Here is a 55,437-nt window from a genome sequence, read left to right as displayed (position 1 = left end):
GGTTGTCGGTTGCTGGTTATCGGTTGTTGGCGACAAGAGTCGGCGGGCCGAGGGCCCGTGGGAGTTCCGGTCGCCCCTGGCGGTGCGCTTGTTCGCGCATCGAACTCGAGGGCACGAGGGCACGCAAGAGCCGGTTCGGTGCGAAAGTGCGCCTTTGCGTGCCCTCGTGTCCTCCGGATTTTTCCCTTGATAAATCAATGTATTACGGATTGTTCGGTGGGAGCGGCTTCAGCCGCGATCTTTTCCGGGCGGCTGGTGGGAAGATCGCCGACAGAGTCGGCTCCCACAGGAGTGCCGGCATGCGAGTTTCGCTGCCAACCAACAACCAACAACCAACAAGGGGGGGGGGGGGGGGGGGGGGGGGGGGGGGGAGGGGCCCAGCGGGCGGGGGGCGGGGCCGGGGGGCCGCCCCAACAACCCCAAACCCACCCCCCCCCGAAACCCCCCCCCCCCCCCCCCCCCCCCCCCCCCCCCCGCCGCCCCCCCCCCCCCCCAACCAAAAAAAGACGCCCGGGGGCCCCCCCCCCCGACGCCCAACCCCCCCCCCCCCCCACCCCCCCCGCCCCCCCCCCCCCCCCCCCCCGCCCCCCAAACCCCAACCCCCCCCCGCCCAACCCACCCGGGAAACCACCCACCGGGGGGCCCCGCGCGCGGAACCCCCCCCCCGGCGGGGCGGCGGCGGGGAAGCCCCAACCCCCCCCCCCCCCACACCGCCCCCCCCAACAACCAACAACCAACAACCAACAACCAACAACCAACAACCAACAACCAACAACCAACAACCGCTCTCAGCCCCTGGGCCCGAATAGCGCCGACCCCACGCGCACCATCGTCGCGCCCTCGGCCAGGGCGAATTCGAAGTCATCGCTCATGCCCATCGACAGGGTGTCGATGCCGGGGTGGCGTTGCTTCAGCGCCTGGAACATGGCGTGCAGTGCCCGGAAGCCGGCGCGACGTTGGTCTGGATCCGGCCAGGGCTTTGGAATCGACATCAGGCCGCGCAGGCGCAGGCGCGGTTGGCGCGCGACCGCGTCGGCCAGGGCGTCGATGTCGGCCGGATGGGCGCCGGACTTGCTGTCTTCATCGTCCAGGTTGACTTGCACCAGTACGTTGAGCGGCGCGCTTCCGTCTGGCCGATGGCGCGCGAGCAGGGGGATCAACTTGGCGCGGTCCAGGGTCTGCATCCAGTCGAAATGTTCGGCCACCTCGCGGCATTTGTTCGATTGCAGCGGGCCGATCAGATGCCACTCGATGGTGCAATCCGCCAGTTCCGTCATCTTGGCGAGTGCCTCCTGCACATAGTTCTCGCCGAACACGGTCTGCCCCGCCGCATGCATCGCGCGCACGCGCGCCGCGGGCTGGGTCTTGCTGACCGCCACCAGTGTCGCCGTTCGCCCCTGCGCGACCGCGGCAATGCGCTGGCGGATCGATGCAAGGCGCTGGGCCGCTGCGTCAGGCATGGTCGGAAACTCTGGCCGAGGAGTCGCTCGATACTGCGGTTCGATTGGCCGAAGTCAACCGCTGATGCAGCCGACGTGGCTATACTCGATCGGCATCCGAGCGTGGCAAGGGGGACTCATGGATATCGCCGAGTTATTGGCCTTCAGCGTCAAGAACAAGGCCTCCGACCTGCACCTGTCGGCCGGCCTGCCGCCGATGATCCGGGTCGACGGCGATGTGCGCCGCATCAACATTCCGGCACTCGACCACAAGTCGGTGCACGGCCTCGTCTACGACATCATGTCGGACAAGCAGCGCCGCGACTACGAGGAATACCTCGAGGTCGACTTCTCCTTCGAAATCCCCGGCCTGGCGCGCTTCCGCGTCAACGCGTTCAACCAGAACCGCGGCGCCGGCGCGGTGTTCCGTACCATTCCCTCGGAAGTCCTGAGCCTCGAAGACCTCGCCGCGCCGAAGGTGTTCAAGGAGCTGATCGACCAGCCGCAGGGCCTGATCCTGGTGACCGGCCCGACCGGCTCGGGCAAGTCGACCACGCTGGCGGCGATGCTCGACCACATCAACAAGAACGAGTACGCGCACATCCTCTCGGTGGAAGACCCGATCGAGTTCGTGCACACCTCGAACAAGTGCCTGATCAACCAGCGCGAGGTCCACCGCGACACGCACGGCTTCAACGAGGCGCTGCGCTCGGCCTTGCGCGAGGACCCGGACTACATTCTGGTCGGCGAGTTGCGCGACCTGGAGACCATCCGCCTGGCGCTGACCGCCGCGGAGACCGGTCACCTGGTGTTCGGTACCCTGCACACCTCGTCGGCGGCCAAGACCATCGACCGCATCATCGACGTGTTCCCCGCCGGCGAAAAGCCGATGGTGCGCTCGATGCTGTCCGAATCGCTGCGCGCGGTTATCGCGCAGTCGCTGTTGAAGAAGGTCGGCGGCGGCCGCATCGCGGCGCACGAGATCATGGTCGGCATCCCGGCCATCCGCAACCTGATCCGCGAGGACAAGGTCGCGCAGATGTATTCGTCGATCCAGACCGGCGCCAACTACGGCATGCAGACCCTCGACCAGTGCCTGCAGGACCTGGTCAAGCGCGGACTGATCACGCGCCAGCAGGCGATGACCTACGCCAAGGACAAGCGGCTGTTCGAGGCGTGAGCAGCGCGCTTTCCCTACTGCGCGCGTGCCTCGTGGGCCTGCTGGCCGTGGCCGCGGGTCCGGTGCTGGCCAATGATCCGGTCGCTGGCAACGCGACGCCGGGCGAGCGCCTGGAAGCCGCGATGGAGGAATACACCGGCCGCGCGGTCGAGCGGTTGGCGGCCAGTCCGTCACCGCGCGAGCGCTGGATCGCCGGACTCCTGCTGCTCGACCAGTCGATGCGCGCCGGAGACCGTTCGGATGCGCTGCGCGAGCGGGCGCAGGGATTGCTGGACGCCGCGCTGAAGGCCGGTCAGGACGATGCGACTTTGCTGTTCTGGGCCCTGCTCGATCCGCCGGTGCGCAAGACCGCCGGCGCGGCGGCGACCGCCCAGGCGCGCCTGGCGATGCTCGCGCGCCTGCGGCAACTGGAGCCCGACAACGCAGTGGTCTGGATCGGCACCCTGCCGGCCCGCGATGCCGCCGGGGCCATCCCGCTGGCGATCGAGGCGCTGCGCCGGGCTGCGGGCGCGAAGCGTTTCGACACCCACTTCTCGACCTCGATGCGCATGCTGGTGAATTCCCTCCAGAAGGTGCCGCTACCGGACGAGTGGCCGGAAACCGATGAGCTTCCGGGCTGGGAAGGTGTGCGTCGGGAAGATCTGCCCGTGATTCTTGCGGTGGGTGTGGGCAATGCGCTTGCGATGCCTTACCTGGTCACGCTGCAGTGGTGGTGTGGGGGAAACAGCTCAGAACACCCGTGGCTCGCGGATTGCCGCACGCTGGCGCGCCGGATGGTCGAGCATAGCGACTCCATCGTCACCCACTCGCTCGGTCTGGCGCTGGAACTGCAATTGTATCCGGCCGACAGCGAGGCCCTGCGCCGCGCGCAGCAGCAGCGTCGGGATCTCGCCTGGCTGGTCGAGTCCGGCATGCAGCGGGTGGGGCCTGGCAAGCCGGTGTCCTTCGGCGAATGGCGCCGCGCCTGGTCTGCCCCGGGTGCAACCGAACTCAGCGTCGCACGGGCGCTGGTCAAGGCGCAGGGTCTGCCGGCCAGCCCGCCGGCGGACTTCGTCCCGGCCTGGGACCGGCCCGAAGCGAACTCGCCCTAGGCAACGCGCCGGGCGGTTGCCTGGAGCGCAGACAGTGAACCCGGGATCAGGCACAATCCGGCGACGCTCCGGTGGGTGGCGGGTGGTACCCGCAGGCCGCACTGGAGAAGGGTGGTTCGATCGCGGCTGAAGCCGCTCCCACAGTGTCGCGAGTTGCGAGTTTCGCTGCCCAGAACCCAGAACCCACAACCCAAATCGCCTCTCGGTGCCGCAAGCTGGAGTGCACCACCGGGCGCCCGGTCGGAGGAAACGCAGATGAGCATCGACTTCAATTCCTTCCTGAAGCTGATGGTGCACAAGAAGGCGTCGGACTTGTTCATCACCGCCGGGGTGCCGCCTTCAATCAAGGTGCACGGGCGCATCGCGCCGATCACCCAGGCCGCACTGACGCCGCAGCAGAGCCGCGACCTGGTGCTCTCGGTGATGACGCCCTCGCAGCGCGAGGAGTTCGAAAAGACCCACGAGTGCCAGTTTGCGATCAGCCTGCAGGGCGTGGGCCGTTTCCGCGTCAGCTGCTTCTACCAGCGCAACCAGGTCGGCATGGTGTTGCGCCGCATCGAGACCAAGATCCCGACCCTCGATGAGCTCAGCCTGCCGCCGATCCTGAAAACGCTGGCGATGACCAAGCGCGGCCTGATCATCTTCGTCGGCGCCACCGGCACCGGCAAGACGACCTCGCTGGCGGCGATGCTCGGCTACCGCAACCAGAACTCGACCGGCCACATCATCACCATCGAGGACCCGATCGAATTCGTGCACAAGCACGAGGGCTGCATCATCACCCAGCGCGAGGTCGGCATCGACACCGATTCCTTCGAGCTGGCGCTGAAGAACACCCTGCGCCAGGCGCCGGACGTGATCCTGATCGGCGAGGTGCGCGCACGCGAGACCATGGAGCACGCGATCACCTTCGCCGAGACCGGTCACTTGTGCCTGTGCACCCTGCATGCGAACAACGCCAACCAGGCGATCGACCGCATCCTGCACTTCTTCCCCGAAGACCGCCGGCCGCAGTTGCTGATGGACCTGTCGCTGAACCTGAAGGGTATCGTCGCGCAGCAGCTGATTCCGACGCCGGACGGCAAGGGCCGCCGGGTGGCGATGGAAGTGCTGCTCGGCACCCCGCTGGTGCAGGACTACATCCGCCAGGGCGAGGTGCACAAGCTCAAGGACGTGATGAAGGAATCCACCAACCTCGGCATGCGCACCTTCGACCAGAGCCTGTTCGAGCTCTACCAGGCCGGCGAGATCAGCTACGAAGACGCGCTGCGCCACGCCGACTCGTCGAACGAGGTGCGCCTGCGCATCAAGCTGGCGCAGGGCGGCGACGCGCATACGCTCAGTGCCGGCATGGAAGGCGTCGAGCTCATCGAGCGCTGATCGGCCCGTCCGGGCCAGTTCAACGCGGAGACGCGGAGGACGCGGAGAGGAGCAGAGCGGCAGCTTTTCTCTGCGCTCTCTGCGTCCTCGCCTCAGGCCCGGGCTGCTTCAACGCCGCGACGCGGAGAAGCAGAGCTGTTGGTTTCTTCGCGTCCATATGTCTCTGCTCGACTGACGCTGAGAAAGGCGGGAACTCCGTCAATTGCAGCTGCTTTTCTCCGCGCCCTCCGCGTCTCCGCGTTCAACCGGTCCGGCCCGCCACATCCCGCACCAGCGGCACGGTGATGCGCCGGCCGCGGGCGAGGGCTTCGCGGTCGAGTTGTTTCAGGCGCGCCAGCAGCGCGCGCAAGTCGCGGCTCTCGTGGCGCAGCAGGTGGTCGGCGGCGGCGGGATCGAGCGGGATGCCGACCTGCTCGGCGCGGTGCAGCAGGATCGACCGGCGCGCGTGGTCATCGTGCGGCGCCAGCGACAGCTTCTCGCAACGCATCAGCCGCGAGAGCAGGTCCGGCAGGACCACCTCGCCGGGCTCGGGCATCCGGCGCAGGGCCAGCAGCAGCGCACGGCCGCGGTCGTGCTGGCGATTGATCTGGGCGAACAGCCATTCGGCGCGCGTGCGGTCGGCAAACGCCGCGTCCACCGCATCCACCGCGACCAGTTCGGCGTCGATCGCCTCGGCCAGGTCGGCGCCGTCCAGTTGATCCAGCGGCAGGCAGGCGGCATCGTAGCCCGCCGCGCGCGCGGCCTCGCAGGTGGCGAGCAGCAGATGCGTCTTGCCGCTGGATTCGCCACCTGTCAGCAGCACCTGCGCGGCGCCCGGCGCCGCCGCCAGCGCGCGCAAACGCGCCAACACCAGCGCATCCGCGCCCGGCCAGAAATGCTCGAAATCGGGGGCGTCCAGACGCCCGAGGGCCAGCGGGAGCTGGCTCATTGGGTGTCCGCGGGAGGCGTTGGGTGGCCGGGAGCTGAGGCGATGTGCTCATCGGGACCCGGGAGATGCATCGGGAGCTCGGATGTCGAGGCCGAAGGGGCGCTCGCGGAAGCGACAGTCGAAGCGAGCTGCGCGGGCTCCCCGCCGTTTCCGGGTCCCGGGTCCCGGGTCCCCGGTCCCGAAGCTTCCGCCGTCCCCGCTCCCTCCCGATACAACCCGCTCTCGACATAGCGCTGGTGCACATGGCGCAGGATCACCAGCAGCACGGCGGCCAGCGGCAGCGCCAGCAGCACGCCGATGAAGCCGAACAGCTGGCCGCCGGCGAGGATCGCGAAGATCACCGCCACCGGATGCAGGCCGATGCGGTCTCCGACCAGCCACGGCGTCAGCACGAAGCCCTCGAGCGTCTGGCCGACCCCGAACACGATCAGCACATAGACCACATGGATCAGGTCGCGGTGTTCAACCAGCGCGGCGATCACCGCGCCGCCGACGCCCAGGATGCCGCCGAGATAGGGCACGAAGCTCAGCAGGCCGGCGCCCATGCCGATCAGGAAGGCGAGCTTGAGGCCGGCCATCCACAGGCCGATCGAATAGATCAGGCCGAGCGCGACCATCACCAGGATCTGCCCGCGCAGGAAGGCGCTGAGCACCTCGTCCGACTGGCGCGCGATTTCCACCACCCGGCTTTCGACCGTGCGCGGCAGCAGTTCGCGCACCCGCAGGATCATCGTGTCCCAGTCGCGCAGGAAGTAGAAGGTCACCACCGGGACCAGCAGCAGGTTCATGATCCAGCCGATGATGGCGAGACCCGACTGGGAAACTTGCGCGATCACCGTCGCCGCCACGCCGCCGGCCTGCTGCCAGTGCGATTTCAGCATGGCCACGATCTGGTCGGTGCTGAACATCGCCGGGTCCACGCCCAGGCGCTCGACCAGGAAGGGCATCACCCGTTCGCGCAGCCAGCCGATGTAGACCGGCAGCTTGTCGACCAGGGTGCTGATCTGCGATTCCAGCACCGGAATCAGGATCAGCGGCGCCAGCACCAGCAGCAAGGTCATCAAGGTGAACACCAGCACCACCGCGATGCTGCGGCTGTAACCGCGCGCCTCCAGGCGGTCGACCAGCGGATCTCCCAGGTAGGCGAGCAGCGCCGCGACCGCGAACGGCGTCAGCACCGGGCCGAGCAGGTACAGCAGCCAGCCGATGGCGACGGTAATAGCCAGCAACTGCCAGCGATGGGTGGTGCTCATGGGCTGCGTGGCTCCCGTGTTTGCGATTGTTCGCTGCGCCGCACCTTGCGTGCCTTGGAGCTCCAGCGCCGCACGTAGTCGATGCCGCTCGCGACCAGCAGGCTGGCGCACAGCCAGACGAGCGCATCGACCAGCGCGGGTGCGATCTGTGCACCCACGTTGCGCGCCAGGAGCGCCACCACCGTCAGCAGCAGGGCGAAGGTCGTCAGCTTGCCGAGTAAAGTCGGCCGCGCGTGCAGCGGCGCGTAGTTGAAGTGGAAGGCGACCGCGCCGCTGACGATCACCAGGTCACGCACCGCGATCAGACCGAGCAACCACCACGGAAGGTCGCCGTGCAGCGCCAGCGCCACGCAGACCGACAGCACCAGCGCCTTGTCCGCCAGCGGGTCCAGCCAGCCACCGAGTTGCGATTGCCAGCGGAAGCGCTTGGCCAGCCAGCCGTCCAGCCCATCGGAGGCGCCGGCGAGGATGAAGCAGACCATGGCCAATTGGCCGTGGTCGTGCACCACGAGCCAGGCGATCGGCAAGGCAGCCGCCAGCCGCGCCAGCGACAAAGCGTTCGGCAAATGGCGCAGCCAGGTGCGGCCCGGTTCGCTCATGCCTTCACTTCAGATCCAGCACCAGCGCGCCGTCGCTGCTGTCGCCGGCCACCGCCAGCACCTGGTTCAGTGCGACGATCTGGCGCAGCCGCTCGGCACCGCCGGAGACACTGAGATCGACATTCATCGTGTCCGCCGCGGCGCCCGACAGGCGCATCTCGCGCACGATCGACAGCGACGACAGATAGGCCTGGGCCCGCGCAAAGTCGCTGGCGGAGCGCAGATTGCGCACCACGGCGGCGACCGCCACCGGCTCGCTGTCGGCAGCGGCGAAGGCATAGCGCGTGGCCATCCGGTTGGCAGTCTCGTCCGCCGCCGCGCGCAGGGTCCCCGCGGGGTCCAGGCCGCGGACCTCGAAACTCTCCTCGCGCTCGCCGTCGGCGAAGGCGAAGCGGCCGACCACGCCCTCGGCAGTGCTGTAAATGCGTCCGGCGAGCACTCCGGGCGCGCCGAAACGGCTGGCCACCGGGCGCAGGCTGGCGACTTGGCCGCGCTCCACGTCGAAAGCACTGACGGCGCCTTCGCCCTCGGTGGTGGTCGGGCCGGCGCTCAGCTGGATGCCGCGCTCGGTGCCGCGGCGCAGCAGCGGGGCCAGTTGCGGCTGGCCCAGGAACTGGGTGCTGCCACCAGTATCGCCGACCACCCAGACCATCAGCGTCGGCCGCTCGCGCGCCCATTGCGACAGCCCGCTGGCAGACAGCAGGCGATTGATCGCGCGCGGTTCGAAATTGGCGGTGTAATACAACTTGAGCGCCGGCACCGGGCCGCTGCGGTCGACATCCTGGCGATAGAAAAAGGCCTGGATCAGCGGCGCCGGATCCGCCAGCGCACCCTGCACCTCCGGGCGCTCGCCGGCGGCCTGGTCGCCGGAAACCTTGACCAGCACTTGTTTGAGTGCCGCGACCATTGCCTCTTTACGCGAGGGCTCGTCTTGCCCCGACACCGGCACCTCCCCGGTGTAGAGATCGTTGGCCAGCAGCGGGGTGGACAGGGCGAGCAGCAGCCAACAAGCACAGAACCAGCGCATGCGATCAACCGGGTGAGTCACGATGCGTGAAGTATGGCAGCGAGTGGCGGGCGGGGCACGGGGCACGAAGGCGTCGGGAAGCCACGAGGGCATGAGGGTGTCGGGAGGGCACGAGGGCATGAGGGTGTCGGGAGGGCACGAGGGCACGAGGGCACGAGGGGCACGCCAAGACCTCATCCAAGATTCAGCCTCGCTTCACTGCGAGAGCGTTTGGAAATGCAATACAATCAGTTACTTGCAATGGGCCCCAAGATCGCGAGCCTTCTCGTGCCCTCGTGCCCTCGTGCCCTCGTGCCCTCGTGCCCTCGTGCCCTCGTGCCCTCGTGCCCTCGTTCCAGCCCGACCCGCTATGCTCCGCGCCATTCTTTTCGCCGGACCCGCGGCCATGACCCAGCACACCCCGATGACCTACCGCGATGCGGGGGTCGATATCGACGCCGGCAACAGCCTGGTCGAGCGCATCAAACCGGCGGTTCGGCGCACCATGCGTCCCGAGGTGCTGGCTGGCGTCGGCGGCTTCGGCGCCTCGGTGCGCGTGCCGCTGGAGCGCTACCGGGAGCCGGTCATGGTCTCCGGCACCGACGGGGTCGGCACCAAGCTCAAGCTCGCGCAGCAGCTCGGGCGCCACGACACGATCGGCATCGACCTGGTCGGCATGTGCGTCAACGACGTGCTGGTGCAGGGCGCCGAGCCGGTGTTCTTCCTAGATTACTTCGCGACCGGCAAGCTGGATGTCGACACCGCGGCGGCCGTCGTGGCCGGCATCGCGAGGGGCTGCGAGGAATCCGGATGCGCGCTGGTCGGCGGCGAAACCGCCGAGATGCCGGACATGTACCCGCCCGGCGAGTACGACCTGGCCGGCTTCTGCGTGGGCCTGGTCGAGCGCTCGAAGATGCTCGATGGCAGCAGCGTGCAGGCCGGCCACCGCTTGGTCGGCATCGCCAGTTCCGGCCCGCATTCGAACGGCTATTCGCTGATCCGCCGCATCCTTGCGCGCGCGCAGGCCGATCTCTCGCAGGACTGCGGCGGTCGGGCCCTGGGCGATGCGCTGATGGCGCCTACGCGGTTGTATGTCAAGCCGGTTCTTGGCCTGCTGGCCGATCTGCCGATTGCTGCGATGGCGCACATCACCGGCGGCGGCATCACCGAGAACATCATCCGCGTGGTGCCCGAGGGCCTGGGGCTGGCGATCGACGGCAGTGCATGGCCGGAACCGGCGGTGTTCCAGTGGCTGATGCAGGCTGGGCAGGTGGCGCGCAGCGAGATGTGGCGCACCTTCAACTGCGGCATCGGCTTCGTGCTGGTGCTGCCGGCCGAGGCGGTCGCCGGCGCAATCGAACGATTGGCCGTCCAGGGCTTGCCCGCCTGGGACATTGGCGAAGTGGTAGCGCACGCCGGCGAGGGCGAGCGTGTCCACATCCGCTGAGCCGCTGCGCGTCGCGGTCCTGCTCTCGGGCCGCGGCAGCAACCTGGGTGCGCTGATCGAGGCGACCCGCGACGGGCTGCCGGTCCGCATCGTCGGCGCGTTTTCCAACAAACCGGATGCGCCGGGCCTGGGCCTGGCGCGTGGCGCCGGCGTCCCGACGGCCGTGTTCGAGCCGCGCGACTACGCCGACAAGCCCGCTTTCGAAGCCGCCCTGTTTGCCGCCGTGGCCGACAGCGGCGCCGAGCTGGTGGTGCTGGCCGGATTCATGCGCGTGCTGACCGCCGCGACCGTGGAGCAATGGCGTGGCCGGCTGATCAACATCCACCCCTCGCTGCTGCCGAAATACCAGGGCCTGCACACCCACGCTCGCGCGATCGATGCTGGCGAAGCCGAGCACGGCGCCAGCGTCCATTTCGTCACCCCCGTGCTTGACGGCGGCCCGGTGCTGATGCAGGTACGCATCCCCGTGCTGCAGGACGACACCGCCGACACTCTCGCCGCGCGCCTGCTGCCGCAGGAACACCGCCTGCTGGTCGCTGCCGTGCGCCTGTTCGCCGAGCGCCGCGTGCGCCTGGACGGGGAGCGGGTCGTGGTGGATGGTGGGGTGCTGGGGGCGCCGCTCGGTCTGGCTTGAGCGATCGGCGTGAGTTGTGGGTTGTGAGTTGTGGGTTGTGGGCGGCAAATGCGGGCAGGCGGCGGCCTTTCGCCTTCGCTTCGCTGCCCAGAACCCACAACCCGGAACCCACAACCGCTCCCCCGTAAGCCCCCATTCATCCGCTGCGCGCTCGAATGGCGACCCAAACCCAGACACGCCGCCAAACCATGAAGCCGCTGTACCTGATTGGCCTTGCCCTGTTCTCCTGCACCGTGCAGGCCGCTGACCTGAAGGCCTTCGAGGCCAGATTTGCGGTCAGCCGCAACGGCAAGGAACTCGGCACGATGGCGATGGCGCTGAGCGCCCCGAAGGAAGGCGAGTGGTTGTTCGTGAGTCGTACGGAGGGCCAGGGCGGTCTTGCCGGTTTCCTCGGGGTGACCATTGAGGAGCGCTCGACGCTGATGCTCGGTGAGTCCGGGTTGGCCAGCACCTCGTATCGCTACAACCAGGACATGGTCGGCCGCCACCGCGCGCGAACACTCGACATCGCGGGCGGCAAAGCCAGCGAGTCAGACGACGACAAGCGCTGGAGCTATGCGGTTGAGGGCAGCGTGCTGGACCGTCATGCGATGGTGCTCGGAATTGCTTCGCACCTGGCGGACGGCGTGCGCGAGGGCTCGGTTTTCAATCTGGCTGTCGCCAGCAAGGGCAAGCTCGAGGAGTGGCGTTTCCTGGTCGCCGGCACCGAGCAGGTCGAGACCGGCGATGGTCGCATCGAGGCAATCCGCGTCGAACGCCTGCGCGACAATCCGGATCGAAAGACCGTCAGCTGGCATGCGCCGAAGTACGGCTACCTGCCGGTCAAGGTCGAACAGATCGAGCCGGATGGCGAGCGGCTGGTGAGCTTGTTGCAGGGCTTCGAGAAGCAGTAAGACGCGGGGCGCTGGGCGCTGTCGCTTTGCTGCATGAGGGGCGGACTCCTCCCGCGACCCTTGGGCTCTTGCCGTCGCTGTCTGTGGGAGCGGGCTCTGCCCGCGACCGTTTCGCTATCGCCTCGGCAAAGTGGGAGCCCCTCCGCCCGTGAACTTTGCGCTTTTACTGCCTCTGGCTTCGGCTTTGCTGCGGGCGGCTGCTTTCAAACGTTCAAGACCCGAAAGCCGGCTGACCCGCACCACCTCAAGAACCAGGCAGGAAGCCGGGTCGAAGAAACCCGGGGCCCCTCGGGAGCGCCGAGGAGCGGAGCGAAGCGCAGGGGAAAGCGAGCATGTCCGAGCACAGGGATGTGCGAGTTGCGCAGCGGCCTGCGCTTCGTGAGCACCGCAGGGGACCTCGTGTGCACGACGCACACGAGGCGCGGACGCGGGGTGCCTTCTTTCTTGGTTACTTCTTTCTGGGCAAGCAGAAAGAAGTGACTCGGCCGTCAGGCCGAAACGCTCTTGCTTCAAACGCTCGCAGCAAAAAAGCCGAGGCCAGAAGCAAAGCCAAAGCCAGAAGCAAAGTCGAGGCCAGAAGCAAAGCCAAAGCCAGAAGCAAAGCCAAAGCCAGAAGCAAAGCTACAAGCAATCACCCCGCAAGGGCTGGATCGAGCCAGCCTTAACTCACCACTCACCACTCACCACTCACTGCTCAATTCGGCAGCCGCCGAATCCTTGCCCCCAGCGCCCCGAGCTTTTCCTCGATGCACTCGTAGCCACGATCGATGTGGTACACGCGGTCGATGACGGTCTCGCCGCCGGCGGCCAGGCCCGCGAGGACCAGGCTGGCGGAGGCGCGCAGATCGGTGGCCATCAGGGGGGCGCCGGTCATGTGCTTGACGCCGGTGATCACTGCGGTGTTGCCGTGCAGGCGGATGTCGGCGCCCAGGCGGCGCAGTTCCTGGACGTGCATGAAGCGGTTCTCGAACACCGTCTCGGTGACCATGCCGACGCCTTCGGCGACGCTGTTCAGCGCGGTGAATTGCGCCTGCATGTCGGTGGGGAAGGCGGGGTAGGGCGCGGTGGTGACCGAAACCGCTTTCGGGCGGTTGCCGCGCATGTCGAGTTCGATCGAATCCTCGCTGACGTTGAGGTGCGCGCCGGTGTCCTCCAGCTTCTGCAGCACCGCGTCCAGGGTCTTCGGGCGCGCGCGCTTGAGCAGCACGCGGCCGCCGCTGATCGCGCCGGCGACGAGGAAAGTGCCGGTCTCGATGCGGTCCGGCAGCACCTCGTAGTGGCAGCCCTTGAGACGCTCCACGCCATGCACGGTGATCGTGTTGGAGCCGGCGCCTTCGATGCGCGCGCCCATGTCGATCAGGAAGTTGGCCAGATCGACGACTTCCGGCTCCTGGGCCGCGTTCTCGATGACCGTGGTGCCTTCGGCCAGGGTGGCCGCCATCATGATGTTCTCGGTGCCGGTAACAGTGACGAGATCCAGCACGATGCGCGTGCCCTTGAGCCGCTTGGCCTTCGCCTTGATGTAGCCGGCTTCGACGGTGATCTGCGCGCCGAGCGCTTCCAGGCCCTTGATGTGCAGGTCCACAGGGCGCGTGCCGATGGCGCAGCCGCCAGGCAACGAGACCTCGGCATGACCGAAACGTGCCACCAGCGGTCCGAGCACCAGGATCGACGCGCGCATGGTCTTGACCAGGTCGTACGGCGCGAAGCAGCTGGTGGCCTTGGTCGGGTCCACATGGATGTGCATGCGCTCGTCGACCACCAGCTCCACGCCCATCTGGCCGAGCAGTTCCATCGTGGTGGTCACATCATGCAGGTGCGGCACATTGCCGATGCTGCACGGGCCGTCCGCCAGCAGGGTGGCGGAGAGGATCGGCAGCACGGCGTTCTTGGCGCCGGAAATCCACACTTCGCCATTCAGCGGCGCGCCGCCCTCGACGATGATCTTGGCCATCGGTGTTCCTTGTGTGCGTTCGCGCCCGGCTTCAGCCGCGCGCTGCCCATTCCTCGGGCGTCAGGGTCTTCAGCGACAGCGCGTGGATCTCGCCGCCGAGCTTGTCGCCAAGCGTTTCATACACCTTCCGGTGGCGCTGCAGAGGGCGCATTCCGGCGAATTCCGGGGCGATCACGAGCGCTTCGAAATGCACGCCATCGGCGCCTTCGACGCTGATCGTTGCATTCGGCATGCCGGCGGCGATCATCGCCTTGATGGTGTCTGCGTTCATGGCGGGTCCGAAGGGCTTGGGTTCAGGTGGCCCGGGTGTAGACTCGGCGCGGTTTTTCGCGGCACGCCCGGATGCCCCAAAAAGGGGCGCTGATGCTATCGGAAGCCGCTGGAATAAAGAATCGACGCCCACCTCGCCGGATACATCCCTGCATGAACGCCTCCGCTCCACGGCCGGCTGTATCGCTGCCGACCGCCGCGCTTGCCGCTTCCGGACGCCGCGTCATCGAGATCGAGACCGCCGCGATCCGCGCACTCGCCGCGCGCATCGACGGTGCCTTCACCCGCGCCTGCGAGCTGATGCTGGCGTGCGAAGGGCGCATCGTGGTCAGTGGCATCGGCAAGAGCGGCCATATCGCGCGCAAGATCGCCGCGACGCTGGCGAGCACCGGCACACCGGCCTTCTTCGTGCATCCGGCCGAAGCCAGTCATGGCGACCTCGGCATGATCACAACGAAGGACGTGGTGCTGGCGCTGTCCAATTCCGGCGAGACGGATGAACTGCTGACGATCCTGCCGGTAGTCAAGCGCAAGAACGTGCCGCTGATCGCGATGACCGGCAACGAGCGATCCAGCCTGGCGCGCCTGGCCGATGTGCACCTCGACGTGGCGGTCAGCGAGGAAGCCTGCCCGCTGGGACTGGCGCCCACTGCCAGCACCACCGCGGCGCTGGTGATGGGCGACGCGCTGGCGATCGCCCTGCTGGAAGCGCGCGGGTTCACCTCCGACGATTTTGCCGCCTCGCATCCGGCCGGCCAGCTCGGCCGGCGCCTGCTGGTGCACATCAGCGACGTGATGCACGTGGGCGATGAGATCCCGCGCGTCGAACCCAGCGCCAGCGTGACCGACGCGCTGATGGAGATGTCGCGCAAGAAGCTCGGCATGACCGCGATCGCGCAGGCTGACGGCAAGCTCTGCGGCGTGTTCACCGACGGCGACCTGCGGCGCACGCTGGACGATGCCAGCGTGGACCTGCGCGCCACCCCGGTGACCGCGCTGATGACCGCGAACCCGCGCACCATCGCGGCGGACAAGCTGGCGATCGAGGCGGCGCAGATGATGGAGGCGCACAAGATCTCGGCGCTGCTGGTGGTCGACGATGCCGGCGCGCTGGTCGGCGCGCTGAACTTCCATGACTTGCTGCGGGCGCGGGTCATCTGATGGCGGCCGTTCCGGCGGACCTGCTCGAAGGCGCGCGTGCGATCCGTGCGATCGGCTTCGACATCGACGGCGTGCTCACCGACGGGCGCCTGTGGTATGGCAACGATGGCGCCGAAGCCAAGGCCTTCCATGTGCACGATGGCCTGGGCCTGAAGCTGCTGCAGCAAGCGGGCATTGCGACCCTGGTGATCAGCGCGCGTGCCAGTGAGGCCGCTGCGCGGCGATTGCGCGAGCTGGGCGTCGCGCATGTGCACCTTGGCGTGCGCGAGAAACTGCCGGTGTTCGATTCGGTGCTGGCCAGCCTCGGCATCGGGCACGACGAGGCCGCCTACATGGGCGACGACCTGCCGGATCTGGCGGTGATTGCGCGCGTGCGCCTGGCGGCGACGGTGGCCGAGGCGGTGCCGGTGGTGCGCCGGCGCTGTCACTGGATCGCCAGCCGTCCGGCAGGCGGCGGCGCGGTGCGCGAGTTCGCCGAGTTCATCCTCGCCGCGCAGGGCAAGCTGGACGCACTGGTGCAGGCACATCTGGCGGGCGCGCCTTGACTCCGGGGCGCACGCGGCTGTGGATGGTTGTGCTCGGCGCGACCACGCTCGCCAGCTACGGGCTGCTGCGCTGGTTCGCGCTGCCGCCGCCGGAGCCGCCACCGGCGCGCCTGGCGAATCAGGACAACGAAATCCTGAATGTCGAGATGCGCGTCTACGACGACGCCGGCAAGCCCAACCTGGTGCTGGTCAGCCCGCGCATCAGCAGTCCGCGGCGCAGCGACGAATACCTGATCCAGACCCCCCTCTTCGACGTCATGAGCGCCGAGGGTTCGCGCTGGAAGGGCGAATCGAAACTCGGGCGGCTGGACGTATCCAAGGACCGGCTGTGGCTGCAGGACGCCGTGGTGCTCGACGGCACGCGGCCGAAGCGCGAGCCGGTGAAAATCCGCTCCGAGCGCATCGAGTTCGCGATCGACGAGAAGCTTGCAAGCAGCGATGAAGCCGTGGAGATTGTCAGCACCGGAAGCGAGATCCGCGGGGTGGGCCTGCGCGCCGACCTCGAGAACGACCGCTTCGTGCTCCTGAAACAGGTGGAAGGTGAATATGTGCCGAAACGCAAGGGTTCCTGATCGCCGCTGGTTGGCCTGGATGTTCGCCGTGCTGGCGACGCCGGCGCTGGCGCTGGAGGCGGACCGCCAGCAGCCGATGCAGATCAATTCCGACCGTTTCGAGTCGGGCATGGACACCAACACCACGGTGCTCACCGGCAATGTGCGCATCACCCAGGGCAGCCTGGTGGTGAACGCCGCGCGTGCCGACGTGACCCAGGAAAAGGGCGAGGTCAAACGCGCGTTGCTGACCGGCAGCCCGGCCACGCTGAAGCAATCGATGGATGGCGGCGGCGAATTGAACGCGCGCGCAGCGACGATCGACTACCTGCTCGCTGAGGAATCGGTGGAGTTGCGCGGCGACGTGGTGCTGGAGCGCCCGCAGGGCACCTTGCGCTCCGAGCGCGTGACCTATTCGGTGAAGACCGGCCGGCTGGCCGCCGGCGAAGGCGTCGGCGGCGGCGTGCAACTGGTGATCCCGCCCAAGCCGCCGAAGCCGGCCGATGCGCCCGCCACCGCGCCGCAGGGCTGATCCGGCCCGATGCTGCTGGTCGAAAGCCTGAGCAAGCGCTACCGCGGCCGCGAGGTCGTGCGCGGTGTGTCCTGCCACCTGAGCGTGGGCGAAGTCGTCGGCCTGCTGGGGCCGAATGGCGCCGGCAAGACCACTTGTTTCTACATGATCGTCGGCATGATCGCCGCCGACCGCGGGCGCATCGAACTCGACGGCCGCGACATCACGCCGCTGTCGATGTCCGATCGTGCGCGTCTCGGCATCGGCTACCTGCCGCAGGAACCCAGCGTGTTCCGCCGGCTCACCGTCGAGGACAACCTGCTCGCGGTGCTGGAGATGCGCAAGGACCTGACCCGGCGCGGGCGCACCGTGGTGCTCGAATCGCTGCTGGAGGAACTGCAGGTCACCCATCTGCGCGGCCAGCTCGGCCAGAGCCTGTCCGGCGGCGAGCGCCGGCGCGTCGAGATCGCCCGCGCGCTGGCCGCCAAGCCGCGCTTCATCATGCTCGACGAGCCCTTTGCCGGCGTCGACCCGATCTCCGTCGGCGAGATCCAGGAAGCCATCGCGCATTTGCGCGAGCGCGGCATTGGCGTGCTGATCACGGACCACAACGTGCGCGAAACCCTCGACATCTGCGACCGCGCCTACGTACTCAACGCCGGCCAGGTCCTCGCCGAAGGCAGCCCGCAGCAGATCCTGGCGCATCCCAAGGTGCGCGAGGTGTATCTGGGCGACAAGTTCCGCTTGTGAGCCCGGTTAAACGCGGAGACGCAGAGGACGCGGAGAAGGGCAAAAGCCCGAGAGCACTCTGCTGAATGCTCTTCTCAGTGTCTTTGCGTCCAAAGCCGAGCTGTTTGACGCAGAGGCGCGGAGAGAGCAAAAGCTACTGAGCTCGTTGATCAGCTTGGCTTTTCTCCGCGTCCTCCGCGTCTCCGCGTTGAATGACCTCCCCGCGTGCGATCGAACGTTGGTTCGGTGCACAATGGCCGCATGAGCAGCGTCCCCAAATTCGCTACCTACGAGGATGTCCTCAGCACGCCGGAGCATCTGGTGGCTGAGATTCTCGATGGCGTGCTGCACACGCATCCGCGGCCGGCGCCGCGGCATGCAAGGTCCGCGGGTCGGCTGCTGGGGCGGATCGACGATCCCTTCGACCGCGGCCACGGCGGCCCGGGTGGCTGGATCATCCTGATCGAGCCGGAACTGCACCTGGGGCGTGATGTGATCGTGCCGGACATCGCCGGTTGGCGGCGCGAGCGGCTGCCGAAGCTGCCCGATGCCGCGTGGTTCGATCTGGTGCCCGACTGGGCCAGCGAGGTGCTGTCGCCCTCGACCGCGCGCATCGATCGCCAGATCAAGATGCGCCTGTATGCGTCGCATGGACTTCCCAACCTCTGGCTCGTGGACCCGATCGCGCAGACGCTGGAATCCTATCGCCTCGAAGGTGCGCGCTGGTTGCTGCTGGCCACCCATGGCGGCGACGAGACTGCCGCCATCGAGCCCTTCGAGGCCGTCCCGCTGGGGCTCGCCGATCTCTGGGCTGACTGATCGCTTCCTGAGCTCTGTTCAACGCGGAGACGCGGAGGACGTGGAGAAGAGCGAAAGCCGGAATGCTTTATCGGCATGCTTTTCTCCGTGTCTCGGCGTCGAAAGCTGGCCTGGATGACGCAGAGACGCAGAGAAAGCAAGAGCCACCGAGCACATTGATTGGCTTGGCTTTTCTCCGTGTCCTCTGCGTCTCCGCGTTGAATAGGCCCACGGGGCGCGCGACGACTACAGCCCGCCGAGGAGAGCGTCGCTGGCGGCGATGACGCCGCCGCCCAGGCACACTTCGCCGCTGTAGAACACGATCGATTGGCCGGGGGTGATCGCGCGCTGGCGCTCGGCGAATTCGACGTCGACGCCGCCATCGCTGCGCAGACGCACGTGGCAGGCCTGGTCCTGCTGGCGGTAGCGGATCTTGGCGGTGCAGTCGAAGGCGGAGGCCGGCGCTGTGCCCGCAATCCAGTTGATCGCTTCGCTGCGCAGGCGCTGGCCAAACAGCGCCGGGTGCTCGCCCTGGACCACGATGAGGGTGTTGTCCGGTACCGATTTCGCCGCGACGAACCAGGGCTCGCCGCTGCCGCCGCGATGCCCCCCGATGTTGAGGCCGCCGCGCTGGCCCAGGGTGTAGAACTGCAGCCCGCGATGCTCGCCCAGGAGTTCGCCCTCCGGCGTGCGCATCGGCCCCGGGTTGGGCGCGATGTAGCGCGCGATGAAGGGGTCGAAATTTCGCTCGCCGATGAAGCAGATGCCGGTCGAGTCGCGCTTGGCGGAGGTCGGCAGGACGGCCTCGGTGGCGATCTCCCGCACCTCCCGTTTCCACAGGTGGCCGACCGGAAAATCGGCGACACTGAGTTGCGCCTGGTCCAGTGCGTGCAGGAAATAGCTCTGGTCCTTGCCGGCGTCGACCCCGCGCAGCAGTTCCATCCGACCGTCCTGGCGCCGCAAGCGCGCGTAGTGGCCGGTGGCGATACGCTCATAGCCCAGGTCCTGGGCGTGCTCGACGAAGGTGCGGAACTTGACCTCGCGGTTGCACAGGATGTCCGGATTCGGCGTGCGCCCGGTCTTCAGTTCGGACAGGAAGTGCTCGAACACCCCGTCCCAGTACTCGGCGGCGAAGTTGCGCCCGTAGAACGGGATCCCGAGCAGGGCCGCGATTGCCCGGGCGTCATTGGCGTCCGACTCCGCCGGGCACACGCCATCAACGTCGTCCTCCTCCCAGTTCTTCATGAACAGCCCGCCGACGGTGTGCCCGGCGCGCTGGAGCAACAAGGCGGTGACCGAGGAGTCGACGCCGCCGCACAAACCGACGAGGACTTTCATGGCTGCGGCGTCTGGGGGTGTTGGCGGGCTTCGCTGAAGCCCGTGCCCGGTTCTTGGTTGTGGGTTGTGGGTTGTGGGCAGCAAAGCCGGCACGCCGTCGCTCTGGTGGGAGCGGGCTTTGCCCGCGATCTTGTTGGCGGCCGCAGGAAAGATCGCGGACGGAGTCCGCTCCCACAGGCCGTCGGCTGACCGGCTGTTGCTGCCAACAAGCCACAACCAACAACCAACAACCGGACTCGAGTCCCCCGGCAACCGACGATCCGAACCCCGCCCACCATGCTCACGGCCGCACCACGTCCGCAATCTGCTCCAGCGGCCACATGCGGCCGGCCCGGTGGTCGTCGATGCAGCGCAGAACCAGCGGGCTGCGCTGGGGGACGGCGTGGGCGGCAATCTCGTCGCGGGTCAGCCAGTGGGTGCGCACGATCTCGGTGTCGAGCGCTTGCGTCGGGTCGTGGCCGAGGGTTTCGCAGAGGAAAGTCATGCGCACGAAGTGCACGTGCGGGAGGACTAATTGGTAGACGCCGACCAGGCCCAAGGGGCGCACCGCCCAGGCGGTTTCCTCGCGAGTTTCGCGAATGACGGCGTCGATCAGGCTCTCGCCCGGATCCAGGTGTCCGGCGGGCTGGTTGAGCACGGCGCGGCCGTCGATGGTCTCCTCGACCAGCAGGTAGCGCGCGCCATCCGGGACGATGGCGGCCACGGTCAATCGCGGCAGGCGGATTTCGGGGGTCATGCAGGCAAGGGTATTCCGATGGTCGGATGCACGGTCCGGCGATGGCGCGGCCCGATATACTTCGCAGCATCGTATGTAGCCGCCGACAGTGCAATCCGGAGCCATGAGCGAGGAGACCCGAAACGACCCGCGTGAAGACCAGGACGTCGTCGTCCAGGAGTCGCGCCCGGAGCTGAAGAAACCGCCGATGTTCAAGGTGGTGCTGCTCAACGACGACTACACGCCGATGGAGTTCGTCGTGATCGTGCTGGAGACCTTCTTCGCGATGTCGCGCGAGAACGCCACCCGCGTGATGTTGCATGTGCATACCCAGGGCAAGGGCATCTGCGGCGTTTTCACGCGCGACGTGGCAGATACCAAGGTGGCCCAGGTCAACGCCTTCTCGCGTGCTCACCAGCATCCGCTGATGTGCGCGATGGAGGAAGCCTGAATGCTGGCGACAGGGACGTGAGTTCCCGCTGACTATCGCCAAATCCGTCACGCTTGATTTCGTCGGTGGGCGGGGCCATGTGGTAGAAACAGTCAGGCGTCATGCCGCAGGAGGAAAGGAAGTCCATGTTCAGCAAGGACCTGGAACTGACCATCAGCCAGAGCTACAAGGAAGCACGCGCGAAACGGCATGAATTCATGACCGTCGAGCACTTGCTGCTGGCGCTGATCGAGAACCCCTCCGCCGCCCAGGTGCTGAAAGCCTGCGGTGCCGATCTCAAGAAGCTGTCGGATGAGACCCGTTCGATCATCGAGGAGACGGTGCCGATGCTGCCCGCTGACGACGAGCGCGACACCCAGCCGACGCTCGGCTTCCAGCGCGTGCTGCAGCGCGCGGTCTACCACGTGCAGTCCTCGGGCAAGAAGGAAGTGACCGGCGCCAACGTGCTGGTGGCGATCTTCGGCGAGAAGGACAGCCACGCCGCCTACCTGCTGCAGAAGCAGGACATCACGCGGCTGGACGTGGTCAACTACATCTCGCACGGCATCGCCAAGATCCCGCAGGATCCGGTGCGCGATGCGAACGCCGAGCGCAGCGAGGGCGAGGGCGGCGCCGATGCGGAGAAGCAGAGTGCGCTGCAGGCCTATGCCAGCAACCTCAACGACCAGGCGCGCGCGGGGCGGATCGACCCGCTGATCGGGCGTGCGGACGAGATCGAGCGCACCATCCAGGTGCTCTGCCGCCGGCGCAAGAACAATCCGCTGTACGTCGGCGAGGCCGGCGTCGGCAAGACCGCGCTGGCCGAGGGACTGGCCAAGCGCATCGTCGACAATGATGTCCCCGAGGTGCTCAAGGACGCGGTGATCTTCGCGCTCGACCTCGGCGCGCTGGTCGCCGGCACCAAATACCGTGGCGACTTCGAGAAGCGCCTGAAGCAGGTCATGGCCGAGCTCAAGCGCATCCCGAAGGCGATCCTGTTCATCGACGAGATCCACACCATCATCGGCGCCGGTTCGGCCTCCGGTGGCGTGATGGATGCGAGCAACCTGATCAAGCCGCTGCTGGGTTCGGGCGAGATGCGTTGCATCGGTTCGACCACTTTCCAGGAATTCCGCGGCATTTTCGAGAAAGACCGCGCGCTGACCCGTCGCTTCCAGAAGATCGATGTGGTCGAGCCGACCATCGCCGACACCATCGAGATCCTGCGCGGGCTGAAGACGCGTTTCGAGGAACATCACAAGGTCGAGTACGCCGCCGAGGCCCTGAAGGCCGCAGTGGACCTGTCGGTCAAGCACATCCACGACCGCTTCCTGCCGGACAAGGCGATCGACGTCATCGACGAGGCTGGCGCGCGCCAACAGTTGCTCGCCGAGGACAAGCGCAAGCGCGTGATCGACACCGAGGAAGTCGAGTACATCGTCGCCAAGATGGCGCGCATCCCGGCCAAGCATGTGTCCGCGTCCGACAAGGACGTGCTGCGCAACCTCGAGCGCAACCTCAAGATGGTCGTGTTCGGCCAGGAAGAGGCGATCGACGTGCTGACCGCGGCGATCAAGATGTCGCGTTCGGGCCTGGGCGATCCGAGCAAGCCGATCGGCTGCTTCCTGTTTGCCGGACCGACCGGTGTCGGCAAGACCGAGGTCACGCGCCAGCTGGCGATGATTCTGGGCATCGAGCTGATCCGCTTCGACATGTCCGAGTACATGGAGGCGCACACCGTGTCGCGCCTGGTCGGCGCGCCTCCGGGCTACGTCGGTTTCGACCAGGGCGGCCTGCTGACCGAGGCGGTGACCAAGCACCCGCACGCAGTGCTGCTGCTGGACGAGATCGAGAAGGCGCACCCGGATGTGTTCAACCTGCTGCTGCAGGTGATGGACCGCGGCGTGCTGACCGACACCAATGGCCGCGAGGCGAACTTCCGCAACGTGGTGATGGTGATGACGACCAATGCCGGCGCCGCTCAGGCTTCGCGTCGCAGCATGGGCTTCGTCGAGCAGGATCACTCCACCGATGCAATGGAAGTGATCCGTCGCGGCTTCAGCCCGGAATTCCGCAACCGCCTGGATGCGATCATCCAGTTCGCCGCGCTCGACCGCGCGACCATCCTGCGGGTGGTCGACAAGTTCGTCATCGAACTGGAATCGCAGCTCGCGGACAAGCACGTCACCCTGCACGTGGACGAAACTGCGCGCGCCTGGCTGGCCGACAAGGGCTTCGATCCGCTGATGGGTGCGCGTCCGATGGCGCGCGTGATCCAGGAGCACATCAAGCGCAAGCTCGCCGATGAGTTGCTGTTCGGCGCGCTGGTCGGCGGCGGCCGGGTCAACGTGGCGGCCGAAGGCGACAGCCTGAGCGTGCGTTCGGAAGCGGCGGCTGCGGAACCGGCGGACGCGGCGACAGCCTGAGGCGATCAGCGGGCGGATACAGGTCGGGCTGCGTGCCCGACCTCCGCACCGCCCAACTGCCCGGGACTTACTTCTGGCGGAAGGTGATGCGACCCTTGCTCAGGTCGTAGGGCGTCATCTCCACCTTGACCTTGTCGCCGGTGAGGATGCGGATGTAGTTCTTGCGCATGCGCCCGGAAATATGGGCGGTGATCACATGCCCGTTCTCGAGCTGCACGCGGAACATGGTGTTGGGCAGGGTCTCCAGGACCGTGCCTTCCATTTCGATATGGTCTTCTTTGGACATTCTTGAGGTCGCAGGGCCATCGGGGCGCAAGGGCGCGCATTCTGCCCGAAGGGCGGGGGCACCGCCAGCAGCGCTGCTCTAATGATCGTCGCGACGGCGATTCAGCCTGGCGAAAGAATGGGGCGCGGAACGCGCCGGATACCCCCAAGGGTTAACCCTGGCTTCACGCGCAATTAGCCCTGCGCTAACGACTGCCTAAGTCAGGCTTAAGCGCGCCTTCCCAGTATCGCTTCCATGCAGTCAGCCGGAGGTGCAGCATGGATGGAGCCGGGTTCGAACTCCCACGGGCGTGCCGGGCGGAGAAGCTGGCCGGGATCGGCATGCCGCAGCTGATGGCGGTGGGCCGCAACCACCCGCGGCGGGCCGAGCTCGAAGCCTTCATCGCCGAGCGTTACCGCACCGCCTACGGCGCGCGCGTGCGCCGCTTCATGCCGCAACTGTTTGCGCTGCTGGGCGCCGACGGTGAACTCGAGGCGGCCGCAGGACTGCGGCGCGGTGACGAACGTCCTTTGTTCGTCGAGCAGTACCTGGACGCGCCGGTGGAATCGCTACTCGCAGCGCGCTTCAACCGCGACGTCGACCGCGAGCGCGTCTGCGAGATCGGTCACCTCTGCGGCACCGGCCACGGTATCGGCCGCCGGCTGTTCCCGCTGCTGGCCTGCTGGATGCACGAACACGCCATCGAATGGGCGGTGTTCGCCGCCACGTCCACCCTGCGCCAGATGTTCGAACGCATGCAGGTGCGCCCCCTGCCGTTGGCGCCCGCCAGCGGCGAGCGCCTGGGCGCCGCCATGGCCGACTGGGGCAGTTACTACGAAACCGATCCCTGGGTGGTCGGCGGCCCGCTGCAACTCGGCCAGCGCCTGATGGAGCCGCGGCGTTGAGCGTGCTCGACCACCTGCGCGCGCGCGCAGCAATCACGCCCGCAGCCACGCTGCTGGTCGATCGTACCGGCGACTGGTCCGCGGCGCGGTTGTGGTCGCGGGTGCAGCAGCTCGCCGACCAACTGGTGGCCGCGGGCGCCCAGCGGGTGTCGAGCACACTCGACAACGGTGGCGAAGCGGTGGCGCTGGACCTGGCACTGCGCCGGATCGGCGCGGTCCATCTGCCGCTGCCCGGATTCTTCACCGCGGCGCAGCTCGCGCATGCCCAGCGCAGCGCAGGCGCGGATACTCACGTGCTGCCGCGCCCGGACGGCGGCCTGGCGCTGAACCCCATCGCGGTCGATACCCGCTCGGCGATGCCGGCGGCCACCACGTTGATCACCTACACCTCCGGCAGCACCGGCGCGCCCAAGGGAGTGTGTCTGTCGGCCGAGCACCTGGACGGCGTATCTGCCGCCATCGTCGATGCGCTGGCGGGCCACACGCCGCGCCGGCACTTGGCCGTGCTGCCGCTGTCGGTGCTGCTGGAGCAAGTCGCCGGGGTGTACGCGGCGCTGCTGGCAGGCGCTGCGGTGCTGCTGCCGCCGCTCGCCGACACCGGGCTGACTGGTGCCGCGCAACTGGACTCGATGCGCCTTGCCGCGTGCATCGACAGCCACCGCCCCGAGAGCCTGATCCTGGTGCCGCAGATGCTGCAGGCCTGGGCCGGCGCGCTGATGGCGGGTGCACGTGCGCCGGACAGCCTGCGCTTCGTTGCGGTCGGCGGTGCGCGGGTTGGCAGCCAGTTGTTGGCCGCCGCGCAGGCACGCGGGCTGCCGGTTTTCGAAGGTTATGGCTTGAGCGAATGCGGCTCGGTGGTCTGCCTCAACCGGCCGGGCGCTTCACGCGCCGGCACGGTCGGCCGCGCCCTCGGGCATGCGCGGGTTTCGGTGGACGCCGATGGCGAGATCCTGGTCGACGGGCCGAGTTTCCTCGGTTACCTCGGAGACGCGCAGCCGCCGGTCGGCAGCTATCGCACCGGCGATCTCGGGGCCATCGATGCGGACGGCCATGTGTCGATCAGCGGGCGCCGGCGCAATGTCTTCATCACCGCCTTCGGCCGCAATGTCTCACCGGAATGGGTCGAGAGCGAGCTTACGCAGCACCCGCTGATCGCCCAGGCGGTGGTCCAGGGCGAGGCGCGCGCGTGGAACTGCGCGGTGGTGGTGCCGCGCCGCGCCGATGCCAGCGCCGACCAGCTGCAGGCGGCCATCGACGAGGTCAACCGCGGCCTGCCGGACTACGCCCGCGTGAGCCGCCACGTGCGCGCGGCCGAGCCGTTCACGCCGGCCAACCAGATGCTCACCAGCAACGGCCGGGTGCGCCGCGACGCGGTCCTCGCGCGCCATGCCGATGCCATCGATTCGCTTTATTCAACCGCGCTATGACGAGACCACCATGGGCTTCTTCAACGAACTGATCGCCGCCACCTCCGCCGAACGGGCGCGCCTGCAGGCGCTGCCGATCATCCGCGACACCCTCGCCGGGCGGGTCACGCTGCCTGAATACCGGCGTTTCCTCGGCGAGGCCTACCACCACGTCAAGCACACCGTGCCGCTGCTGATGGCCTGCGGCGCGCGCCTGCCCGAGCGCCTGGGCTGGCTGCGCGCGGCGGTCGCCGAATACATCGAAGAGGAGATCGGCCACGACGAGTGGATCCTCGACGACATCCGCGCCTGCGGCGGCGATGCCGAGTCGGTGCGCAGCGGCCAGCCGTCGGCGGCCACCGAGCTGATGGTGGCCTACGCCTACGACACCATCGCCCGGGTCCATCCCGCAGGCTTCTTCGGCATGGTGCTGGTGCTCGAAGGCACCAGCACGGCGCTGGCGCTGAACGCTGCTGCGGCGCTCAAGCAGCACCTCGGCCTGGATGCGCGCGCGCTGCGCTACCTGACCAGCCACGGGCAACTCGACCAGCAGCACATCGGCTTCTACGAGGGCTTGATGGACCGCCTGGAAGATCCGGCGGACCGCGCCGCCGTGATCCACGCCGCGCGCATGTTCTATGCGCTTTACGGCCAAGTATTCGAGTGCATCCGGCTGGCGCCGCCAGCGCTTGCGGAGGCCGCATGAACCTCAAGGGACGTACCATGCTGATCACCGGCGCCACCGGAGGCATCGGGGGCGCCTTGGCGCGCCTCGCCGCTGACCGCGGCGCGCGCCTGCGCGTGCATGGCCGCGATCCGCAGCGCATGGAGACGCTGCTCAAGACCTTGCCGTCGGGAACGCACTCCTTGTTGGCGGACCTCTCGACGCCCGCCGGTCGCGCTGCGCTGGTCGAGTTCGCCTGCGAGGGTGGCGGCAGCGACGTCGCCGTGCTGAACGCCGCGGGTGGGCATTTCGGCCTGTTCGAGCAGATGCGCGCCAGCGAAATCGAGAGCCTGATCGCGACCGATCTGGTGGCGCCAATGTTGCTGACCCACGCACTGCTGCCGCGCCTGGCACCGCACGGGCAGGGCGCGCTGGTGCTGATCGGATCCACCCTGGGGCAGATCGGCCACCCGGGCTTCGCCGCATATGGCGCGGCCAAGGGCGGCTTGCGCACCTTCGCCGAGGCGCTCATGCGCGAGATCGGCAGCGAGGGGCCGCGCCTGCTGTGGGTGTCGCCACGCAGCACGCGCACCGGCATGAACAGCGCCGCCGCGCGGGCGATGAACGCCGCGCTGAACGTCGCCGAGGATCCGCCCGAGGCGGTGGCAGCGGCGATCGTCGAGGCGCTCGAGCGCGGCCCGCGGCCGGGTGCAGATGGGACTGGCGGAAAAGGTATTCGTGCGTGTCAACGCGGTGCTGCCGGCACTGGTCGACAAGGCGATGCAGGGCAAGTTGCCGACGATCCGGCTGCACGCCGCGTCGGCCCATGGCAAATCCTGACGGAGATCCAAGATGAAGCGATTGAATGCGGTATTCGTGGCATTGCTGGCTAGCGGCCTGTCGTGGTCTGCGGTCGCGGCGGTGATGGACGACGTGGCGCCGCTGCAGCAACGCTGGGCGGAAGTGAAGTACCAGACCCCGGAAGACAAGCAGGCGGCCGAGTTCGAGCGCCTGGCCCAGGAAGCCGATGCCGTGGTTCAGAAGAACGCCGGCGCCGCCGAGCCGCTGATCTGGAAGGGGATCATCCTGTCGACCTGGGCCGGCGCCAAGGGTGGCCTGGGCGCGCTCTCGCTATGCAAGCAGGCGCGGGCGACCTTCGAGGATGCGCTCAAGATCGATCCGAATGCGCTGCAGGGCTCGGCCTACACCAGCCTGGGCAGCCTGTACTACCAGGTGCCGGGATGGCCGGTTGGCTTCGGCGACGACGACAAGGCCGAGGAACTGCTGAAACAGGCGCTGGCGATCAACCCGGACGGCATCGACAGCAACTACTTCTATGGCGACTACCTGATCGAACAGGACCGCTACGAGGAAGCCGTCAAGGTGCTGGAAAAGGCGGCCGCGGCGCCCCCGCGCCCGGGTCGCGAACTGGCCGACCAGGGGCGGCAGAAGGAAATCGCCGAGAAGCTGGCACTGGCGAAGGCGGAACTCTAGTGTCCCTTGCCATTGATTCGATGAATTGTTTCCGCGCCTCTTGCCTCGAATGCGTCGTTGTTCGTCGTCGCCATAGCCCTGCCATGACCTCCGGTTCCGGCCCGCAACCAGTTGCGGGCGTTCAAGCTCGGCGCGCGGCATGCCGCGCAAGCCGCCGGCTTTCACCCTCCTCTCGCCTTGCCTCGCCGCAAAATTCATCGGAAATTTCTTCAACTTAATTACGGAACACCACACTAGCCAGGCTGCCCGCCTGGGGTCAGGGCGCGTTCTCGCTGTCGTACAGCAATGCGCCGCTGTGGCCGTCGAGCAACCTCAGGCGCAGGTCGCCGGCACCGATCGCGCCGCGAGCGCTGCGCGCGAGGGTGCGCAGATGCACTGCACTGGAGTCGTCCGTGCACACCGCAGCGAAGCCGCTCAGGCCGCCGCTCAGGTAGCCGCCCACCACAGCACCACCGAGGAAGGCCGCCGGTCCGCCGTCGAGCGTCGTCGTGCCCACCTGCGCCAGGAACAGGTGGGTGCCGCCCACCGGGCGCAAGACAACGATGTGAAAGCCGTCCGCGAGGCGCAGGCTGCGCCGGAGCGGACTGTTTCCGAGCTGGACGCGCTCGCGGAGGACCTCGTTGCGGGCCGTCGAAGGCGGCAGTGTGCTTTCCACCGTCAGGTCGAATACGCCGCCATCACCGCGAAGATCCAGCGATACCTGTAGCCGCAAACGATGCACTGGCCGGGTGTGAAGATCATGCCGGCGGCGATTTCGAAGGCGCAGCTCCGGCCCACCAGCGAGGCGCAGCGAACATCCGTTCCTGGCCCTCGTGCGCACGCTTGCCTCGCGTCTCGCTAAAAGACGTCTAGACGTCCAGACATCCAGACGTCTATATTCCGATCACGCCCTCGCCGCCGGAGTCCCGCCATGAGCCACTGCAGCCAGACCACCACCGCCGTCCGCGCCGCCATCGACAGCGACCGCGCCCACGGCGCGATCGTCCCGCCGCTGGTGCTGTCGAGCAATTTCAGCTTCCAGGGCTATGCGCAGCCACGCCAGTACGACTACACCCGTAGCGGCAACCCCACGCGCGATGCCCTCGCTGGCGCGCTGGCGGAACTGGAAGGCGGTGCTGGCGCGGTGGTGACCTGTACCGGGATGGCCGCGGTCACGCTCGCGCTGCAGCTGGTGCCCGAGGGCGGGCTGCTGGTGGCGCCGCACGACTGCTACGGCGGCACCTGGCGTCTGTTCGACACCCTGGCGCAGCGCGGGCGCTTCCGGCTGAAACTGGTGGACCAGGGCGACCTTGGCGCAGTGCAAGCCGCGTTCGCGGAAAAGGTCGACCTGCTGTGGATCGAAACGCCAAGCAACCCGCTGCTGCGGGTGGTCGACATCGCCGCGTTGTCCACGTTGGCGCATCGCCACGGCGCGCGGGTGCTCGCCGACAACACTTTCCTGTCTCCCGTGTGGCAGCGACCGCTCGACCTCGGCGCCGACCTGGTGCTGCATTCGACCACCAAGTACATCAACGGCCACAGCGATGTGGTCGGCGGCGCAATCGTCAGCCGCGACCGCGCAGTGCACGATGAACTGGCGTGGTGGAACAACTGCCTGGGCCTCGGTGGCGCGCCTTTCGATGCATATCTCACGCTGCGCGGCGTGCGCACGCTGTCGGCGCGGCTGCGCGCGCACGGCGAAAACGCCTTCGAACTGGCGCACGCGCTGGCAGCGCACGAGGCGGTCGCACGGGTGCATTTCCCGGGGCTGGCGGGCGATCCCGGCCATGCCCTGGCCGCGCGCCAGCAGCGCGGCTTCGGTGCCATGCTGAGCTTCGAGCTGGCCGGCGGCGAGCTGGCCGTGCGCGCGCTGCTCGACGGGCTGCGCTGTTATTCGCTGGCCGAATCGCTCGGCGGTGTCGAGAGCCTGATCGCGCACCCGGCGACCATGACGCATGCCTCGATGACCCCGGAGGCACGCGCCGTGGCCGGCATCAGCGACCGCCTGTTGCGCCTTTCGGTGGGCATCGAGGACATCGCGGACCTGAAGTCCGATCTCTTGGCCGGCCTCGACCGAGCGGCGCGCGTCGGCACGTTCCTGCGTCGCGCCGCCTGAGCCCCCGGTCGACGAGCCTGCCCGGCTTGCGCACCACCGACTGCCGCGCGCAGATTCACGGCTTCTGAATCCTGCCGGGAACCCTGTGATGCGCATCCTCCTGCTGCTGGCGTCGATGTTGCCCTGTCTGCCGGTGATGGCCGGCGAACCTGCGCCGCGAACCATTGTCGTGGTGCGCCATGGCCACTACCTGCCGGATCCCTCGGCGGACGCGAAACTGGGGCCGGGGCTGAGTGTGCTCGGAACGGCGCAAGCGCGGCTGGCGGGCGCGCGCCTGGCGGGATTGCCGGGTGGATTCGACCGCGTGCTGGTCAGTCCGATGACGCGCGCGCAGCAGACGGCGAAGGTGATCGTCGACGACCTCGAGGGCGCGCCGCTGACCACGGTGGACGACCTGGCCGAATGCACCCCGCCGACGCGGCGCACGGAAATCACTGCCGAGATGAAACCAGAGGACCTGGCGGCCTGCGCCAAGCAGCTCGACCGGCTTTACGCGGCCTATTTCAAGCCGGCCGAGGGCGAGCCGCAGCAGGATCTGATGGTCTGCCACGGCAATGTCACGCGCTACCTGGTCACCCGCGCGCTCGGCGTGGACACCGAGGCCTGGCTGGAGATGTCTTTCGGCCACGTCAGCATGACCACCTTCCGTATCGAAGCCGACGGCAGCATGAAGCTGATTGCCGCTGGCGACGTCGGCCACGTGCCGCCGAACCTGCGCACCGGCGCCACCGGCGATCCGGAGCGCAGCCTCGCAATCCCCTGAGCCGCGCGCGGCTCAGCCGCTGTGCGCCATCGCGGCCGCTGCGACCAGGCAGCCCAGGCCGAAGACCCATAGCAGCAGGTGCACCCAGAGCGGCAGCGGCATGCCCAGGGTCGAGTTGGACGGGTCGGTCGGATCGACGAACACCCAGGCGCGGCCGCCGCGAGGGAATCGATGGACGATGGCTCGTGCCCAGCGGCGCCCGGCACCGACGGTGAACCCATCGGGAAACAGCGCGTCGCCCGCGTGCGTTTGGCCATCGATGGTGTAGCGATAGTGGATCCGCGGTTCCGGGCCGTCGTCGCAGTCCACTACGGCGGAATGCTCGATGACCGCCTCTGCCAAGCGCCAGCCCGGTACCCGCATGCTCAGCGACCACTGGCGAATGGCGATCCAAAGGAACAGCAACCCGCTGAAGCAGAAGACGAAAACCTGCAGCGTCAACATGGCCTGCTCTCCATCCTCGCTGCGGTATCAAACGCGCGACGGCGCCGCTGCGCACATCAGTGCGCGGCGTGATGCCAGGCCGCAGCGAAATTCAAGGAGGCGAGGACAACGGCGGCGGCCCTGGGGATGGCCGCCGCCGTGGTGGTCAGACGACGCGACGCAGCCGCGGTGCTTCGACGCTGGGGAGGTCGTCGAAGGGGTTGGGTGCGTCGCTGCAGACCCGCGCGTGCAGGTCTTCGAGCGAGTTGGCAAAACTCGTGAGGCGCTCGGTCGCCCGCTCGGCGAGGAACTGGGGAATTTCCCCGCCGGCGAGCAATTGACCGAGCAACGCCCGGTGGCCTTCGTTGAAGCTGGGGTCTTCGAACAGATCGGCCAGGGCGCAGATGACGGCTGCCAGCGGACCCGAGTTCGGGGAGCGCAGGGCAAATGCAAGTTCTTGGGGAGTCGAACGCATGGCCGTCGTTGCCTATCCGAGTCCCGTGGGGAGGCGGGACTCGTGATGGGGTATGCATTTTCGGTGCCAACTCCATCACAAAAGCGGGTTGTGGGTTGTGGGTTCTGGGTTGTGGGCGGCACAGCTGGCGTCCCTGCACTCTCGGCGGCTGCTCTTGCCTTTGCTGCCCACAACTCACAACCCACAACCCACAACCCACAACCCTCTTCGCCTAAACTGCCCCCATGACCCAACGTAGCGAAGTCCTGATCCTCGGCGCGGGCGTGATTGGCCTGTCGTGCGCGTACTTTCTGGCCAAGGCGGGTCGGGATGTGACCATCCTGGACCAGTCGTACGTCGGCTCGGGCGCCTCCTGGGGCAACTGCGGCACGATCACCCCCAGCCACGCGCCGCCGCTGGCCAAGCCGGGCATGGTGCGTCAGGCATTGACGTGGATGGTCCAGGGTGACGCGCCTTTCTACATCCGTCCGCGCTTCGACCCGGTGCTCTGGCGCTGGTTGTGGCAGTTTGCGCGGCGTTGCAATTGGGCGGATTTCGAACTGGCGCTGGCCGGAAAGGCGCGCCTGCTGCTGCAGTCGCGACGGCTGCTGGCCGAGTTGATCCGCTCCGAAGGCATCGCATGCGAGTTCCAGGAGCGCGGCCACCTGACCGTGTTCCGCGATCCGGCCGCGCTCGCCGCCTTCGAATGGTGGCCGCGCGCCCTGCGTTCCGTTGGTATGCAGGTGGTCGATCTCGACGGTGCAGCGTTGCGCGCTCGGGAGCCCTGCCTGCGCGCCGAAGTGATCGGCGGCTTCGATACGCCGATGGACGCCGAGTTCAAGCCGGATGCCTATGTGGCCGGGCTGGCGAACCGGGTCGATGAGATGGGCGTGACGATCCGACCGGAATCGGGCGTGCAGGGCATGCGGTGCGAGAACGGACGGATCGTGTCGGTGGCGACCGCGAGCGGCGAGTACGCGGGAGACCAGGTGATCATGGCGCTCGGCGCGTGGAGCCCGCTGGTGGCGCGCCAGCTCGGGCTGAGGCTGCCGGTCCAGCCTGGCAAGGGCTATTCGATCACCGGCCCGCGGCCGCGCAATGCGCCCGGCGTGCCGATTGTCTGCCGCGAGCGCAGCGTGGCGATCACGCCCTGGCAGGCGAGCTATCGGGTCGGCAGCACGATGGAATTCTCGGGCTACGACACGCGGCTCGACCGCACGCGGCTGGATGCGCTGTTGCGCGGCGCGGCCGAGTACGTCGATGTCGAGCCCTTCGGCACGGCGACGGTGGAGGAATGGTGCGGCTGGCGCCCGATGACCTTCGACGACCTGCCGATCATCGGCGCCGCGCCGGGCATCGCGAACCTGATGCTGGCCACCGGCCACGGCATGCTCGGCATGAGCATGTCGGCGGCGACCGGGTTGCTGGTTGCCGATCTGCTCACCGGACGCAAGCCGGAGATCGACCCGGCGCCCTACGCGCCCACCCGATTCCACTGACCGCAGGCCGAATCGATGCAAGACACCTGGTGGTTACCCTGGCAGCCCGGCGAGCACTTCCGCTACTGGCCCGGCCGCATCCCGCTGCTGGTCAGCCTGCCGCACGATGGCAGCGAGATCCCGGACGATCTGTCGCCGCGGATGACGCCCGCCGCGCAACGCTCGCCGGACAGCGACTGGCAGGTTTCGCGCCTTTACGACTTCGCCCGGGAGATGGGCACGCACCTCCTGCGCCCACGCTGGTCGCGCTATGTGGTCGATTTGAACCGACCGCCCGATGGCGCTGCGTTGTATCCAGGCCGGCGCGAGACCGGATTGTGCCCGAGCGTGATGTTCAGCGGCGATCCGGTCTACCTCGAAGGCGAAGAGCCGGATGCCGCCGCCATCGCGGCGCGCGTCGAACGCTACTGGCGGCCCTACCACGGCCGACTCGCCGCGACCCTGGCGCAGCTCCGCGCCGAACATGGCCACGCCCTGCTCTGGGAAGGCCATTCGATCCGCAGCCATTGCCCGATGTTCTTCGATGGCCGCCTCCCGGACTACAACCTCGGCACCGCCGAAGGCGCGAGCTGCACCCCGGCGGTGCGCGCAGTGCTGGCGGACGGCCTGCAGCGTGCCGGCGTGTCGCATATCGTCGACGGCCGCTTCAAGGGCGGCTACATCACCCGCCATTATGGCCAGCCGGGGCAGGGCATCAGCGCCGTGCAGATGGAAATGGCCCAGGCCTGCTACCTCGACGAAACCGATCCCGAGCGCTTCGATCCCACCCTGGCCGCGCCGGCGCAGGCCGTGCTGCGCGGCCTTCTGCAGGCTGCCGTCGCCGCGCTGTAGTTGCGGCGGGTTTGACCCGGACGAGTCACGCGAAGGGCCCAAACTTCAATGCCGCAGAATGTAGCCCGTTGTGGCAAGCGCAGCGCTCTGGGTGTCTGCGGTAGCCACCCGGGGAACGCGCTGGCGCGCGTACCCCGGGCTACGCATGCCTTCACGCCGCCCGAGGCTCCCGCCGCCGCAGCCATGGATGGACGATGACGGCGAGCAGCACGATGGCCACGCCGAGGTAGAACTGCGGCGACAGCTCGCGCTGCTCGCCGAGCAGCGGGATGGCCAGCAGGATGGCGTAGACCGGCTCGAGGTTGATCGCCAGCTGCGCGCTGTAGGCGGAGAGCTGGCGCAGGGCGACCAGCGACAGCGCGAAGGGAAGCAGGGTGCAGGCGAGCGCGAGGAGCAGCAGCAGGCCGGTGTCCTTGGGTGAAGGCAACGGCAGCGGGTCGCCGAGCGCGGGCACGGCCAGGCCCACGGCCAGCAGGAACAGCGCGCCGGCGCCGAGTTCCAGCGCGGTCACCGTCAGCGGATCCGAATGCTCGATGTAGCGCTTGTTGAGCGCACCGAAGATGGCCACCAGGAAGGCCGACAGCGCGCCGACCGCCACACCCAGGCGCATGCCGTCGGGCACGCCGCCGACCACCAGCGCCACGCCAGGCACCACCGCAATGCCGAGCGCGAGTTCGCGCGGCTCGAAGCGCTTGCCGGTCACCAGCGGCTCGACCACCGCGAGGAACACCGGTGCGAGCGCGATGCAGGTCGCCGCCACCGAGGCGTTGGCGAGCTTGATCGAGCCGTAGAAGGTCAGCCAGTGCAGCGCGACGACGACGCCGATGCCGGCGTAGATCGCCAGCGTCCGCCGCGGCAGGCGCGAGAGTCCGCGCCAGACCCGCGGTACCAGCGCCAGCACCGCGGTGACCAGCAACATGCGCCAGACCACCAGCGCCAGCGCCGGCAACGAGATCAGCTTGCCGAGGATCGCGGTGAAGCCCCACAGAAGGACGCAGAAATGGATCTGCAGTTGGGCGCGGGTGGTGTGGCTGGCGCTGGACAAGATCGTGATCGCCGCTTGCGGGCGGCCTGCGGCGAAGGGGCGCAGAGCATATCCCCCGGGCCCTGAATGCGCAGGCGGTTCAGGCGTCGATCTGGAACACCTGGTAGCCGTCGCCGCCCTGGCCCTTGATCTCGTACAGAGCGGAATCTGCGTCCGAATACCAGTGCGCCCACTGGTCGGCGTCGTCGCAATGGGTGGCGCCGACGCTGATCGTGACGGTGAGGCTCGACAGCGGCTCCGCGAAACGCAGCGCGCGCACTGCCATCACCAGCTGACGCGCGCGCGCCACCAGTTCATCCGTCTCACGCACCTGCAGCAGCAGCGCGAACTCGTCGCCGCCCAGGCGGCAGGGCAGGTCGCAGGGCGCAGCTGCATTGACCACTTCGCGCGCGACGGCGCGCAGCACGGTGTCGCCGGCGAGGTGGCCGAAACCGTCGTTGGCCTGCTTGAAGCGGTCGAGGTCGATCACCAGCAGCCCGAGCAGCGTGTCCGGCATGCGCCGGTCGTCGAGCGCATCGAGGAAGGCGTAAAGCCCCCGGCGATTGCAGATGCCGGTCAGCTCGTCGGTCTGGTTCAGGCGCTCGGCGGTGTCCAGTTGGGTCTGGGTCTGGCGCAGCGATTCGAGGGTTACCAGCAGGTCCTCGTTGCGCCGCTTCAGCCCCTGGATCAGTTGCTGCTCGCTGGCCACCAGGTAGGCGAAGGAGCGGCGCATGAACTGCGCGAGCAGGCGAGGCTCACGCTCAAGCACAGTCTCGAACTCGCTGGACTCGATGACATGCAAGGTGGCAGCAGTCAGCGCGGTGGCGCTGGCCACCCGGGCATGGTTGCCGATGAACAGGGCGAGTTCGCCGAAGAACTCGCGCGGGCCGATCAGCTTGTCGGGCATGCTGTCGCCAAACTCGAGCTGGATCTGCCCGGACTCGACGATGAACATGCTGCGGCCCTGTTCGCCGCGGCGAAATATGCGTGTGCCTGCGTCCAGTTCGCGACGGGCGCCGGTGTGCCGGAACAGCTCGAACTCGGCATCCGACAGCTCCCGCGGCAACATCGGCGTTCGCACGCGCTGGCTGCTTCGTTCGGCCAGTTCGGCCGCCGTCAGGGTCGGCGGCCGCGGGCGCATGGGGTCGCGTAGAAGGGCTGACATGCTCTCATCTTGTCGAATCTGGTCGGTGCAGGGGCCTGCGGTGCGCGGAGCAACCGGGCCATAGAATGAGATCCCGACTGAAGGCGCTTTCTCCCATCTCCGCCGCCATGTTCCAGCTTTTCGGTGCAATCCTTCACGATTCTCCTGCGGCCGGGTGGCCCCGGCCAGCCAGCAGCGCGAGCGTGGCCCGCCAGATGGCCCAGAGCAGCAGGGTCGGCACGATCAGGGTCTGCAGCAGGAACACCACGATCAGCTCGACCACATGCTCGGTCACGCGCGTGGCTGCTTCGCGCAGCGCGTCCAGGCGGGCGCTGATGTCTACAGCTTCGCGCGCATCCGCCCACCAGCGCTGCACCCGCTCGGCGACGGTCGCTGGCGGCGGCTGTGGCGGCGCGGCAAGTTCCGCGAGCTCGCTGCTGCCCAGTTCCAGGGCCTGCTGACTCTGCTCGTAACGCTCCGCCAGGAACCAGCGGAAGGCTGCGTCGCTGCCGAGCGCCGCCAGCGGGACCGCGAAGCGCACCAGCAACAGCAGCAGCACGGCACGTCCGACCCACCCGACGGGCTGTCCGGGCAGCCAGGGTCGCCGCGCCAGCCACAGCAGCAGTGCCAGCGTCAGCAGCGCCGACAGGGCCCAGTGTCCGCCGATCGCCAGCAGTGCGCCCTGCACACCGAAGGACACGCTGGCAGTGAGCATCAGGGTGGAGAACTGCTCGATCAGATCGTTCACCGGATCCAGCACCTGGCCCGGGGCGAAGGTGACGCCTACCCCCGCGGGTTCCACCGCCACCTCGGTGCCCTGGGCCACCGAAATCACCCCGTTCAGCGCGCGCGCTGCGGCAAAGGTGGCCAGCGCGCGCTTCAGCCCCGCGGTTGCCTGCTCTCCGGCCAGGCGATCCAGCGGCCCGGCCCAAGCGAGCACCAGTACGGCAACTGCCAACAAGGGATACAACCATGCGCGGGCGGTTCTCATCGGGTCATCATAAGGACGAAACGGACAGGGCGCGCAATGCGGACATCCGGAGCCCTCATCGATGGCGATCATGCGCTGTATCCGGCTACGCGCACGCTGGCCCGCCTGTCGCTGTAGCCGGCCGCCGCCGCCTTGCTGGGGTATGCCGGGGACCATCACTGGCTGCTCGACCTGTGCGCCCATTTCCGCTGGCAATACCTGCTGGCGATGGCCGTGGGGCTGGTCGCGGCGCTGCTGGTGCGCAAGCGCGGCATCGTCCTGCTTCTGGCGATCGTCTCCCTGGCGAACGGCTGGTCTCTGATGGCGGCCACCGGCCCGGCGCCGCGCATCCTGGCTCCGGTCGCGCGGGCTGCGGGCATGGCGCACGGCTGGAAACTGCTGGTGGTGAATGTCCACCTCGATATCCAGGACCTGGGGCCGCTGCTGGACCTGATCGAGCGCGAGTCGCCGGACGCGGTCGGCATCATCGAACTCACGCCGCATGCGGCTGAAAGCCTGGAGGTGCTTGCGCGGCGCTACCCGGTGAGCCGCATCGAGCCGCGAAACGATCCCTTCGGCATCGGCCTGTGGTCCCGCCTGCCGGCCTCGCAGGTGGACCTGGTCGAGATGCCGCCGCTGGGCTTCCCGGCGCTGCAACTGCACTGGGCCACGCCGGAGCCCGGCAGCCTGTGGCTGGTGCACCCGTTCCCGCCGATCAGCGCCGAAGCCACCGCCTGGCGCGATGCGCAACTGCGCTACACGGCGGGTCTGATCCGCGGTGACGAGGATGCGGTGCTGGCCGGCGATCTGAATGCCACGCCCTGGTCGTCCGCCTACCGCCAGTTGCGCCACGAGGCGGCGCTGGCCGACAGCAACGCCGCCGGCTGGCCTTGGCCCACCTGGTTCGGTCCAGGGCTGGTGTCGACGATCCTCGCGGTGCCGATCGACCACGTGCTGCACGGTAGCGCCTGGCGCACGCAGACCCACCGCATCGGGCCCGACATCGGCTCCGACCATCGGCCGCTGATCGTGGAACTGGTGCGAGTGCGCTGATGGCAGACACAAAAACGCCCCGGCTGGCGGGGCGTCTTGTTGCTGCAATTCGGGCTTGCGCCCTGGCTGCTCGAATTGGTCGGGGTGAGAGGATTCGAACCTCCGACTTCTACCTCCCGAAAGTAGCGCTCTACCAGGCTGAGCTACACCCCGATGGGATCCCGCATCAGCGGGAGCCGCGCACTATAGCGAAGTGGCGTTTGGGTTTGCAAGAGAGTGGCGATTGCGCTCGTGCCAGAGATTTTGTCGTGGGTTGTCGGTTGCTGGTTGTCGGTTGTTGGCAGCCAGCGCAGGCGGCCGGGAGACCTGTGGGAGCAGCTTCAGCTGCGATCCTTTCCGGCGGCCGCTGGAAAGATTGCCGACAGAGCCAGTTCCCGCCGGTGTCGCGTTGTGCAAGCTTCGCTGCCGACAACCAACAACCAACAACCCAGCCCCACCTCAGCTGGTCGACTCATCCCGGTAGCGCCGCAGCCAGACCGCGCCAGCGAGGAAGGCCACGCCGATGCCCACCCCGATCCACAAGTCGGCCGTGCCCAGGCGGCCCATCACGTCGCCGAAGTTGGCGGCGAAGCGGGTGCCGGCGTATCCGGACTGCACCGAGCCCTCGCCCAAGTTGGCGCTGAAGGTGATTGGTGCGGTGCCGGCGGCCAGGCGGCGCAGGATGAACTCCCAGATCACTTTGCTGATCGAGAACTTCGTGGTGAAGCCGATGAAGGACTCCATGATCGCGAAGATCACCGGCGGCAGCACCGCCCACAGGAAGGGTTTGCCGCGGGCGAAGCTGCCGGCGAGCATCAGCCAGCCGTAGAGCGGCAGCAGGTACAAGGCTTGCACGCCCTGGATCGCAATCAGCTGGCCCCACACCGGGAAGGGGTTGGTGTGTGCCCAGATCAGCTTCCAGGCGCTCGCGCCCTTGAGCATCACCATCAGGCCGGCAACCAGCAGCAGCACGATCTGCGACAGCGCCATCGCCGCCAGCATGAAGGCCGGCGCCACCGCTACCGCGAAAACCAGCTTCGACAGCACCGTTTCCAGGTCGGACACCGGCATCGACTTCCAGAACAGCACGCTGCGGTCGCGGCGGTCGTCGTACAGGCAGCCGATGCAGAAGAAGAACAGCACGACGAACATCACCGACTGCCACATCAGCGCCGTGCCCCAGAGGAAGGCGTCCACGCCCAGGCGCAGCTTGTCCGGCGGTACTTGTGTTTCGGCCAGGAGCAGCGCGCCCTCGGCCATCGCGTCGGCGCCTTCGATCTTGAGCTGCCAGAAGAAGGCGCTGCCGGCGCCCAGCAGCAGAAACACCAGGAGCACGCCGCCGACGATCAGCGGGGTCCAGACGAAGCCGCCCTTGTGCTCCCAGATTTCGCGCTGGATCAGGGTGGCAAAAGTCCTTGCGACATTGGTCATTGCACACCTCCACCCATCACTGCCACGAACAGATCGGCCACGCCGACCTGATGCACCTCGCCCAGTTCCTGGGCGCGCTCGCGAGGAAGTCCGTCGTACAGGAAGGCGCTCTTGCCGAGCATCTTGCGTTCCGCGATCGGGTTCAGCATGCGCGCGGTCTCGGCCTTGTCGCCGCCGACCAGTACCTGGATATAGCGCTCGGCCACATCGTCCATCGTCGCCGACAGCGCGATGCGGCCGTCCTTGATGAACAAGAGGTCGGTCAGGATGTGCTCGATCTCTTCCACCTGGTGGGTAGTCACCAGGATCGTGCGGGTCTCGTCGAAGTAGTCGTTCAACAGTTGCTCGTAGAAGCGGCGGCGATACAGGATGTCGAGGCCCAGGGTGGGCTCGTCGAGGATCAGCAGGCGTGCGTCGATGGCCATCACCAGCGCCAGGTGCAGCTGCGCGATCATGCCCTTGGACAGCTCGCGCACGCGGCTCTTCGGCTTGATCTGGGTGGCGGACAGGAAGCGCTCGCACTTGGCGCGGTCGAAGCGCGGATGCACGCCTTCGACATAGGTGATCGCATCGCTGACGCGGATCCAGCGCGGCAGGATTGCGACGTCGGCAATGAAGCAGACCTCCTGCATCAGCTGGTGCCGCTGCGAAAAGGGGTCGAGGCCCAGCACGGACAGCCGCCCGTCATAGGACGTCAGGCCGAGGATCGCCTTCAGGGCGGTGGTCTTGCCGGCGCCATTCGGGCCGATCAGGCCGACGATGCGGCCGGTCTCGACGCGGAAGTCGCAGTGGTCCAGCGCCATCTTGTCCTTGTAGCGCTTGGTCAGTCCGGTGGATTCGATCACCGCGTTCATGCATCCCCCATGGTGAGCAGCTTGTTCAGGTCCAGGTTCAGTCGCGCCAGGCGCGCTTTCAGCGGCGGCCATTCCTCGCGCAGGAAACGCTGTCGCTCCAGTTCCAGCAGGCGGTCGCGCGCTTGCTCGCGGACGAACAGGCCAAGGCCCCGGCGTTTCTCCAGCAGATCCTCGTCGACCAGGTCCTGGTAGGCCTTGGACACGGTCAGCGGGTTGATCTGGTAGTCCACCGCGACCTGGCGTACCGACGGCACCGCCTCGCCTTCCTTGAGATCCCCGTCAAGGATCATCGCCACCACGCGGTCGCGCAGCTGGCGATAGATCGGAACCGAGTCGTTCCAGGACTGGACCATGTTCACTGCTCCGCCGCGGCACTGCCGAAGGAGAAGAACGGCATCTCCAGTTCGCTGGCGGCTGCGCCGGCGGCCTTCGCGGCATTGTCCAGGGCGCGCTCGGCGCGCGAGGGCTGGTCGGCTGCGGCCAGCGTGTGCTCGTCGGCGCCAATCGCGAGGTCGCTCCACAGCACCGCTTCGGCGACCGCGCGCGCGCCGTCGGCGACATTGGTGGAGGCGGTTCCGGTTTCGGCGGCGACCGGCGCACGGCGCTCGGCGGCGACCGTGGCCACGCACAGCGCGATCGTCAGCGCCAGAATGACATCGGTCCAGGTACGGCTTCGCATGGCTCTCTCCTGCGTATCCAGCGTGATGCGCTGGTGTTGTAGTCAACTATAACACCACTTGACCAACACGCAAGCAGGACAGAAGTCATGGGGGAGCGGGGAAACGTGAAAGGTGAAACGTCAAGGTGAGCGGGGAACAGCGGCGCAGGGGGCAGGGGGATTGCCTTGGGGCATGCGTCTGGTTCGCGGCGGATCGCGAACTTCACCCCGCTTCGCGCGTTATCGATTCCGCAAGCTGGGCCCCTTGCCCCTTGCCGCTTGCCCCGCCATTTCCGCGGCACGCGTCTGGTTCGCGGCGGATCGCAACCGATACCCCGATTCGCGCGTAATCGATACCGCAAGCTGGATCCCGTGCCCCCTTCCCCTTGCCCCGCCTTTTCTCGGGCCTGGGGGCAGGACGGCTGCCTCGCGGCACGCGTCTGGTTGGCGGCGGATCGCGAACTTCACCCGCTTCGCGCGTTATCGATACCGCAAGCTGGATCCCGTGCCCCCTTCCCCTTGCCCCGCCTTTTCTCGGGCCTGGGGGCAGGACGGCTGCCTTGTGGCACGCGTCTGGTTGGCGGCGGATCGCGAACTTCACCCCGCTTCGCGCGTTATCGATACCGCAAGCTGGGTCCCGTGCCCCCTTCCCCTTGCCCCGCCTTTTCTGACCCGAGGGTCACTCGGCCTTGTAACTGTCGTGGCAGGCTTTGCAGGTGCCGCCGACCTTCGCGAACTGCTCGCGCATCGCGGCTTCGTCGCCGCCCTTGGCGATGCTCGCCAGCGCGGCGGACTCGCGCTCGAAGTCCTTCATCTTTGCGCTGAAATCGGCAAAGTTCTTCCAGATTTCGGGCTTGGCGTCGGTGGGCGCGCCCTCGCCGGAGCCTTCCGCAAAGCCTTCCAGCAACTGCGGGGCGACCGCGGCGACGCGCTCGGCGCGGCGTGCGAACTCTGCGGCATCGAAGGGGATGCGGCCGCGCACCATCGAATTCAGCGGCATCCAGTTCCACAGCAGCACGGTGTACTGCGCCTTGCGGTAGCGGATCACATCCTCCGGCTTGGCCTGCGCTTGGGCGGCGCCGGCAACGGTCAGCAGGGCGAGGGACAAGGACAGGGCGGCAAGGCGCATCGGCGGCTCCGGAGATGAGAACGGATCGCGATTCTAGCCGGTGCGAGCCCGGCTGCAGCACCTCAACTGAGACGCATCACCGCGTAATCGGCCAGGTCGTGCAGCGCATCGCGATGGGTCGATGCCGGCAATGAGGCGAGTTCGCGCTGCGCCTCGCTCACGTATTCGCGCGCGCGCTCGATGCTTTCGTCGAGGGCATCGGTCTCGCGGATCGCCGCGATCACCGTGGGCAGCGCCTCGCGGTCTCCGCCCTGAATCGCTGCGCGGATCACCTCGACCTGCTGCGGGCTGCCGCGGCGTTGGGCCACGATCAGCGGCAGGGTGGGCTTGCCTTCGGCGAGGTCGTCGCCCAGGTGCTTGCCGATACGCGCGGCATCGCCGATGTAGTCGAGCACGTCGTCGGCGATCTGGAAGGCGATGCCGAGCGCCATGCCGTAGCGGTGCAGCGCGTCCTGCTGGGTCTCGTCGAGGCCCGCCGCCAGGCCGCCCAGGCGGCAGGCGGCGGCGAACAGGATCGCCGTCTTGCGCCGGATCACGTCGAAATAGCGCGCTTCGGAAAGGTTCGGGTCGCCCATGTGCAGCAGTTGCAGCACCTCACCTTCGGCAATCGCATTGGTGGTGTCGGCGAGCACCCGCATCACGGTCATGCGGTCCAGGCCGACCATCATCTGGAACGAGCGCGAGTAGAGGAAATCGCCGACCAGCACGCTGGCGGCGTTGCCGAACAGGGCGTTGGCGGTCTTGCGGCCGCGGCGCAGATCGGATTCGTCGACCACATCGTCGTGGAGCAGGGTGGCGGTATGGATGAATTCGACCATCGCAGCCAGCGCGGCGCCGCGATGGTCGTCGCCTGCCGGTCCGGTGCGGGCGCAAAGCACCACCAGCAGCGGCCGCAGGCGCTTGCCGCCGGCACCGATGATGTGTTCGCCGATCTGGTTGATCAGGACCACGTCCGAGCGCAGTTCCGCGCGGATCAGCGCGTCCACCCGCCCCATGTCGGCGGCGGTCAGTTGCTGGATGGCGGCGAAGCGCTGCGCGGCGTCGGCGGCCGGATCGGTTGCCGGGGAAGTGGCCAGAAGGTTCATCTGCGGGAGTATAGCCATCCGCAGATCGGAGTTTTCCTACAACCGGTGGCCCGCTTTCCTGACGCGGCCGCGGCCGGGCGGCTAGTATCGTCACCCTTACCGCAATCAGCAGCACAGGCAGGGAAGCATCATGGCAAGAGGCGTCAACAAGGTCATCCTGGTCGGCAACCTGGGTGCCGATCCCGAAACCCGCTACACCGCCAACGGCGGCGCGATCTGCACCATCAAGGTGGCCACCAGCGAGAGCTGGAAGGACAAGCAGACCGGCGAGATGCAGGAACGCACCGAGTGGCATCGCGTCAAGTTCTTCGGTCGCCTGGCGGAAATCGCCGGCGAGTACCTGAAGAAGGGTCGCCAGGTGTACGTCGAGGGCAGCATCCGCACCGACAAGTACACCGACAAGGAAGGCGTCGAGCGCTACGCCACCGACATCATCGCCAACGAGATGCAACTCCTCGGCAGCGGCGGTCGCGATGGCGAGGGCGGTGGCGGTGGTGGCGGAATGGGCGGTGGCAGCCGCGGCCCGTCCGATCGCCCGCAGCGCAGTGGCCCGCCGTCCGGTGGCGGCAGCCGCCCGGCCCCGGCGCGCAACGAAGCGCCGCCGCCAGACGACTTCGAGGACGACATCCCGTTTTGAGTCGCGGGCACCGGCAGAACTTGGGCAAGCCGCGTTGCCGCGCGGCTTGCGCCGGTCCGACGCACGGCGATTTGGCCAAGGGCCGTCAGCGACGACGCGACCAATAGGCGACCAGCGCCGTCACCACGCGGCGCGGGGTGAACCGCACCGACTGCGCCATGGCCCAGTTCATGACGCCGTGGATCGCCAGGCGGCGGCCGCGGAAGGTCGCCCGGGCGCCGAAGGCCGCGACCGCGGCCGCTGTGGGCAAACGCCTGCCCTTCACCAGGGCCGAATCGCGCATGTCGGCGCGCTCCTGGAAGCCGGACGCCGTCGGTCCGGGGCAGAGCGCCGTTACCGTGATGCCGGAACCCGCGAGTTCCTCGGCGAGGGCTTCGCTCCAGCTGAGCAGGAAGGCCTTGGTGGCGTAGTACACGGCCATGGTTGGCCCGGGCTGGAAGGCCGCGGTCGATGCCACATTGAGCACGTGCCCGCGGGTGGCGCGGAGCCTGGGCAGCAGCCGGCGCGTGAGCACCACCGGTGCCTCCATGTTGAGCCGCATCATGCGCAGGGTGTCGTCGAGGTCGCTCTCGCTGAAGTCGCCGTAGAGGCCGTAACCGGCGTTGTTGACGACCGCCGCCAGTGGCCGATCCTCCGCGAGGACGTGGGCCGCGACGCGCGCCGCCCCCGCCGCATCGGCAAGGTCCTCGGGCAAGACGTCGATACGCACGCCGTAGCTTGCCCGCAGAGTTTCGGCGACCGCGTCGAGCGCACGCCGACTGCGTGCGGTGAGCACCAGGTCATGGCCGCGCCGGGCGTATTCAGCAGCGAGTTCGGCGCCGATGCCGCCGGAGGCACCCGTGACAAGGACCAGGGAAGGAATGGATCGAGCAGGGCTATTCATGGCAATGGTTTAAACGGATCGACCAATGAAGCGGGACCAAGCCCGCGGGTGGGTGGGTCTCAGCCGAGGCAGTCCCGCTCGGCCAGCGCGACCAGGTTGCGGAGTTCGCCGAGGGCGACCTCCAGTTGCAGCGCGTAGAAGTTCTCGCGCGAGACGCGCTCGCGACGGACGATCCCGGTCTGCAGCAGCACCTTGAGGTGGTGCGAAACCGCGGGCCGGGACAGCGGAAGGGCGTCGGTGATGCGCGTGACGTTGAGCGCCCCATGTTCCGCCAGCAGCAGCACGATGGCCTGGCGGTGCGGGTCGCCGAGCGCCGCGAATATCGGCGCGCAGCGGTGGAAAGCGTCGAGGGAAGGCGAATCGCTCATCAATACGTCCAAGCGTTTAGACGCATGATGATCTCGCTTCGAATCCCTGGCAAGCGTGTCGCCAACAACGGTTCAGCTCGCGTCGGGCCGCAACTGCGCCTGCCAGTGCCGCGAAGGGCTACGGACGCCGACCGTGGAAGGAGAAATCTGAAGCCCAGCTGTAGGCGCCACGCGCGGCGCTTGACGCGCGCCGGCATCGGCGTAATTTGGTGTCCACTCGCGGACAGACCGCGAGCCGCCAACTACCGTGAGGGAGCCTCATGGACTTCGATTATCTGGTCTTCATCGGCCGTTTCGAGCCTTTCCACAACGGCCACGCCGCCGTTGCCCGCCTGGCGCTGCAGCGAGCACTCAAGGTCATCGTGCTGGTCGGTTCCGCCGACACGCCACGCACCATCCGCAACCCGTGGACCGTCGCCGAGCGCGCAGTGATGATCCAGTCGGCTTTTCCGGACGACACCCGGCGCCTGCTGATCCGCGGCCTGCGCGATCACCTCTACAACGAGGCGCAGTGGATCGCCAGCGTGCAGCGGCTGGTGGGTGAGGCGATCGAAGCCGATCCCGAGCGCCCGGCGCAACCGCGCATCGGCCTGATCGGCAAGGACAAGGACGCGTCCAGCTACTACCTGCGCGAGTTCCCGCAGTGGCCGCTGGTGGACGTCAAGCACACCGAAACGCTGTCCGCCACCGAGTTGCGGCGCTATCTGTTCGACGCCAACCACGTGAACTCGCACGGCGGGCTGATGCTGATCCGCGCCGCCGTGCCCGGGCCGGTGTACGAGATGCTGGACGCCTTCCGGCGCGCCTCGCCGGCGTTCAACCAGCTGGTAGCCGAGTACCAGTTCATCGAGCAGTACCGTGCCGCGTGGGCACACGCGCCGTACCCGCCGACCTTCGTCACCACCGACGCCGTCGTGGTGCACTCGGGCCATGTGCTGCTGGTGCGCCGGCGCGCCGAGCCGGGCAAGGGGCTGTGGGCATTGCCAGGTGGTTTCGTCGACCAGCAGGAGACCGTGCTCGACTCCTGCCTGCGCGAACTGCGCGAAGAGACCCGCCTGAAGCTGCCGCTGCCGGTGCTCAAGGGTTCGTTGAAGCAGAGCCGGGTGTTCGACCACCCCGAGCGCAGCCTGCGCGGGCGCACCATCACGCACGCCTTCCACTTCGAATTCCCCAGCGGCGAGCTGCCCGCCGTGCGCGGCGGCGACGACGCCGACAAGGCGCGCTGGATCGCGCTGGGCGAGGCCCTGGAGATGGGCCCGCAACTGTTCGAAGACCATTTGTCCATCATCGAATACTTCGTCGGCCGCGGCTGACGAATCCCTCCGGCGGAGAGACCGCCGGACCACCGACGCGAAGGAGCTTCCGTCATGCAATGCCTCAACAACCTGCTGCTGAATACCGACAGCTACAAGGCCAGCCACTGGCTGCAGTACCCGCCGGGCACCGATGCCACGTTTTTCTACGTCGAGTCCCGCGGCGGCGTGTACGACCGCACGCTGTTCTTCGGCCTGCAGGCGATCCTCAAGGAATACCTCGGCAAGCCGGTCAGCCATGCCGACGTCGATGAGGCGCGCGAGTTCTTCGCCGCGCACGGCGAGCCCTTCAACGAGTCCGGTTGGCGCTACGTGGTCGATGCCCACGCCGGCCGCCTGCCGCTGCGCATCCGCGCGGTGCCCGAGGGCAGCGTGGTGCCGACCCACCAGGCGCTGGTGACCATCGAGTCCACCGATCCGGCGGCCTTCTGGGTGCCCTCGTACATCGAGACCCTGCTGCTGCGGCTGTGGTACCCGGTCACGGTGGCCACGATCAGCTGGCACGCGCGGCAGACCATCCGCCAGTTCCTTGAGCGCACCAGCGACGATCCGGAAGGCCAGTTGCCGTTCAAGCTGCACGATTTCGGCGCGCGCGGGGTCTCCAGCGCGGAATCGGCGGCGCTCGGCGGTGCGGCGCACCTGGTCAATTTCATGGGCACCGACACCATCTCCGGGGTACTCGCGGCGCGCGCGCATTACGGCGAGGCCATGGCCGGCTTTTCGATCCCCGCTGCCGAGCACAGCACGATCACTTCCTGGGGCCGCGAGCACGAAGCCGACGCCTACCGCAACATGCTGCGGCAGTTCGCCAAGCCGGGCGCGATCGTCGCGGTGGTCTCCGACAGCTACGACATCTTCCATGCGATCCGCGAGCACTGGGGCCGCACGCTGCGCGAGGAGGTGATCCGCTCCGGCGCGACGGTGGTGATCCGTCCGGACTCGGGCGACCCGGTCGCGGTGGTCCACCAGTGCCTGGAACTGCTCGACGAAGCCTTCGGCCACAGCCTCAACCGCAAGGGCTACCGGGTGCTCAACCACGTGCGCGTGATCCAGGGCGACGGTATCAACCCGACCAGCATCCGCGCGATCCTCGAGCGGGTGACCAGCGCCGGCTACGCCACCGACAACCTGGCCTTCGGCATGGGCGGCGCGCTGCTGCAGCAGCTCAACCGCGACACCCAGAAGTTCGCGCTCAAGTGCTCTGCGGCGCGCATCGACGGGCACTGGATCGACGTCTACAAGGACCCCGTCACCGACAAGGGCAAGCAGAGCAAGCGCGGGCGCATGACCCTGGCCCACCACCCGCAATCCGGCGCCTGGCGCACGCTGACACTCCCGGCTGCTGCCGCTTCGCTGGCGGAAATGCCCTATCCCGAGGGCTATTCGGACGCGCTGCAGACCGTCTGGGAGGACGGACGCCTGGTGGTCGACCAGCGCTTCAGCGAGATCCGCGCGCGAGCGGCTGCGGCGCGGCTGTGAGTGCTGCGAGGTTTTGATGGGAAAAGATCTTGTGTCCGCAAAGGACGCAAAGGACGCAAAGGGAAGCGAGGCAAAGGGAAGCAAAGGGCAAGAGGGAGGTCATCGGCGCCGGAAGGGCCGGTAGGTCAGGGGCGGCAGCTTGCTGGCGATCCGCGCCATGAAGATGCTCTCCAGCTTTTCTTTGCGTCCTTTGCGTCCTTTGCGGACCAATGATCAGCTTCTCTGGATCGAGAGGCCTGCGCGCTCAGCGAGGCCCGCGAGCGGCGCATGTCGGGCCAACCGCGCTATCCTCGCGAACTTTGCGCACGGGCCAGGGTCGGAGCGACCATGGCGCGGGTCTGCGGACCGCTCGCCGTGCCCTTCCCCAAGCGACAGGTCAACCATGCAGAAAACCTGGCTGGTCACCGGCGGTGCCGGTTTCATCGGCGCCAATTTCGTGCTGGCCACGCTTGCGCGCGGCGGCGTGCGCATCGTCAACCTGGATGCGCTGACCTACGCCGGCAACCAGGAATCGCTGGCGGAGGTCGCGGGCAATCCTGACCACGTGTTCGTGCGTGGCGACATCGGCGATCGCGAAGTGGTCGCGCGCCTGCTCGCCGAGCACCAGCCCTGCGCGATCGTCAATTTCGCGGCCGAGAGCCACGTCGACCGCTCGATCGAAGGCCCGGCTGCCTTCGTGCAGACCAATGTGGTCGGCACGCTCGGGCTGCTGCAGAGCGCGTTGGACTACTGGCGCACGCTCGACGCCGCGGCGAAGGCGGATTTCCGCTTCCTGCACGTGTCCACCGACGAGGTCTACGGCTCGCTCGGGCCGGAGGGCAAGTTCAGCGAGACCACCCCGTATGCGCCGAACTCGCCGTACTCGGCGAGCAAGGCGGCTTCGGACCACCTGGTGCGCGCCTGGCATCACACCTACGGCCTGCCGGTGCTGACCACCAACTGCTCGAACAACTACGGGCCGCTGGCAGTTCCCGGAAAAGCTGATCCCGCTGATGATCCAGAAGGCGCTGACCGGGCAGCCTTTGCCGGTCTACGGCGATGGTCGCAATGTGCGCGACTGGCTCTACGTGGGCGACCATTGCGCCGCGATCCGCGCGGTGCTCGAGGGCGGTCGTCCCAGCGAGGTCTACAATGTCGGCGGCGACGCCGAACGCGAGAACATCGAAGTGGTGCACCGGATCTGCGACCTGCTCGACGCGCGCCGGCCGCTGGCCGACGGGCGCAGCCGGCGCGAACTGATCACCTTCGTCGCCGACCGCCCGGGCCATGACCGCCGCTACGCGATCGACGCCAGCAAGCTGCAGCGCGAAACTGGGCTGGAAGCCGGCCGAGAGCTTCGAGAGCGGCATCGCACGCACCATCGACTGGTACCTCGCCAACCAGGACTGGTGCGCCCACATTCGCGACGGCAGCTATCGCGGTGAACGCCTGGGACTGGTGGCCTGAGATGAGCGCAACGACCGAACGCGTCGGCATCATCCTCGCCGGAGGCGCCGGCACCCGGCTGCACCCGCTGACCATCGCGGTCAGCAAGCAGCTGCTGCCGGTGTACGACAAGCCGATGATCTATTACCCACTGTCGGTGCTGATGCTGGCGGGGATTCGCAAGATCCTGGTCATCAACACGCCGCATGAGCAGGCCCTGTTCCAGCGCCTGCTGGGCGACGGCTCGCAGTGGGGCCTGTCCATCGAATACGCAGTGCAGCCGGAGCCGAACGGCCTGGCCGAGGCCTTCCTGATCGGCCGCCAGTTCATCGCCGGCAGGCCGTCCTGCCTGGTCCTGGGCGACAACATCTTCTACGGCCAGGGCCTGTCGCAGATGCTCGCGCGCGCCGACGCCAGGGTGCAGGGCGCCACCGTGTTCGGCTACTGGGTGCGTGATCCGGAGCGCTACGGCGTCGCCGAGTTCGGCGCGGATGGGCGGGTGCTGTCGATCGAGGAAAAACCGGCGCAGCCCAAGTCCAACTACGCAGTCACCGGTCTGTATTTCTACGACAGCCGCGCCTGCGACTACGCCGCCGCGCTCAAGCCCTCGCCGCGCGGCGAACTGGAAATCACCGATCTCAACCGTTGCTACCTGCACGATGGCAGCCTGCAGGTGGAGCGCATGGGCCGCGGTTATGCCTGGCTCGACACCGGTACCCACGATTCGCTGATCCAGGCCGGCAATTTCATCCAGACCATCGAGGAACGCCAGGGGCTGAAGATTGCCTGCCCCGAGGAGATCGCCTTCGAGCAGGGCTGGATCGACGGCGAGAAACTGCTCGCGCTGGCGGCGCCGCTGGCCAAGAGCGGCTACGGCGCGTACTTGCGCGGGCTGGTGAAAGCGTGAAGCTGGTCGAATCCAATCTGTCTGGTGTGGTCGTGATCGAGCCGGCGGTGCACGGCGACAGCCGCGGCTACTTCTTCGAGGCCTACAACCGCGCGCGCTTCGCCGCCGCCGGCCTGCCCACCGATTTTCCGCAGGCAAACACCTCGCGCTCGGCGCGCGGCGTGTTGCGCGGACTGCATCACCAGTGGCCGAAGCCCCAGGGCAAGCTGGTCTGGGTGGTTGAGGGCAGCGTGTATGACGTGGCGGTCGATGTGCGTCGCGGCTCACCCACATTCGGGCAGTGGTTCGGGGTGGAACTCTCCGCCGACAATCACCGCATGATCTACGTCCCGCCTGGTTGCCTGCACGGCTTCCAGGTGACCAGCGAATACGCCACCTTCTCCTATCTGGTCACCGAACTGTACGACCCCAGCTGCGACCGCTCGGTGGCCTGGAACGACCCGGACATTGGCGTGGAATGGCCCATCGCCGAGCCGCAGCTCTCGGCCAAGGACCGCAGTGCGCCGCGTCTGCGTGACGTGCCACCCGATCTCTTGCCGGGGAGCTGAACGATGCGGATCCTGATCCTCGGCGCCGCCGGGCAAGTGGGTTTTGAGCTGACGCGCACGCTTGCCGGCGTCGGCCAGGTGCTTACCGCAGACCGAGTGGCCGATCCAGCGCTGGGAGTCGCGCTGGCGATCGATATCGGCGACCCGCTTGGACTGGCCGAGCGGGTGATCGCGCTGGCGCCCGACGTCATCGTCAACGCGGCCGCCTATACCGCGGTCGACCAGGCAGAGGACGAACCGGAGCTGGCCGACCGCATCAACCACCTGGCGCTGGTCGCCCTGGGTCAGGCCGCCCGTCGCTGCAATGCGCTGGTGCTGCACTACTCCACCGACTATGTGTTCGATGGCCGAGGCACTGCGCCCTACCGCGAAGACCACGCCACCGCGCCGCGCAGCGTATATGGCCGCAGCAAGCTCGCCGGTGAGCAGGCGCTGGCGGCCTCCGGCTGCGCCTTCCTGCTGCTGCGTACCGCCTGGGTATACGCCGCGCGAGGCAAGAACTTCCTGCTGACGATGCTGCGGGTGGCAGCGCAACGCGACGAGCTGACCGTGGTCGACGACCAGGTCGGCTGCCCGACCACCGCGCGTTTCCTCGCCGACACCAGTGCCGTGCTGGTCCGCCGCTGGCTGGCCGCGGACCCGGTGCAGCGCGCGCAGATCGAGGGCATCTGCCACGTCGCGAGCGCCGGGCAGGTCAGCTGGTGCGGTTTCGCCCGCGACATCATCGCGCGTGCCCATGCACTCGGCCTGCTCGCTCGCGCCACGCCGGTGCGTGCGATCACCAGCGGCGAATACGCGGCGAAGGCACCGCGTCCGGCATACTCGGTGCTTGATACCGGGCGTCTGCGCACCCAGTTCCAGATCATCCCGCCCGACTGGACCGTCGGACTGCAGCACACGCTGCTGGAACTCTCCGAGGCGCGCAAATCGCTCGCTGGAGCCGGATTCGAGGTGCGCACATGCTGATTCCCGTGATTCTTTCCGGCGGCGCCGGCACCCGCCTTTGGCCGGTGTCGCGCAAGGCTTACCCCAAGCCCTTCATGCAGATGGGCGACGGCGAGTCGCTGCTGGTGAAGACCCTCAAGCGCGCGCAGGCGGTGGCGGTGGGCGAGGAGGTGATCACGGTCACCGCGCGCGACCATTTCTTCATCACCCGCGACGAGTACCGCGGCCTGCTGGCCGATCCGGACGCGCGCTTCCTGCTCGAACCCGTTGGTCGCAACACCGCGCCGGCGCTGGCGATGGCCGCGCTCGACATCGAGCATCGCCACGGCCCGGACGCGCAGATGCTGGTGCTACCGGCGGATCACCTGATCCGTGACCTCGAAGGCTACGCCCAGGCCGTGCGCCAGGCACGCGAACTGGCGGCGGATGGCTACCTGGTCACCTTCGGCATCGTGCCGAGCCGGCCTGAGACGGGCTTCGGCTACATCCGCGCCGGCGAGGCATTGACGCACGGCCGCAGCATCGAGGCCTTCGTCGAGAAGCCCGACGTCGACACCGCCGCTGCCTATGTGGCCAGCGGCGATTACCTGTGGAACTCCGGCATGTTCTGCTTCGCCGCCGGTGCGCTGCTGGAGAGCATGGCGCAGACCTGTCCGGCGCTGCTGGCCGCCGCGCGCGCGTGCTATGCCAGGGTCGACGCCGACGCGATGCCGATCGAGTTCGATCGCGACAGCTTCGCGGCGCTGCCGGACATCTCGGTGGACTACGCGGTGATGGAGAGAGCCACGCGCCGTGCGGTGGTTCCCGCCAGCTTCGACTGGAACGACATCGGCTCGTGGAAGGCGATCAGCGAACTCGATCCCGGCGACGCGGACGGCAACCGCACGCAGGGTCCGGCGGTGCTGGTCGACAGTCGCAATTGTTATGTGCAATCGAAAGGCCGCCTGGTGGCTGCGGTGGGCGTGGACGACCTGGTCATCGTCGACACCGGCGATGCCGTGCTGGTCAGCACCCGCAACAAGGCGCAGGCGGTCAAGCAGGTGGTCGACGAGTTGCGCTCGCAGCGCAATGAAGTGGCCAATGTGCATTCCACCGTGCACCGGCCCTGGGGCAGTTACTCCGTGATCGAGGATGCGCCCGACTGCAAGGTCAAGCGCCTGACCGTCAAGCCCGGGCAGGTGCTCTCGCTGCAGATGCATTATCGTCGCAGCGAGCACTGGACCGTGGTCTCCGGAACCGCCAAGGTGCGCGTCGGCGAGCGCGAATTCTTGCTCCGGCGCAACGAATCGATCCATATTCCGCTGCAGACCCTGCATCGGTTGGAAAACGACACCGATGAGGACCTGCACTTGATCGAAGTCCAGTGCGGCGACTATTTCGGCGAAGACGACATCGTTCGATACGAGGACCGCTACGGACGCGTGTAATTGTCGATCACAAGGTTTAAACCACCGGCTTTAGCCGGTCAGCTTTAGCTGCGAAGATCGCCGTGTGAGGAGGGCGCTGGATAGGGCCCCGGTGCCAGCCACTTTTGGGTACAAATTATTTGGCAGTTGATTGAGATACGGATAGTGAGGGGTGGTGAGCCAGGATCACGTGCACATTCTGGTGAGCGCGCCGCCGAATGGCGCCGAGCGAGATCAGCGGATCAAAGGAGACGCGAGCCAGTTTGAAGAATTTCCGCACTGAAGAAGCGTACTGGGGTCGGCACTTCTGGGCCGAGGGTTTTTGCGCGACGTGGGCAGATGACGGAAGAGATGATCAAGCAGTCGGAGCATCCTTACCAACCGGTGACTTCAAGATGGAGCCTGAGTAGGACGCGTCGTTCAGGCGACGCGTATCCGGACTTTCAGTCCGCAAGACAAACCCACCAGCTTCAGCTGGTGGTTGTTTAGTCGTTTGAACTAGCTTGGTGCCGTACCTGTTCGGATACAATTGCAACAATCGGCTACAGTCAGAAGCGCGCGAAGCGACGGGAGCTACCAGAATGCGTATCGATCTGCTCGAAGATGATCCGGACCAGGCTGAGATGATCAGCCATTGGCTGACCGAGGAAGGTCATGATGTGCGCTGGTACCGTTCCGGTGGCGACATGACCCGCGCGCTGCACCGGGATGTGCCGGATGTGCTGCTGCTTGACTGGGTGCTGCCCGAGTCCTCCGGCATGGATGTGCTGACCTGGGTGCGCCAGAGTTTCCTTGGACGCATCCCGGTGGTGTTCATCACCGCCCAGGATTCGGAAGAGCATGTGGTGGCCGCGTTGCAGGCCGGCGCCGACGACTACCTGGTCAAGCCGCCGCGCCGTCGCGAATTGCTCGCGCGCGTGCAGGCCGTCGGCCGGCGCGCCGGAGCCATCCAGCCCGCCGAAGTGCTGCAGGGCTGCGATCCTTACACGGTGGATGTTGGCCACCGCATGATCAGCCTGCGTGGCAAGCAGGTCGAGCTGACCAGCAAGGAATTCGACCTGGCGGCGTACATGTTCGCCAACGCCGGCCGCCTGGTGAAGCGTGGCGTGCTGCTCGAGCGCGTCTGGGGTCGCAGCCAGACCATCACCACCCGCACCGTGGACGCGCACATCAGCCGCATCCGCAAGAAGCTGGAGATCGACGACAGCAATGGCTGGCGCCTGATCTCGGTGTACCAGCATGGTTATCGACTCGAGCGCGCGGCCTGAGCAGCGCGGGGCTTCCTACAGTCAGGCCCGGGAGGGCAAGCGATGGCCAATGAAGTGATTCCCGAGGCACTGCGTCGCCGCTACATCGACAGCTTTCCGGCCAAGGCTGCAGCCATCGATGCCGCCTGCGAGGCGCTGGCAAGTGAAGGTGAGCCGCAGTTGCGCACGCTGCGCGACCTCGCGCACAAGCTGGCGGGCTCCGCCGGCATGTACGGATTCGACGATCTCGGGCAGTTGGCGCGCGAGCTGGTGCATGCGATCGATGCCGGCGCCGGCACCAGCGTGCTGGTCGGGTTGTCGCGCGATCTCACCGGCCGACTGGCGGGTGCGCGGGCTGCGCTCGAGATCTGAATGACTGCACCTGCCGGGTTGCGGGCAGGTCAGGCAGAAACGGGATCTGTGGGTGCGTAGGCCGTAGTGCCGCGCAGCACCTCTGCGGCTCTCTGCCGGTGAAGCGCTGCGCGCTACACCGGCCTAACCAGCAACGCCCGGTTTTGCGGGCCGGACCCTGCAGTGAGCAACTCACTCGCAGGGTTGCTGGGTTCCCGGGCCACAGGCGTGTGCGGCAGGCCTGGTGGCGGGTTGGAACACGACCTTCTTGGTTTCGGGTAGGCGCGCGCTCCAGTCGCGCAGTTTCTGCGCCATCAGCGCGCCGAGTGCCATCTGTGGCTCGGAAGGCTCGAAATCCTCTGCCTTTTCCATTTCTCCCACCCGCTCGCGCGCGAGTTCGAAGGCGCCGGTGAGCGAGGTAGTCTGGTTCAGCGCCTCGGTCAGGAATGCATGGCCGAAATAGGTGATGTCCGCTTCGGCGCCGCAGCCAAAGGACGGCCGGTCCGCCCGCGCGGCTGTGATCA

At 67.6% G+C, this 55,437-nt stretch carries 58 protein-coding genes, 1 tRNA gene and 1 pseudogene; 34 read left to right on the top strand and 26 right to left on the bottom strand.

Going from position 1 to position 55,437, the window contains the following annotated elements; genetic code table 11:
• Positions 1–788 precede the first annotated feature (788 nt).
• Positions 789–1,460: a YggS family pyridoxal phosphate-dependent enzyme gene (locus tag IPK27_02495; protein ID MBK8066523.1), complete on the bottom strand. Its 672-nt coding sequence runs from the start codon at positions 1,458–1,460 to the stop codon at positions 789–791.
• Positions 1,461–1,578: 118 nt separating this feature from the next.
• On the opposite strand from IPK27_02495, the gene IPK27_02490 reads away from it, so the two are divergent.
• From IPK27_02490 to IPK27_02480, 3 genes are all read left to right on the top strand, one after another.
• Positions 1,579–2,619 carry a type IV pilus twitching motility protein PilT gene (locus IPK27_02490; protein MBK8066522.1) on the top strand — a complete coding sequence of 347 codons (1,041 nt, stop codon included), beginning with the start codon at positions 1,579–1,581 and terminating at the stop codon, positions 2,617–2,619.
• Between the two features lie 47 nt (positions 2,620–2,666).
• Positions 2,667–3,710, top strand: coding sequence for a hypothetical protein (locus tag IPK27_02485; protein ID MBK8066521.1), 1,044 nt, complete (start codon positions 2,667–2,669; stop codon positions 3,708–3,710).
• Positions 3,711–3,965: 255 nt separating this feature from the next.
• A complete protein-coding gene (locus IPK27_02480; GenBank protein MBK8066520.1) occupies positions 3,966–5,090 on the top strand; it encodes a PilT/PilU family type 4a pilus ATPase in 1,125 nt (374 codons plus the stop codon).
• A 241-nt stretch (positions 5,091–5,331) separates the two neighbouring features.
• Here the strand turns inward: IPK27_02480 and IPK27_02475 are convergent, their stop codons facing one another.
• The 4 genes from IPK27_02475 to IPK27_02460 are packed head-to-tail and all read right to left on the bottom strand — an operon-like array spanning position 5,332 to position 8,897.
• A complete protein-coding gene (locus tag IPK27_02475; protein ID MBK8066519.1) occupies positions 5,332–6,018 on the bottom strand; it encodes a DnaA regulatory inactivator Hda in 687 nt (228 codons plus the stop codon).
• The gene (locus IPK27_02470; protein ID MBK8066518.1) at positions 6,015–7,271 is read right to left on the bottom strand and encodes an AI-2E family transporter; all 1,257 of its coding nucleotides are present in this window, start codon (positions 7,269–7,271) and stop codon (positions 6,015–6,017) included. The genes IPK27_02475 and IPK27_02470 overlap by 4 nt, the downstream gene beginning before the upstream one ends.
• Complete coding sequence (locus IPK27_02465) at positions 7,268–7,870, bottom strand: CDP-alcohol phosphatidyltransferase family protein (protein ID MBK8066517.1); 603 nt, start codon at positions 7,868–7,870, stop codon at positions 7,268–7,270. The genes IPK27_02470 and IPK27_02465 overlap by 4 nt, the downstream gene beginning before the upstream one ends.
• A 4-nt stretch (positions 7,871–7,874) precedes the next feature.
• Positions 7,875–8,897 (bottom strand): DUF2066 domain-containing protein, encoded by a 1,023-nt coding sequence (locus IPK27_02460; protein MBK8066516.1) that lies wholly within the window; start codon positions 8,895–8,897, stop codon positions 7,875–7,877.
• Between the two features lie 385 nt (positions 8,898–9,282).
• Here IPK27_02460 and purM point away from each other — a divergent pair, with 385 nt between their 5' ends.
• The 3 genes from purM to IPK27_02445 all read left to right on the top strand — a co-directional run bounded on the left by purM (position 9,283) and on the right by IPK27_02445 (position 11,850).
• Positions 9,283–10,323, top strand: coding sequence for a phosphoribosylformylglycinamidine cyclo-ligase (gene purM / locus IPK27_02455; protein ID MBK8066515.1), 1,041 nt, complete (start codon positions 9,283–9,285; stop codon positions 10,321–10,323).
• Positions 10,307–10,957, top strand: a complete 651-nt coding sequence (locus IPK27_02450; protein ID MBK8066514.1) for a phosphoribosylglycinamide formyltransferase — start codon at positions 10,307–10,309, stop codon at positions 10,955–10,957. The genes purM and IPK27_02450 overlap by 17 nt, the downstream gene beginning before the upstream one ends.
• 188 nt (positions 10,958–11,145) lie before the next feature.
• Positions 11,146–11,850 carry a DUF3108 domain-containing protein gene (locus tag IPK27_02445; GenBank protein MBK8066513.1) on the top strand — a complete coding sequence of 235 codons (705 nt, stop codon included), beginning with the start codon at positions 11,146–11,148 and terminating at the stop codon, positions 11,848–11,850.
• 694 nt (positions 11,851–12,544) lie between these two features.
• On the opposite strand, the gene murA is transcribed toward IPK27_02445, so the two are convergent.
• A complete protein-coding gene (gene murA, locus IPK27_02440; protein MBK8066512.1) occupies positions 12,545–13,804 on the bottom strand; it encodes a UDP-N-acetylglucosamine 1-carboxyvinyltransferase in 1,260 nt (419 codons plus the stop codon).
• 31 nt (positions 13,805–13,835) lie between these two features.
• On the bottom strand, positions 13,836–14,075 hold the full coding sequence (locus IPK27_02435) for a BolA/IbaG family iron-sulfur metabolism protein (protein MBK8066511.1): 240 nt from the start codon (positions 14,073–14,075) through the stop codon (positions 13,836–13,838).
• Between the two features lie 152 nt (positions 14,076–14,227).
• On the opposite strand from IPK27_02435, the gene IPK27_02430 reads away from it, so the two are divergent.
• The 6 genes from IPK27_02430 to IPK27_02405 all read left to right on the top strand — a co-directional run bounded on the left by IPK27_02430 (position 14,228) and on the right by IPK27_02405 (position 18,390).
• Complete coding sequence (locus IPK27_02430; GenBank protein ID MBK8066510.1) at positions 14,228–15,235, top strand: KpsF/GutQ family sugar-phosphate isomerase; 1,008 nt, start codon at positions 14,228–14,230, stop codon at positions 15,233–15,235.
• Positions 15,235–15,780 (top strand): phenylphosphate carboxylase subunit delta, encoded by a 546-nt coding sequence (locus IPK27_02425; GenBank protein MBK8066509.1) that lies wholly within the window; start codon positions 15,235–15,237, stop codon positions 15,778–15,780. The genes IPK27_02430 and IPK27_02425 overlap by 1 nt, the downstream gene beginning before the upstream one ends.
• The gene (lptC, locus tag IPK27_02420; GenBank protein MBK8066508.1) at positions 15,777–16,352 is read left to right on the top strand and encodes an LPS export ABC transporter periplasmic protein LptC; all 576 of its coding nucleotides are present in this window, start codon (positions 15,777–15,779) and stop codon (positions 16,350–16,352) included. Before IPK27_02425 ends, lptC begins: the two co-directional genes overlap by 4 nt.
• Positions 16,353–16,371: 19 nt before the next feature.
• Positions 16,372–16,863: a lipopolysaccharide transport periplasmic protein LptA gene (lptA, locus tag IPK27_02415; GenBank protein ID MBK8066507.1), complete on the top strand. Its 492-nt coding sequence runs from the start codon at positions 16,372–16,374 to the stop codon at positions 16,861–16,863.
• Positions 16,864–16,872: 9 nt separating this feature from the next.
• Entirely contained in the window at positions 16,873–17,592 is a 720-nt protein-coding gene (gene lptB, locus IPK27_02410) for an LPS export ABC transporter ATP-binding protein (protein ID MBK8066506.1), read from the top strand.
• 240 nt (positions 17,593–17,832) lie between these two features.
• Positions 17,833–18,390 carry a Uma2 family endonuclease gene (locus tag IPK27_02405; GenBank protein MBK8066505.1) on the top strand — a complete coding sequence of 186 codons (558 nt, stop codon included), beginning with the start codon at positions 17,833–17,835 and terminating at the stop codon, positions 18,388–18,390.
• A 225-nt stretch (positions 18,391–18,615) separates the two neighbouring features.
• Here IPK27_02405 and mnmA read toward each other — a convergent pair whose 3' ends face one another.
• Positions 18,616–19,707: a tRNA 2-thiouridine(34) synthase MnmA gene (gene mnmA, locus IPK27_02400; GenBank protein MBK8066504.1), complete on the bottom strand. Its 1,092-nt coding sequence runs from the start codon at positions 19,705–19,707 to the stop codon at positions 18,616–18,618.
• A 280-nt stretch (positions 19,708–19,987) separates the two neighbouring features.
• A complete protein-coding gene (locus IPK27_02395; GenBank protein MBK8066503.1) occupies positions 19,988–20,443 on the bottom strand; it encodes an NUDIX hydrolase in 456 nt (151 codons plus the stop codon).
• A gap of 103 nt (positions 20,444–20,546) precedes the next feature.
• Here IPK27_02395 and clpS point away from each other — a divergent pair, with 103 nt between their 5' ends.
• Entirely contained in the window at positions 20,547–20,873 is a 327-nt protein-coding gene (clpS, locus tag IPK27_02390; protein ID MBK8066502.1) for an ATP-dependent Clp protease adapter ClpS, read from the top strand.
• A 125-nt stretch (positions 20,874–20,998) separates the two neighbouring features.
• A complete protein-coding gene (gene clpA / locus IPK27_02385) occupies positions 20,999–23,278 on the top strand; it encodes an ATP-dependent Clp protease ATP-binding subunit ClpA (GenBank protein ID MBK8066501.1) in 2,280 nt (759 codons plus the stop codon).
• Between the two features lie 67 nt (positions 23,279–23,345).
• On the opposite strand, the gene infA is transcribed toward clpA, so the two are convergent.
• Complete coding sequence (infA, locus tag IPK27_02380; protein MBK8066500.1) at positions 23,346–23,564, bottom strand: translation initiation factor IF-1; 219 nt, start codon at positions 23,562–23,564, stop codon at positions 23,346–23,348.
• A gap of 257 nt (positions 23,565–23,821) precedes the next feature.
• Here infA and IPK27_02375 point away from each other — a divergent pair, with 257 nt between their 5' ends.
• Genes IPK27_02375 through IPK27_02355 form a run of 5 tightly spaced genes read left to right on the top strand, consistent with a single transcriptional unit; the run spans position 23,822 to position 28,012 of the window.
• A complete protein-coding gene (locus IPK27_02375; protein ID MBK8066499.1) occupies positions 23,822–24,448 on the top strand; it encodes a thermostable hemolysin in 627 nt (208 codons plus the stop codon).
• Between the two features lie 32 nt (positions 24,449–24,480).
• A complete protein-coding gene (locus IPK27_02370) occupies positions 24,481–25,875 on the top strand; it encodes an AMP-binding protein (protein MBK8066498.1) in 1,395 nt (464 codons plus the stop codon).
• 10 nt (positions 25,876–25,885) lie between these two features.
• Entirely contained in the window at positions 25,886–26,560 is a 675-nt protein-coding gene (locus IPK27_02365) for an iron-containing redox enzyme family protein (protein ID MBK8066497.1), read from the top strand.
• Positions 26,557–27,411, top strand: coding sequence for an SDR family NAD(P)-dependent oxidoreductase (locus IPK27_02360; protein MBK8066496.1), 855 nt, complete (start codon positions 26,557–26,559; stop codon positions 27,409–27,411). The genes IPK27_02365 and IPK27_02360 overlap by 4 nt, the downstream gene beginning before the upstream one ends.
• Positions 27,371–28,012, top strand: coding sequence for a tetratricopeptide repeat protein (locus IPK27_02355; protein ID MBK8066495.1), 642 nt, complete (start codon positions 27,371–27,373; stop codon positions 28,010–28,012). Before IPK27_02360 ends, IPK27_02355 begins: the two co-directional genes overlap by 41 nt.
• A 256-nt stretch (positions 28,013–28,268) precedes the next feature.
• On the opposite strand, the gene IPK27_02350 is transcribed toward IPK27_02355, so the two are convergent.
• A complete protein-coding gene (locus IPK27_02350; GenBank protein MBK8066494.1) occupies positions 28,269–28,733 on the bottom strand; it encodes a hypothetical protein in 465 nt (154 codons plus the stop codon).
• A 189-nt stretch (positions 28,734–28,922) separates the two neighbouring features.
• Between IPK27_02350 and metB the strand changes: the two genes are divergently transcribed.
• Together metB and IPK27_02340 are read left to right on the top strand one after the other, a co-directional pair.
• Positions 28,923–30,107: a cystathionine gamma-synthase gene (gene metB, locus IPK27_02345; protein MBK8066493.1), complete on the top strand. Its 1,185-nt coding sequence runs from the start codon at positions 28,923–28,925 to the stop codon at positions 30,105–30,107.
• Between the two features lie 88 nt (positions 30,108–30,195).
• Positions 30,196–30,870 (top strand): histidine phosphatase family protein, encoded by a 675-nt coding sequence (locus tag IPK27_02340; GenBank protein ID MBK8066492.1) that lies wholly within the window; start codon positions 30,196–30,198, stop codon positions 30,868–30,870.
• Positions 30,871–30,882: 12 nt separating this feature from the next.
• Here the strand turns inward: IPK27_02340 and IPK27_02335 are convergent, their stop codons facing one another.
• Positions 30,883–31,314, bottom strand: coding sequence for a DUF3592 domain-containing protein (locus tag IPK27_02335; protein MBK8066491.1), 432 nt, complete (start codon positions 31,312–31,314; stop codon positions 30,883–30,885).
• 145 nt (positions 31,315–31,459) lie between these two features.
• A complete protein-coding gene (locus IPK27_02330) occupies positions 31,460–31,768 on the bottom strand; it encodes a hypothetical protein (GenBank protein MBK8066490.1) in 309 nt (102 codons plus the stop codon).
• Between the two features lie 224 nt (positions 31,769–31,992).
• Between IPK27_02330 and IPK27_02325 the strand changes: the two genes are divergently transcribed.
• Together IPK27_02325 and hutG are read left to right on the top strand one after the other, a co-directional pair.
• Positions 31,993–33,246, top strand: a complete 1,254-nt coding sequence (locus tag IPK27_02325) for an FAD-dependent oxidoreductase (GenBank protein ID MBK8066489.1) — start codon at positions 31,993–31,995, stop codon at positions 33,244–33,246.
• A 15-nt stretch (positions 33,247–33,261) separates the two neighbouring features.
• A complete protein-coding gene (gene hutG, locus IPK27_02320; GenBank protein MBK8066488.1) occupies positions 33,262–34,077 on the top strand; it encodes an N-formylglutamate deformylase in 816 nt (271 codons plus the stop codon).
• A gap of 151 nt (positions 34,078–34,228) precedes the next feature.
• Here hutG and IPK27_02315 read toward each other — a convergent pair whose 3' ends face one another.
• The 3 genes from IPK27_02315 to IPK27_02305 form a co-directional block, all read right to left on the bottom strand.
• Positions 34,229–35,122 (bottom strand): EamA family transporter, encoded by an 894-nt coding sequence (locus IPK27_02315; protein MBK8066487.1) that lies wholly within the window; start codon positions 35,120–35,122, stop codon positions 34,229–34,231.
• A 79-nt stretch (positions 35,123–35,201) separates the two neighbouring features.
• Entirely contained in the window at positions 35,202–36,266 is a 1,065-nt protein-coding gene (locus IPK27_02310) for a GGDEF domain-containing protein (protein MBK8066486.1), read from the bottom strand.
• A 133-nt stretch (positions 36,267–36,399) separates the two neighbouring features.
• Positions 36,400–37,236 carry a hypothetical protein gene (locus tag IPK27_02305; protein MBK8066485.1) on the bottom strand — a complete coding sequence of 279 codons (837 nt, stop codon included), beginning with the start codon at positions 37,234–37,236 and terminating at the stop codon, positions 36,400–36,402.
• 132 nt (positions 37,237–37,368) lie between these two features.
• Between IPK27_02305 and IPK27_02300 the strand changes: the two genes are divergently transcribed.
• Positions 37,369–38,268: an endonuclease/exonuclease/phosphatase family protein gene (locus IPK27_02300; protein ID MBK8066484.1), complete on the top strand. Its 900-nt coding sequence runs from the start codon at positions 37,369–37,371 to the stop codon at positions 38,266–38,268.
• Positions 38,269–38,344: 76 nt separating this feature from the next.
• Here IPK27_02300 and IPK27_02295 read toward each other — a convergent pair.
• From IPK27_02295 to IPK27_02265, 7 genes are all read right to left on the bottom strand, one after another.
• Positions 38,345–38,421, bottom strand: a tRNA-Pro gene (locus IPK27_02295).
• Between the two features lie 285 nt (positions 38,422–38,706).
• Positions 38,707–39,678, bottom strand: a complete 972-nt coding sequence (locus IPK27_02290) for a hypothetical protein (protein MBK8066483.1) — start codon at positions 39,676–39,678, stop codon at positions 38,707–38,709.
• Positions 39,675–40,532, bottom strand: coding sequence for an ABC transporter ATP-binding protein (locus IPK27_02285; GenBank protein ID MBK8066482.1), 858 nt, complete (start codon positions 40,530–40,532; stop codon positions 39,675–39,677). Before IPK27_02285 ends, IPK27_02290 begins: the two co-directional genes overlap by 4 nt.
• Positions 40,529–40,885: a GntR family transcriptional regulator gene (locus IPK27_02280; protein MBK8066481.1), complete on the bottom strand. Its 357-nt coding sequence runs from the start codon at positions 40,883–40,885 to the stop codon at positions 40,529–40,531. Before IPK27_02280 ends, IPK27_02285 begins: the two co-directional genes overlap by 4 nt.
• Positions 40,886–40,887: 2 nt before the next feature.
• Entirely contained in the window at positions 40,888–41,211 is a 324-nt protein-coding gene (locus tag IPK27_02275) for a hypothetical protein (GenBank protein MBK8066480.1), read from the bottom strand.
• Positions 41,212–41,869: 658 nt separating this feature from the next.
• On the bottom strand, positions 41,870–42,319 hold the full coding sequence (locus IPK27_02270) for a cytochrome c (protein MBK8066479.1): 450 nt from the start codon (positions 42,317–42,319) through the stop codon (positions 41,870–41,872).
• A gap of 62 nt (positions 42,320–42,381) precedes the next feature.
• Positions 42,382–43,404: a polyprenyl synthetase family protein gene (locus tag IPK27_02265; GenBank protein ID MBK8066478.1), complete on the bottom strand. Its 1,023-nt coding sequence runs from the start codon at positions 43,402–43,404 to the stop codon at positions 42,382–42,384.
• A gap of 127 nt (positions 43,405–43,531) precedes the next feature.
• Between IPK27_02265 and ssb the strand changes: the two genes are divergently transcribed.
• Positions 43,532–44,041 carry a single-stranded DNA-binding protein gene (gene ssb, locus IPK27_02260; protein MBK8066477.1) on the top strand — a complete coding sequence of 170 codons (510 nt, stop codon included), beginning with the start codon at positions 43,532–43,534 and terminating at the stop codon, positions 44,039–44,041.
• Between the two features lie 85 nt (positions 44,042–44,126).
• On the opposite strand, the gene IPK27_02255 is transcribed toward ssb, so the two are convergent.
• Positions 44,127–44,924, bottom strand: coding sequence for an SDR family NAD(P)-dependent oxidoreductase (locus IPK27_02255; protein ID MBK8066476.1), 798 nt, complete (start codon positions 44,922–44,924; stop codon positions 44,127–44,129).
• A gap of 59 nt (positions 44,925–44,983) precedes the next feature.
• Positions 44,984–45,292: a winged helix-turn-helix transcriptional regulator gene (locus tag IPK27_02250; protein MBK8066475.1), complete on the bottom strand. Its 309-nt coding sequence runs from the start codon at positions 45,290–45,292 to the stop codon at positions 44,984–44,986.
• Between the two features lie 260 nt (positions 45,293–45,552).
• Between IPK27_02250 and IPK27_02245 the strand changes: the two genes are divergently transcribed.
• The 9 genes and pseudogenes from IPK27_02245 to IPK27_02205 all read left to right on the top strand — a co-directional run bounded on the left by IPK27_02245 (position 45,553) and on the right by IPK27_02205 (position 54,934).
• Positions 45,553–46,605, top strand: a complete 1,053-nt coding sequence (locus IPK27_02245; protein MBK8066474.1) for a bifunctional nicotinamide-nucleotide adenylyltransferase/Nudix hydroxylase — start codon at positions 45,553–45,555, stop codon at positions 46,603–46,605.
• Positions 46,606–46,659: 54 nt separating this feature from the next.
• On the top strand, positions 46,660–48,084 hold the full coding sequence (locus tag IPK27_02240) for a nicotinate phosphoribosyltransferase (protein MBK8066473.1): 1,425 nt from the start codon (positions 46,660–46,662) through the stop codon (positions 48,082–48,084).
• A 382-nt stretch (positions 48,085–48,466) separates the two neighbouring features.
• Positions 48,467–49,530 (top strand): annotated as a pseudogene (gene rfbB / locus IPK27_02235) (dTDP-glucose 4,6-dehydratase).
• Between the two features lies 1 nt (position 49,531).
• Positions 49,532–50,416: a glucose-1-phosphate thymidylyltransferase RfbA gene (rfbA, locus tag IPK27_02230; GenBank protein MBK8066472.1), complete on the top strand. Its 885-nt coding sequence runs from the start codon at positions 49,532–49,534 to the stop codon at positions 50,414–50,416.
• Entirely contained in the window at positions 50,413–50,964 is a 552-nt protein-coding gene (gene rfbC / locus IPK27_02225; protein ID MBK8066471.1) for a dTDP-4-dehydrorhamnose 3,5-epimerase, read from the top strand. Before rfbA ends, rfbC begins: the two co-directional genes overlap by 4 nt.
• Positions 50,965–50,967: 3 nt before the next feature.
• A complete protein-coding gene (rfbD, locus tag IPK27_02220; protein MBK8066470.1) occupies positions 50,968–51,930 on the top strand; it encodes a dTDP-4-dehydrorhamnose reductase in 963 nt (320 codons plus the stop codon).
• Complete coding sequence (locus IPK27_02215; GenBank protein MBK8066469.1) at positions 51,924–53,336, top strand: mannose-1-phosphate guanylyltransferase/mannose-6-phosphate isomerase; 1,413 nt, start codon at positions 51,924–51,926, stop codon at positions 53,334–53,336. The genes rfbD and IPK27_02215 overlap by 7 nt, the downstream gene beginning before the upstream one ends.
• A gap of 572 nt (positions 53,337–53,908) precedes the next feature.
• Positions 53,909–54,583 carry a response regulator transcription factor gene (locus tag IPK27_02210; GenBank protein ID MBK8066468.1) on the top strand — a complete coding sequence of 225 codons (675 nt, stop codon included), beginning with the start codon at positions 53,909–53,911 and terminating at the stop codon, positions 54,581–54,583.
• Positions 54,584–54,625: 42 nt separating this feature from the next.
• Positions 54,626–54,934, top strand: a complete 309-nt coding sequence (locus IPK27_02205) for an Hpt domain-containing protein (GenBank protein ID MBK8066467.1) — start codon at positions 54,626–54,628, stop codon at positions 54,932–54,934.
• Between the two features lie 171 nt (positions 54,935–55,105).
• Here IPK27_02205 and IPK27_02200 read toward each other — a convergent pair.
• A partial coding sequence (locus tag IPK27_02200) for a peptidase C13 (GenBank protein ID MBK8066466.1) occupies positions 55,106–55,437 on the bottom strand: 332 nt, incomplete at its 5' end.

The organism is Rhodanobacteraceae bacterium (genome assembly GCA_016713135.1).
Lineage (GTDB): Bacteria > Pseudomonadota > Gammaproteobacteria > Xanthomonadales > SZUA-5 > JADKFD01.
This window is presented reverse-complemented; position numbering and strand designations above follow the sequence as displayed.

Excerpts from the sequence above, each read along its gene's own strand:
- IPK27_02495 (MBK8066523.1), bottom strand. The coding sequence starts at position 1,460 with ATGCCTGACGCAGCGGCCCAGCGCCTTGCATCGATCCGCCAGCGCATT.
- IPK27_02490 (MBK8066522.1), top strand. The coding sequence starts at position 1,579 with ATGGATATCGCCGAGTTATTGGCCTTCAGCGTCAAGAACAAGGCCTCC.
- IPK27_02480 (MBK8066520.1), top strand. The coding sequence starts at position 3,966 with ATGAGCATCGACTTCAATTCCTTCCTGAAGCTGATGGTGCACAAGAAG.
- IPK27_02475 (MBK8066519.1), bottom strand. The coding sequence starts at position 6,018 with ATGAGCCAGCTCCCGCTGGCCCTCGGGCGTCTGGACGCCCCCGATTTC.
- IPK27_02470 (MBK8066518.1), bottom strand. The coding sequence starts at position 7,271 with ATGAGCACCACCCATCGCTGGCAGTTGCTGGCTATTACCGTCGCCATC.
- IPK27_02465 (MBK8066517.1), bottom strand. The coding sequence starts at position 7,870 with ATGAGCGAACCGGGCCGCACCTGGCTGCGCCATTTGCCGAACGCTTTG.
- IPK27_02460 (MBK8066516.1), bottom strand. The coding sequence starts at position 8,897 with ATGCGCTGGTTCTGTGCTTGTTGGCTGCTGCTCGCCCTGTCCACCCCG.
- purM (MBK8066515.1), top strand. The coding sequence starts at position 9,283 with ATGACCCAGCACACCCCGATGACCTACCGCGATGCGGGGGTCGATATC.
- IPK27_02445 (MBK8066513.1), top strand. The coding sequence starts at position 11,146 with ATGAAGCCGCTGTACCTGATTGGCCTTGCCCTGTTCTCCTGCACCGTG.
- murA (MBK8066512.1), bottom strand. The coding sequence starts at position 13,804 with ATGGCCAAGATCATCGTCGAGGGCGGCGCGCCGCTGAATGGCGAAGTG.
- IPK27_02435 (MBK8066511.1), bottom strand. The coding sequence starts at position 14,075 with ATGAACGCAGACACCATCAAGGCGATGATCGCCGCCGGCATGCCGAAT.
- IPK27_02430 (MBK8066510.1), top strand. The coding sequence starts at position 14,228 with ATGAACGCCTCCGCTCCACGGCCGGCTGTATCGCTGCCGACCGCCGCG.
- IPK27_02425 (MBK8066509.1), top strand. The coding sequence starts at position 15,235 with ATGGCGGCCGTTCCGGCGGACCTGCTCGAAGGCGCGCGTGCGATCCGT.
- lptA (MBK8066507.1), top strand. The coding sequence starts at position 16,372 with ATGTTCGCCGTGCTGGCGACGCCGGCGCTGGCGCTGGAGGCGGACCGC.
- lptB (MBK8066506.1), top strand. The coding sequence starts at position 16,873 with ATGCTGCTGGTCGAAAGCCTGAGCAAGCGCTACCGCGGCCGCGAGGTC.
- IPK27_02405 (MBK8066505.1), top strand. The coding sequence starts at position 17,833 with ATGAGCAGCGTCCCCAAATTCGCTACCTACGAGGATGTCCTCAGCACG.
- mnmA (MBK8066504.1), bottom strand. The coding sequence starts at position 19,707 with ATGAAAGTCCTCGTCGGTTTGTGCGGCGGCGTCGACTCCTCGGTCACC.
- IPK27_02395 (MBK8066503.1), bottom strand. The coding sequence starts at position 20,443 with ATGACCCCCGAAATCCGCCTGCCGCGATTGACCGTGGCCGCCATCGTC.
- clpS (MBK8066502.1), top strand. The coding sequence starts at position 20,547 with ATGAGCGAGGAGACCCGAAACGACCCGCGTGAAGACCAGGACGTCGTC.
- clpA (MBK8066501.1), top strand. The coding sequence starts at position 20,999 with ATGTTCAGCAAGGACCTGGAACTGACCATCAGCCAGAGCTACAAGGAA.
- infA (MBK8066500.1), bottom strand. The coding sequence starts at position 23,564 with ATGTCCAAAGAAGACCATATCGAAATGGAAGGCACGGTCCTGGAGACC.
- IPK27_02375 (MBK8066499.1), top strand. The coding sequence starts at position 23,822 with ATGGATGGAGCCGGGTTCGAACTCCCACGGGCGTGCCGGGCGGAGAAG.
- IPK27_02365 (MBK8066497.1), top strand. The coding sequence starts at position 25,886 with ATGGGCTTCTTCAACGAACTGATCGCCGCCACCTCCGCCGAACGGGCG.
- IPK27_02360 (MBK8066496.1), top strand. The coding sequence starts at position 26,557 with ATGAACCTCAAGGGACGTACCATGCTGATCACCGGCGCCACCGGAGGC.
- IPK27_02355 (MBK8066495.1), top strand. The coding sequence starts at position 27,371 with ATGAAGCGATTGAATGCGGTATTCGTGGCATTGCTGGCTAGCGGCCTG.
- metB (MBK8066493.1), top strand. The coding sequence starts at position 28,923 with ATGAGCCACTGCAGCCAGACCACCACCGCCGTCCGCGCCGCCATCGAC.
- IPK27_02340 (MBK8066492.1), top strand. The coding sequence starts at position 30,196 with ATGCGCATCCTCCTGCTGCTGGCGTCGATGTTGCCCTGTCTGCCGGTG.
- IPK27_02335 (MBK8066491.1), bottom strand. The coding sequence starts at position 31,314 with ATGTTGACGCTGCAGGTTTTCGTCTTCTGCTTCAGCGGGTTGCTGTTC.
- IPK27_02330 (MBK8066490.1), bottom strand. The coding sequence starts at position 31,768 with ATGCGTTCGACTCCCCAAGAACTTGCATTTGCCCTGCGCTCCCCGAAC.
- IPK27_02325 (MBK8066489.1), top strand. The coding sequence starts at position 31,993 with ATGACCCAACGTAGCGAAGTCCTGATCCTCGGCGCGGGCGTGATTGGC.
- hutG (MBK8066488.1), top strand. The coding sequence starts at position 33,262 with ATGCAAGACACCTGGTGGTTACCCTGGCAGCCCGGCGAGCACTTCCGC.
- IPK27_02310 (MBK8066486.1), bottom strand. The coding sequence starts at position 36,266 with ATGTCAGCCCTTCTACGCGACCCCATGCGCCCGCGGCCGCCGACCCTG.
- IPK27_02305 (MBK8066485.1), bottom strand. The coding sequence starts at position 37,236 with ATGAGAACCGCCCGCGCATGGTTGTATCCCTTGTTGGCAGTTGCCGTA.
- IPK27_02290 (MBK8066483.1), bottom strand. The coding sequence starts at position 39,678 with ATGACCAATGTCGCAAGGACTTTTGCCACCCTGATCCAGCGCGAAATC.
- IPK27_02285 (MBK8066482.1), bottom strand. The coding sequence starts at position 40,532 with ATGAACGCGGTGATCGAATCCACCGGACTGACCAAGCGCTACAAGGAC.
- IPK27_02280 (MBK8066481.1), bottom strand. The coding sequence starts at position 40,885 with ATGGTCCAGTCCTGGAACGACTCGGTTCCGATCTATCGCCAGCTGCGC.
- IPK27_02275 (MBK8066480.1), bottom strand. The coding sequence starts at position 41,211 with ATGCGAAGCCGTACCTGGACCGATGTCATTCTGGCGCTGACGATCGCG.
- IPK27_02270 (MBK8066479.1), bottom strand. The coding sequence starts at position 42,319 with ATGCGCCTTGCCGCCCTGTCCTTGTCCCTCGCCCTGCTGACCGTTGCC.
- IPK27_02265 (MBK8066478.1), bottom strand. The coding sequence starts at position 43,404 with ATGAACCTTCTGGCCACTTCCCCGGCAACCGATCCGGCCGCCGACGCC.
- IPK27_02255 (MBK8066476.1), bottom strand. The coding sequence starts at position 44,924 with ATGAATAGCCCTGCTCGATCCATTCCTTCCCTGGTCCTTGTCACGGGT.
- IPK27_02250 (MBK8066475.1), bottom strand. The coding sequence starts at position 45,292 with ATGAGCGATTCGCCTTCCCTCGACGCTTTCCACCGCTGCGCGCCGATA.
- IPK27_02245 (MBK8066474.1), top strand. The coding sequence starts at position 45,553 with ATGGACTTCGATTATCTGGTCTTCATCGGCCGTTTCGAGCCTTTCCAC.
- IPK27_02240 (MBK8066473.1), top strand. The coding sequence starts at position 46,660 with ATGCAATGCCTCAACAACCTGCTGCTGAATACCGACAGCTACAAGGCC.
- rfbA (MBK8066472.1), top strand. The coding sequence starts at position 49,532 with ATGAGCGCAACGACCGAACGCGTCGGCATCATCCTCGCCGGAGGCGCC.
- rfbD (MBK8066470.1), top strand. The coding sequence starts at position 50,968 with ATGCGGATCCTGATCCTCGGCGCCGCCGGGCAAGTGGGTTTTGAGCTG.
- IPK27_02215 (MBK8066469.1), top strand. The coding sequence starts at position 51,924 with ATGCTGATTCCCGTGATTCTTTCCGGCGGCGCCGGCACCCGCCTTTGG.
- IPK27_02205 (MBK8066467.1), top strand. The coding sequence starts at position 54,626 with ATGGCCAATGAAGTGATTCCCGAGGCACTGCGTCGCCGCTACATCGAC.